Source organism: Actinomyces sp. SKVG-SVH-4(1) (assembly GCF_048514265.1).
Lineage (GTDB): Bacteria > Actinomycetota > Actinomycetes > Actinomycetales > Actinomycetaceae > Actinomyces > Actinomyces oris.
The window spans coordinates 173,776-231,446 of record NZ_JBGEVE010000001.1 but is presented as its reverse complement, the minus strand read 5'-3'; the positions used below and the strand labels follow the sequence as shown (position 1 = coordinate 231,446).

The 57,671-nt window shown below is 69.1% G+C and carries 45 protein-coding genes, 2 tRNA genes and 1 pseudogene (1 of these 48 running past the window's edge); 21 read left to right on the top strand and 27 right to left on the bottom strand.

Going from position 1 to position 57,671, the window contains the following annotated elements:
* The 8 genes from proC to AB7V09_RS00885 form a co-directional block, all read left to right on the top strand.
* Positions 1 to 467, top strand: the 3' portion of a protein-coding gene (gene proC, locus AB7V09_RS00920) for a pyrroline-5-carboxylate reductase (protein WP_419142646.1). It extends 358 nt beyond the left edge of the window; the window shows 467 of its 825 coding nt (coding positions 359-825); its start codon lies off the left edge, out of view; its stop codon occupies positions 465 to 467.
* Positions 468 to 932: 465 nt separating this feature from the next.
* Complete coding sequence (locus AB7V09_RS00915) at positions 933 to 2,636, top strand: nitrite/sulfite reductase (protein WP_419142645.1); 1,704 nt, start codon at positions 933 to 935, stop codon at positions 2,634 to 2,636.
* Positions 2,633 to 3,424, top strand: a complete 792-nt coding sequence (locus AB7V09_RS00910; protein ID WP_419142644.1) for a phosphoadenylyl-sulfate reductase — start codon at positions 2,633 to 2,635, stop codon at positions 3,422 to 3,424. Before AB7V09_RS00915 ends, AB7V09_RS00910 begins: the two co-directional genes overlap by 4 nt.
* On the top strand, positions 3,421 to 4,431 hold the full coding sequence (gene cysD / locus AB7V09_RS00905) for a sulfate adenylyltransferase subunit CysD (protein ID WP_075415109.1): 1,011 nt from the start codon (positions 3,421 to 3,423) through the stop codon (positions 4,429 to 4,431). Before AB7V09_RS00910 ends, cysD begins: the two co-directional genes overlap by 4 nt.
* Positions 4,431 to 5,789 carry a sulfate adenylyltransferase subunit 1 gene (locus tag AB7V09_RS00900; RefSeq protein WP_075415108.1) on the top strand — a complete coding sequence of 453 codons (1,359 nt, stop codon included), beginning with the start codon at positions 4,431 to 4,433 and terminating at the stop codon, positions 5,787 to 5,789. Before cysD ends, AB7V09_RS00900 begins: the two co-directional genes overlap by 1 nt.
* A gap of 3 nt (positions 5,790 to 5,792) precedes the next feature.
* Complete coding sequence (gene cobA, locus AB7V09_RS00895; protein WP_075415107.1) at positions 5,793 to 6,593, top strand: uroporphyrinogen-III C-methyltransferase; 801 nt, start codon at positions 5,793 to 5,795, stop codon at positions 6,591 to 6,593.
* Between the two features lie 42 nt (positions 6,594 to 6,635).
* Positions 6,636 to 7,679: a sulfite exporter TauE/SafE family protein gene (locus AB7V09_RS00890; RefSeq protein WP_075415106.1), complete on the top strand. Its 1,044-nt coding sequence runs from the start codon at positions 6,636 to 6,638 to the stop codon at positions 7,677 to 7,679.
* Entirely contained in the window at positions 7,676 to 8,362 is a 687-nt protein-coding gene (locus tag AB7V09_RS00885) for a sirohydrochlorin chelatase (RefSeq protein ID WP_075415105.1), read from the top strand. Before AB7V09_RS00890 ends, AB7V09_RS00885 begins: the two co-directional genes overlap by 4 nt.
* Positions 8,363 to 8,461: 99 nt before the next feature.
* Here the strand turns inward: AB7V09_RS00885 and AB7V09_RS00880 are convergent, their stop codons facing one another.
* From AB7V09_RS00880 to arc, 11 genes are all read right to left on the bottom strand, one after another.
* Positions 8,462 to 9,265: a TetR/AcrR family transcriptional regulator gene (locus AB7V09_RS00880; protein WP_075415104.1), complete on the bottom strand. Its 804-nt coding sequence runs from the start codon at positions 9,263 to 9,265 to the stop codon at positions 8,462 to 8,464.
* 106 nt (positions 9,266 to 9,371) lie between these two features.
* On the bottom strand, positions 9,372 to 10,169 hold the full coding sequence (locus AB7V09_RS00875) for an ABC transporter permease (RefSeq protein ID WP_075415184.1): 798 nt from the start codon (positions 10,167 to 10,169) through the stop codon (positions 9,372 to 9,374).
* Between the two features lie 117 nt (positions 10,170 to 10,286).
* Positions 10,287 to 11,240 (bottom strand): ABC transporter ATP-binding protein, encoded by a 954-nt coding sequence (locus tag AB7V09_RS00870; RefSeq protein ID WP_075415103.1) that lies wholly within the window; start codon positions 11,238 to 11,240, stop codon positions 10,287 to 10,289.
* A gap of 214 nt (positions 11,241 to 11,454) precedes the next feature.
* Positions 11,455 to 13,194, bottom strand: coding sequence for an ABC transporter ATP-binding protein (locus AB7V09_RS00865; protein WP_075415102.1), 1,740 nt, complete (start codon positions 13,192 to 13,194; stop codon positions 11,455 to 11,457).
* Between the two features lie 2 nt (positions 13,195 to 13,196).
* Complete coding sequence (locus AB7V09_RS00860; RefSeq protein WP_419142643.1) at positions 13,197 to 15,044, bottom strand: ABC transporter ATP-binding protein; 1,848 nt, start codon at positions 15,042 to 15,044, stop codon at positions 13,197 to 13,199.
* A 10-nt stretch (positions 15,045 to 15,054) separates the two neighbouring features.
* A complete protein-coding gene (locus AB7V09_RS00855; RefSeq protein WP_419142773.1) occupies positions 15,055 to 17,388 on the bottom strand; it encodes an ATP-binding cassette domain-containing protein in 2,334 nt (777 codons plus the stop codon).
* Between the two features lie 70 nt (positions 17,389 to 17,458).
* On the bottom strand, positions 17,459 to 18,094 hold the full coding sequence (locus tag AB7V09_RS00850; protein WP_419142642.1) for an ECF transporter S component: 636 nt from the start codon (positions 18,092 to 18,094) through the stop codon (positions 17,459 to 17,461).
* Positions 18,095 to 18,497: 403 nt separating this feature from the next.
* Positions 18,498 to 20,042, bottom strand: coding sequence for a proteasome accessory factor PafA2 family protein (locus tag AB7V09_RS00845; protein ID WP_419142641.1), 1,545 nt, complete (start codon positions 20,040 to 20,042; stop codon positions 18,498 to 18,500).
* The gene (locus AB7V09_RS00840; RefSeq protein WP_003786115.1) at positions 20,039 to 20,227 is read right to left on the bottom strand and encodes a ubiquitin-like protein Pup; all 189 of its coding nucleotides are present in this window, start codon (positions 20,225 to 20,227) and stop codon (positions 20,039 to 20,041) included. The genes AB7V09_RS00845 and AB7V09_RS00840 overlap by 4 nt, the downstream gene beginning before the upstream one ends.
* A complete protein-coding gene (locus AB7V09_RS00835; RefSeq protein WP_419142640.1) occupies positions 20,224 to 21,999 on the bottom strand; it encodes a proteasome accessory factor PafA2 family protein in 1,776 nt (591 codons plus the stop codon). Before AB7V09_RS00835 ends, AB7V09_RS00840 begins: the two co-directional genes overlap by 4 nt.
* A gap of 5 nt (positions 22,000 to 22,004) precedes the next feature.
* The gene (gene arc / locus AB7V09_RS00830; protein WP_419142639.1) at positions 22,005 to 23,654 is read right to left on the bottom strand and encodes a proteasome ATPase; all 1,650 of its coding nucleotides are present in this window, start codon (positions 23,652 to 23,654) and stop codon (positions 22,005 to 22,007) included.
* 212 nt (positions 23,655 to 23,866) lie between these two features.
* Here arc and valS point away from each other — a divergent pair, with 212 nt between their 5' ends.
* Both valS and AB7V09_RS00820 read left to right on the top strand, forming a co-directional pair.
* On the top strand, positions 23,867 to 26,683 hold the full coding sequence (gene valS, locus AB7V09_RS00825; protein WP_419142638.1) for a valine--tRNA ligase: 2,817 nt from the start codon (positions 23,867 to 23,869) through the stop codon (positions 26,681 to 26,683).
* 113 nt (positions 26,684 to 26,796) lie between these two features.
* Positions 26,797 to 27,342, top strand: coding sequence for a GNAT family N-acetyltransferase (locus tag AB7V09_RS00820; RefSeq protein ID WP_075415097.1), 546 nt, complete (start codon positions 26,797 to 26,799; stop codon positions 27,340 to 27,342).
* 29 nt (positions 27,343 to 27,371) lie between these two features.
* Here AB7V09_RS00820 and AB7V09_RS00815 read toward each other — a convergent pair whose 3' ends face one another.
* The 5 genes from AB7V09_RS00815 to AB7V09_RS00795 form a co-directional block, all read right to left on the bottom strand.
* A complete protein-coding gene (locus AB7V09_RS00815; protein WP_075415096.1) occupies positions 27,372 to 28,385 on the bottom strand; it encodes a LacI family DNA-binding transcriptional regulator in 1,014 nt (337 codons plus the stop codon).
* Positions 28,366 to 30,144, bottom strand: coding sequence for a glycoside hydrolase family 13 protein (locus AB7V09_RS00810; RefSeq protein WP_075415095.1), 1,779 nt, complete (start codon positions 30,142 to 30,144; stop codon positions 28,366 to 28,368). Before AB7V09_RS00810 ends, AB7V09_RS00815 begins: the two co-directional genes overlap by 20 nt.
* Positions 30,145 to 30,331: 187 nt before the next feature.
* Positions 30,332 to 31,195: a carbohydrate ABC transporter permease gene (locus AB7V09_RS00805; RefSeq protein WP_075415094.1), complete on the bottom strand. Its 864-nt coding sequence runs from the start codon at positions 31,193 to 31,195 to the stop codon at positions 30,332 to 30,334.
* A complete protein-coding gene (locus AB7V09_RS00800; RefSeq protein ID WP_009747866.1) occupies positions 31,192 to 32,229 on the bottom strand; it encodes a carbohydrate ABC transporter permease in 1,038 nt (345 codons plus the stop codon). Before AB7V09_RS00800 ends, AB7V09_RS00805 begins: the two co-directional genes overlap by 4 nt.
* 81 nt (positions 32,230 to 32,310) lie before the next feature.
* Complete coding sequence (locus AB7V09_RS00795) at positions 32,311 to 33,603, bottom strand: ABC transporter substrate-binding protein (protein ID WP_075415092.1); 1,293 nt, start codon at positions 33,601 to 33,603, stop codon at positions 32,311 to 32,313.
* Between the two features lie 312 nt (positions 33,604 to 33,915).
* Here AB7V09_RS00795 and AB7V09_RS00790 point away from each other — a divergent pair, with 312 nt between their 5' ends.
* Complete coding sequence (locus AB7V09_RS00790) at positions 33,916 to 35,808, top strand: AMP-dependent synthetase/ligase (protein ID WP_309336013.1); 1,893 nt, start codon at positions 33,916 to 33,918, stop codon at positions 35,806 to 35,808.
* A gap of 47 nt (positions 35,809 to 35,855) precedes the next feature.
* Positions 35,856 to 37,757, top strand: coding sequence for an AMP-dependent synthetase/ligase (locus AB7V09_RS00785; RefSeq protein ID WP_419142637.1), 1,902 nt, complete (start codon positions 35,856 to 35,858; stop codon positions 37,755 to 37,757).
* A 133-nt stretch (positions 37,758 to 37,890) separates the two neighbouring features.
* Here the strand turns inward: AB7V09_RS00785 and AB7V09_RS00780 are convergent, their stop codons facing one another.
* From AB7V09_RS00780 to AB7V09_RS00765, 4 genes are all read right to left on the bottom strand, one after another.
* Entirely contained in the window at positions 37,891 to 38,223 is a 333-nt protein-coding gene (locus AB7V09_RS00780; protein WP_075374932.1) for a chorismate mutase, read from the bottom strand.
* Positions 38,220 to 39,521 carry an ATP-dependent Clp protease ATP-binding subunit ClpX gene (gene clpX / locus AB7V09_RS00775; RefSeq protein WP_043538119.1) on the bottom strand — a complete coding sequence of 434 codons (1,302 nt, stop codon included), beginning with the start codon at positions 39,519 to 39,521 and terminating at the stop codon, positions 38,220 to 38,222. Before clpX ends, AB7V09_RS00780 begins: the two co-directional genes overlap by 4 nt.
* Before the next feature lie 253 nt (positions 39,522 to 39,774).
* A complete protein-coding gene (locus tag AB7V09_RS00770; RefSeq protein ID WP_003786600.1) occupies positions 39,775 to 40,449 on the bottom strand; it encodes an ATP-dependent Clp protease proteolytic subunit in 675 nt (224 codons plus the stop codon).
* A 1-nt stretch (position 40,450) separates the two neighbouring features.
* Complete coding sequence (locus AB7V09_RS00765; protein ID WP_003786603.1) at positions 40,451 to 41,089, bottom strand: ATP-dependent Clp protease proteolytic subunit; 639 nt, start codon at positions 41,087 to 41,089, stop codon at positions 40,451 to 40,453.
* 316 nt (positions 41,090 to 41,405) lie between these two features.
* On the opposite strand from AB7V09_RS00765, the gene AB7V09_RS00760 reads away from it, so the two are divergent.
* Positions 41,406 to 41,774 (top strand): cupin domain-containing protein, encoded by a 369-nt coding sequence (locus AB7V09_RS00760; RefSeq protein WP_009747840.1) that lies wholly within the window; start codon positions 41,406 to 41,408, stop codon positions 41,772 to 41,774.
* Positions 41,775 to 42,348: 574 nt separating this feature from the next.
* Positions 42,349 to 43,482: a glycosyltransferase family 2 protein gene (locus AB7V09_RS00755; RefSeq protein ID WP_003786607.1), complete on the top strand. Its 1,134-nt coding sequence runs from the start codon at positions 42,349 to 42,351 to the stop codon at positions 43,480 to 43,482.
* Between the two features lie 169 nt (positions 43,483 to 43,651).
* Here AB7V09_RS00755 and tig read toward each other — a convergent pair whose 3' ends face one another.
* The 4 genes from tig to rpmF all read right to left on the bottom strand — a co-directional run bounded on the left by tig (position 43,652) and on the right by rpmF (position 45,668).
* On the bottom strand, positions 43,652 to 44,995 hold the full coding sequence (gene tig / locus AB7V09_RS00750) for a trigger factor (protein WP_010613512.1): 1,344 nt from the start codon (positions 44,993 to 44,995) through the stop codon (positions 43,652 to 43,654).
* A gap of 281 nt (positions 44,996 to 45,276) precedes the next feature.
* A tRNA-Pro gene (locus tag AB7V09_RS00745) sits at positions 45,277 to 45,350 on the bottom strand.
* A 48-nt stretch (positions 45,351 to 45,398) separates the two neighbouring features.
* Positions 45,399 to 45,469, bottom strand: a tRNA-Gly gene (locus AB7V09_RS00740).
* Positions 45,470 to 45,503: 34 nt separating this feature from the next.
* Positions 45,504 to 45,668 (bottom strand): 50S ribosomal protein L32, encoded by a 165-nt coding sequence (gene rpmF / locus AB7V09_RS00735; protein WP_003784449.1) that lies wholly within the window; start codon positions 45,666 to 45,668, stop codon positions 45,504 to 45,506.
* A gap of 156 nt (positions 45,669 to 45,824) precedes the next feature.
* Between rpmF and AB7V09_RS00730 the strand changes: the two genes are divergently transcribed.
* The 3 genes from AB7V09_RS00730 to epsC all read left to right on the top strand — a co-directional run bounded on the left by AB7V09_RS00730 (position 45,825) and on the right by epsC (position 48,777).
* Positions 45,825 to 46,607 (top strand): IMPACT family protein, encoded by a 783-nt coding sequence (locus AB7V09_RS00730; RefSeq protein WP_419142636.1) that lies wholly within the window; start codon positions 45,825 to 45,827, stop codon positions 46,605 to 46,607.
* Positions 46,608 to 47,146: 539 nt separating this feature from the next.
* Entirely contained in the window at positions 47,147 to 48,076 is a 930-nt protein-coding gene (gene cysK, locus AB7V09_RS00725) for a cysteine synthase A (protein ID WP_009747869.1), read from the top strand.
* A gap of 125 nt (positions 48,077 to 48,201) precedes the next feature.
* The gene (epsC, locus tag AB7V09_RS00720) at positions 48,202 to 48,777 is read left to right on the top strand and encodes a serine O-acetyltransferase EpsC (protein WP_060957615.1); all 576 of its coding nucleotides are present in this window, start codon (positions 48,202 to 48,204) and stop codon (positions 48,775 to 48,777) included.
* A gap of 116 nt (positions 48,778 to 48,893) precedes the next feature.
* Here the strand turns inward: epsC and AB7V09_RS00715 are convergent, their stop codons facing one another.
* Genes AB7V09_RS00715 through AB7V09_RS00705 form a run of 3 tightly spaced genes read right to left on the bottom strand, consistent with a single transcriptional unit; the run spans position 48,894 to position 51,737 of the window.
* A complete protein-coding gene (locus AB7V09_RS00715; RefSeq protein ID WP_009406995.1) occupies positions 48,894 to 50,192 on the bottom strand; it encodes an alpha/beta fold hydrolase in 1,299 nt (432 codons plus the stop codon).
* Between the two features lie 40 nt (positions 50,193 to 50,232).
* The gene (locus AB7V09_RS00710; protein ID WP_419142635.1) at positions 50,233 to 51,234 is read right to left on the bottom strand and encodes an Fpg/Nei family DNA glycosylase; all 1,002 of its coding nucleotides are present in this window, start codon (positions 51,232 to 51,234) and stop codon (positions 50,233 to 50,235) included.
* A gap of 2 nt (positions 51,235 to 51,236) precedes the next feature.
* Positions 51,237 to 51,737, bottom strand: a complete 501-nt coding sequence (locus tag AB7V09_RS00705) for a ribose-5-phosphate isomerase (RefSeq protein WP_070513844.1) — start codon at positions 51,735 to 51,737, stop codon at positions 51,237 to 51,239.
* 98 nt (positions 51,738 to 51,835) lie between these two features.
* Between AB7V09_RS00705 and AB7V09_RS00700 the strand changes: the two genes are divergently transcribed.
* The 4 genes and pseudogenes from AB7V09_RS00700 to AB7V09_RS00685 all read left to right on the top strand — a co-directional run.
* Positions 51,836 to 54,016 carry a M13 family metallopeptidase gene (locus AB7V09_RS00700; protein ID WP_419142634.1) on the top strand — a complete coding sequence of 727 codons (2,181 nt, stop codon included), beginning with the start codon at positions 51,836 to 51,838 and terminating at the stop codon, positions 54,014 to 54,016.
* A 203-nt stretch (positions 54,017 to 54,219) separates the two neighbouring features.
* The gene (locus AB7V09_RS00695; RefSeq protein WP_419142633.1) at positions 54,220 to 55,188 is read left to right on the top strand and encodes a bacterial Ig-like domain-containing protein; all 969 of its coding nucleotides are present in this window, start codon (positions 54,220 to 54,222) and stop codon (positions 55,186 to 55,188) included.
* Positions 55,189 to 55,345: 157 nt separating this feature from the next.
* On the top strand, positions 55,346 to 56,449 hold the full coding sequence (locus AB7V09_RS00690) for an LCP family protein (RefSeq protein ID WP_419142632.1): 1,104 nt from the start codon (positions 55,346 to 55,348) through the stop codon (positions 56,447 to 56,449).
* 226 nt (positions 56,450 to 56,675) lie between these two features.
* Positions 56,676 to 57,671: pseudogene (locus AB7V09_RS00685) on the top strand (peptidase); the annotation flags it as partial.

The following is a 57,671-nucleotide window of genomic DNA, read 5'->3' as shown; positions in this document are numbered from 1 at the left end:
CCGCCTCCGTGGGCGAGTCGATGACGGCACTGGCCCCTGGCAGCAGTGCGAGTCCTCAGGACCTGGAGACAGTGCGCACCCTCATGGAGGCCATCGGTCGCACCGTGGTCCTGGAGGAGAAGGACTTCTCCTCCTTCATCGGTCTGGCGGGCTCCTCCCCCGCCCTGGTGTGCGCCTTCATCGACGCCTTGGCGCGCGCCGGCGTCATGGGCGGCATCCCCAAGGACCAGGCCGTCCAGATCGTCGCGCAGGCGGTGCTGGGGACCGCCCGCACCGTGCAGACCGAGGCTCAGCGCACCGCCGAGGGAGGTCACGGCCGCACCCCGGCCGACCTCATCGACGCGGTCTGCTCCCCCGGCGGGACAACAGTGGCGGGCATGGTGGCCCTGGAGCGGGCCGGTTTCTCCGACGCCGTCGTGCGCGCCTTCGAGGCCATCGCCGAGAGGGACCGGGAGCTGGGCGCCTGATCGCAGTCCCAGGCCCAAGGACCCATTTCCCGCCTACCCGCTGCCGCAGACCACCACCGGTGCCGTGTGCGGCAGTGCGATCTTATTCCGCGTCCTGACGGGTTAAAGTGCACCCCCAACGCCCCTGCCGTGACTCGAAGCACAGATCATTCCTGCTTGTCGCCAGGTAAATGCATGGTTACTGTTTCGGCCATGACCTTCTCTCACGCAGCACTCTTCAGCGGCACCTATCCCGCTGATCTTCTGCGTGCCCATGCGGTCATGTGTTGTCGGGCCTGACCAGCGCCTGACACCACGGGGACTTCCCCCGCAACGAGGTATCCGGCGCAATGAAGCGTCCGGAAGGCCCCGTTGAGACGGCTGACGCCAACCGAACGGCCCTGCAGGCTCTGCACGCAGCAGCACACCAGGCCGCCCCCGGACGCTCCTCAAACGCCAATGACACGCCACCGTCATGGAGGAGCAATGACCACCACCGTCACGCCACCCGCCCGCACCCTGCGCCCACCGCGCAAGGCCCGCTCCAACGGCCAGTGGGCCCTCGACGGGCGCAAGCCGCTCAACGACAACGAGGCCTTCAAGCAGGACGGGGACCCGCTGGCGGTACGCGACCGGATCGTGAACATCTACGGCCCCGGCGGCTACGAGAGCATCGCACCCGATGACCTCAACGGCCGTTTCCGCTGGTGGGGCCTGTACACCCAGCGCAAGCAGGGAATCGACGGCGGCCGCACCGCCCAGCTGGAGGCCTCGGAGCTGTCCGACCGCTACTTCCTGCAGCGGGTGCGTCTGGACGGAGGCAGCCTGAGCCGCGAGCAGCTGCGGGTGCTCGGCTCGGTCTCCAACGACTTCGCCCGCGGCACCGCCGACATCACCGACCGCCAGAACATCCAGCTGCACTGGGTGGAGATCGACAACGTCCCAGAGCTGTGGCAGCGCCTGGAGTCGGTGGGACTGACCACGATTGAGGGCTGCGGGGACACGCCTCGAGGCTTCCTGGTCTCCCCGGTGGCCGGCATCGCCAAGGACGAGGTCATCGATCCGACCCCGCTGGCCCGTGCCATCAAGGACACCTACCTGGGTGACCCCGAGCTGGCCAATCTGCCCCGCAAGTTCAAGACGGCCATCACCGGCTCCCCCAGCCTCGACATCCTCCATGAGATCAACGACATCTCCTTCGTGGGCGTCAACCACCCCGAGCTCGGTCCCGGCTACGACCTGTGGGTGGCCGGCGCCCTGTCCACCGCCCCGCGTCTGGGTCAGCGGCTGGGGGCCTTCGTCACCCCTGAGGACGCCCTGGACGTCTGGTACGGCGTCATCCGAATCTTCCGCGACTACGGCTACCGTCGCCTGCGCAACAAGGCCCGGTTGAAGTTCCTCATGGCCGAGTGGGGGCCGGAGAAGTTCCGACAGGTCCTCCAGGACGACTACCTGGGGCGTGCCCTGCCCGACGGCCCGGCGCCTGAGGAGCCGAGCGGGGACTCCGACCACATCGGCGTCCACGAGCAGAAGGACGGCCGCTTCTGGGTGGGGGCCAAGCCGCCCGTCGGCCGGTTGAGCGGGGACGTCCTGCTGGGCCTGGCGGACCTGGCCGAGCGGGTCGGCTCCAACCGGGTGCGCACCACCCCGCTGCAGAACCTGCTGCTCCTGGACGTGCCCGCCGAGAAGGTCGACGACGCCGTCGCCGGCCTGCGCGAGCTGGGGCTCGATCCCGATCCGGGCGCCTTCACCCGCTCAACCCTGGCCTGCACCGGGCTGGAGTTCTGCAAGTTCGCGATCGTGGAGACCAAGAAGCTGGCGGCGCGCGTCTCGGCCGAGCTCGACGCGCGCCTGGCCGACACCGACCTGGAGCGGCGCATCACCCTGACCGTCAACGGCTGCCCGAACTCCTGCGCCCGCATTCAGATCGCGGACATCGGCCTCAAGGGCCAGATCATCACGGTCGACGGCGAGCAGATGCCCGGCTTCCAGGTGCACCTGGGCGGCGGCCTGGCCACCGACGGACGCGCCGAGGCCGGCCTGGGCCGCACGGTGCGGGGCCTGAAGGTCCCCGCCTCCGGCCTGACCGACTACGTCGAACGCCTAGTGCGCCGCTACCTGGACCAGCGCCTCCCTGAGGAGACCTTCGCCCAGTGGGCGCACCGAGCCGATGAGGAGGCCGTGCAGTGAGCGCCACAACCACTGACCGCACCCAGGCATCCCTGAACGCGGCGCACCGTGCTCCTGCCGCCTCGAGGTCACGGGGAGCCGGCTCGGCCCCGCTGCGGTCCACCGAGGAGCTGCGCGCCCTGGCCGAGGCCGGTGCGCGCGAGCTCGGTGACGATGCCCCGGCCCTCGACGTCGCCCAGTGGGCGGCCCAGAACTTCCCCGACACGCTGGCCGTGGCCTGCTCCATGGCCGACGCCGTCCTGCCGCACGTGGTCTCCCGGGTCCTGCCCGGCGTCGACGTCCTCTTCCTGGACACCGGCTACCACTTCACCGAGACCGTGGGCACCCGCGACGCCGTGGCCGCCACCATGGACGTCACCGTCGTCGACGTGACTCCTGAGCTGAGCCTGGCCGAGCAGGACGAGCGCTACGGGCCGGATCTGTGGTCGCGGGACCCGGCCGCCTGCTGCCGTCTGCGCAAGGTCGAGCCGCTGGCGAGGGCCCTGAGCGGCTACGAGGCCTGGGCCACCGGGGTGCGCCGCGAGGACGCCCCCACCCGCACCCACACACCGCTGATCGGATGGGACGCCACCCACGAGATCGTCAAGATCAATCCCCTGGCCGCCTGGAGCATGGAGGAGCTGACCGGCTACGCCGACCAGCACGGCGTGCTCATCAACCCCCTCCTGTACGACGGCTACCCCTCGATCGGCTGCGCCCCGTGCACAGCGCGAGTCAAGCCCGGAGACGACCCCCGTTCCGGCCGCTGGGCCGGATTCACCAAGACAGAATGCGGAATCCACCTATGAGCATCACCCTGACCCACACCCGTCCGGCCCCAGCCCCCTCCCCCGCCCCCCATCAGACGCCGGAGCTCGAACCGGCCGGCCTGGCCGACCTCTCCCGGGCCCCCGCCACCACTGAGGCCCTGGACATCCTTGACGTCCTGGAGGCCGAGGCCATCCTCGTCATCCGGGAGATCGCCGCCGAGTGCCGCCGCCCCGTGCTGCTGTTCTCCGGGGGCAAGGACTCCGTGGTCATGCTGCACCTGGCCCGCAAGGCCTTCTGGCCCGCTCCGATCCCCTTCCCCGTCCTGCACGTGGACACCGGCCACAACTTCCCCGAGTTGCTGGCCTACCGCGACCGGACGGTCGAGGAGCTCGGTCTGCGGCTCGTGGTGGCCCGCGTCCAGGACTACATCGACGACGGCCGTCTGCGCGAGCGCACCGACGGCACCCGTAACCCGCTCCAGACCATCCCGCTTCTCGACGCCATCGAGGAGGGCGGCTTCGACGGCGTCTTCGGCGGCGGGCGCCGCGACGAGGAGAAGGCCCGGGCCAAGGAGCGCATCGTCTCCCTGCGCGACGAGTTCGGCCAGTGGGACCCGCGCAACCAGCGCCCCGAGCTGTGGAACCTGCTCAACCCCCGCCACCGCCCCGGTGAGCACGTGCGGGTCTTCCCCTTGAGCAACTGGACCGAGCTGGACGTGTGGCGCTACATCGAGCGCGAGGACATCGCCCTGCCCGGCCTCTACTACGCCCACGAGCGCGAGGTCTTCCTGCGTGACGGGATGTGGCTGGCGGCCGGCGGCGTCAACCGGCTGCGCGACGGCGAGCAGGTGGTCACCCGCACCGTGCGCTACCGCACTGTGGGCGACATGTCCTGCACCGGCGCCGTCGAGTCCACCGCCGCCACCAACCACGACATCGTTCTGGAGGTCGCCGCCTCCACCCTGACCGAGCGGGGAGCCACCCGCGCCGATGACCGCCTGAGCGAGGCGGCCATGGAGGACCGCAAGAAGGAGGGCTACTTCTGATGAGCACCCCCACCCTCACCGACATCCCCGCCGAGGCCGAGGCACGCGCCGCCGCCACCGGCTCACTGCTGCGGCTGGCCACGGCCGGCAGCGTCGACGACGGCAAGTCCACGCTCGTGGGCCGCCTGCTTTTCGACTCCAAGTCCGTGCTGCGCGACCAGCTGGCCGCCGTCGAGCAGGTCAGCCTGGATCGGGGCCTGACCAGCGCCGACCTCGCCCTGCTGACCGACGGTCTGCGGGCCGAGCGGGAGCAGGGCATCACGATCGACGTCGCCTACCGCTACTTCGCCACCCCGCAGCGCTCCTTCATCCTGGCCGACTGCCCCGGGCACGTGCAGTACACCCGCAACACGGTCACCGGCTGCTCCACGGCCGACGTCGTCGTGCTGCTGGTGGACGCCCGCAACGGGGTCCTGGAGCAGACTCGCCGCCACCTGGCAGTCGCCGCCCTCCTGCGCGTCCCGCACGTCATCGTCGCGGTCAACAAGATCGACCTGGTGGACTTCTCCGCCGAGGTCTACGCAGGTATCGAGGCCGACATCCGTGCCGTGGCCGCCGAGCTGGGCGTGGCCGAGATCCATGTCCTGCCGACCTCCGCGCTCCTGGGGGACAACATCGTCGAGGCCTCGACCAGCACGCCCTTCTACGAGGGGCCGACCCTGCTGGGTCTCCTGGAGTCCCTGCCCACCGCCCGCGACGAGGGCGTCTTCCGCCTGCCGGTCCAGCTGGTCATCCGCCCCCAGGGGGCGGCGCCGAGGCCTGAGCTGCGCGACTACCGGGGCTACGCCGGGCGGATCGCCTCGGGCACGGTACGCGTCGGCGACCCCGTGGTGGTGCTGCCCTCGGGCAGGCACTCACGTGTGGCCGGCATCGACCTGGGCGAGCGCAGCCTGGAGGAGGCCGTCGAGGGCCAGTCGGTGACGGTTCGCCTGACCGACGATATCGATGTCGCCCGCGGTGACACCCTGGCCGCGGCGGGGGACGCGCCCCAGGTGCTCACCGAGGTCGACGCCCGCGTGTCCTGGCTGAGCGAGGAGCCCCTGCGCCCCCGGGCGCGAGTGCTGCTCAAGCACGGCGCCCAGACGGTCCAGGCGATCGTGCGCGCCATTGAGGGGCGCCTCGACCTGGATGACCTGACCACGGTGCCGGCTGACCGACTGGAGCTCAACGACATCGGCCTGGTTCGGCTGCGTCTGGCCTCACCGGTGCCCTTGGCCGACTACTCGGTCTCCCGGTCCGACGGCGCCTTCCTCCTCATCGACGCCCACGAGGGCGGAACACTCGGGGCGGGCATGGTGCAGCTGGCAGGCACAGGGCGCGGAGAACCGGCTGCGGCCACCTCCTCAGGCAGGGGCTGAGGCATGGCTCGCGAACTTTCTCCCCATGCACCCGCTGGCTCCACCGGCTCAGCGGGCGGCTGGGTGGCCCTGGTGGGCGGCGGCCCGGGCAGCAGCGGCCTCATCACCGCCCGCGGCCTGGAGCTGCTGGGCCGGGCGGACGTGGTCGTCGTCGACGCGCTGGCCCCCCGCGACCTCCTGGAGGACCTTGACCCCGGCACCGAGGTCATCGACGCCTCCAAGCGTCGCGGCCGGCACGTCATGAGCCAGGAGGAGATCGACGCGCTCCTGGTCGACCTGGCCCGCAGCGGCAAGGGGGTGGTCCGTCTCAAGGGCGGCGACCCCTACGTGCTCGGGCGCGGCGGGGAGGAGGCGGCCGCCTGCCGTGCAGCCGACGTGGCCGTCGAGGTCGTCCCGGGGATCACCAGCGCCATCGCCGTACCCGCGGCGGCGGGGATCCCCGTCACCCACCGGGGAATGTCGCGCGGCTTCTCGGTCATCACGGCTCATGCGGATCTGGGGGTGCTCCCCCAGCGCCGCGACCACACCCTCATCCTGCTCATGGGGGTCTCCCGGCTGAGGGACTCGGTCGCCTCCCTGCTGGAGGCCGGCAGCGATCCGGCCACTCCAGCGGCGATCATCGAGCGCGGCTACCACCGCGACCAGCGTGTGACCACCACCGAGCTGCGATGTCTGGCCGACGTCGCCGCCCGGTACGGCGTGACCGCCCCCGCGGTCATCGTCATCGGCGACGTCGTCACCCTGAGCCCGTACTGGGCTGACCGAGTCGTCGAAGAGGCCCGGCCGGCGAACCCGGCCGCGTGAGTCCTCCTCGGCGCATGCAGACTGAATGTCCCGGAGTCACTGATGCGCAAGCTTGTTCTTCTCGCCCTCGTCGGCCTGGCCGCCCAGCTGGTCGACGGTTCCCTCGGGATGGGGTACGGCATGACCTCCTCCTCCCTGCTGCTTCTGGCCGGGCTGAGCCCGGCACTGGCCTCGGCCTCCGTGCACCTGGCCGAGATCGGCACGACCCTGGCCTCGGGGGCCTCCCACTGGAGGCTGGGCAACACCGATCCTCGCCTGGTGGTCCGGCTGGGGCTGCCCGGCGCGGTGGGGGCCTTCAGCGGTGCCGCGGTTCTGTCTCACCTGTCGACCCGCGCGGCGACCCCGGTGACGGCGAGCCTGCTGATCCTGCTGGGGACCTATGTCCTGGGGCGCTTCGCACTGCGCCCGCCCAGCGGATCCGGTAGCCGGCGCTCGCCGCACGGCAGGCGGCTCCTGGTTCCCCTGGGACTGGTGGGCGGTTTCGTTGACGCCACCGGTGGTGGCGGCTGGGGACCGGTGGTGACGACGACGCTGCTCACGGGTGGTCGCACAGCGCCGCGCACCGTGGTCGGCTCGGTGGGGGCCTCGGAGTTCCTGGTGACGGTGGCGGCCTCGGCCGGTTTCCTCACCGGACTGGGCACCGCGGGCATCAGCCTCGGGATCGTCCTGACCCTGCTGGCCGGCGGGCTCGTGGCCGCGCCGATCTCTGCCTGGCTGGTCTCCCGCCTGCCCGGAGCGGTGCTGGGCACCGCCGTCGGCGGGCTGATCCTGGCCACGAACCTGCGGGTGCTACTGTCCTGGTCCGAGGCCTCGGCCCGAACCGGGGTCATGTTGTACGGCGCGCTCGGGGTGATCTGGGTGGCCTTCCTGACCCTGGCGGTCCGCAAGGCACGCGCCACCGCCACAGAGATTCGGGAGGAGACCGAACAGGTGCTTGAGGAGGTCCACCCCACTCATCAGCACGGCCACGCACCTGAGGCTGGTGTCCTGGAGGAGGCGATCACCGCCGGCGGCCCCGTCGGCCCGAGGCCGGTCGAGCCGGATCGTCCTCACACGCACGCGGTTCTGGTGGTGGAGCCGGCATGAGCACTCGTCCCCTGGTGCTGCTGGCCCACGGCTCGCGCCGGCCCGGGCCGTCCTCAGTCCTGTCCCGCACCGCTGAGCGCGTCGGCACGATCCTGCCGGGGGTGGAGGTGCGCACCGGCTACGTCGAGCTCCAGCCCCCGGACCCGGCCACGGCCCTGGAGGGGCTGGTGGATCCGGTAGTCCTGCCCTTCTTCCTCGCCCGCGGCTATCACGTCGTCCATGACGTACCGGCCGCAGTGGAACGGCACGGATCGGGGACGGTCACCGGGCACCTGGGGGTCGAGGAGCACTTGGTGGAGGCCGTCGAGCAGCGGCTCCGGGAGGCGTCCGCGCCCCTGGGCGGGCTCGCAGGACTCGACCACATCGTCCTGGGCGCAGCCGGGTCACGCCAGGCGGCGGCGCTGGAGGAGGTTGAGACCATCACTCGCCTGCTCGAGGCGCGCCTGGGGCGCGAGGTGACGACGGCCTACCTCTCGGCTGCGCGTCCCAGCGTCCGTGACGCGGTGAGCACGGCCCGGGCCCGAGGGGCCAGGCGGGTGGGTGTGGCCACCTACCTGCTGGCGGAGGGACGTTTCCACCGGGCACTGCACTCCACGGGAGCCGACGTCGTGGCCGCTCCCATCGGCGACCACCCGGCACTCGCCGAGCTGGTGGTCCACCGCTACCGGGAGCAGGTCGCCTGACCGCGAGGCCCTCCCTCCACCAAGAAGGACACTTTTCGCGGAAGGCAACCGTTTTCCGTACCTCTACACGAAACATGTCGCTCTCGGCGGAGAGGAATGTCAGTCACTGCCATCCTCAAGGAGTCGCTCGGACAGGCGCTGGATGATGGGTTCGACCTCCTGCGAGGTGGTGGCTGCGGCACTCACGCGGCCAAAGATGCCCACCGCCAGGAGCCCAAAGGCCGTCTCCTCATCCTGCTGGCTCGGCTCGCGGCGTCCGTGGGAACGGGCCACCAGGTGGGAGGTCTCTCTCAACCAGCGGCGCCAGCTGCCGGCCAGTCGATCCCGGGAGTCCTCATGACGAATCGCGTAGAGCCAGGTCTCTAGGTGCAGGACAACATCCTCCATGGGAAGCTCCTGGAGCTGCTCGCCCCACTGGTCGGGGCTCACCATCTGGCGAGCGGCCTCTTCCGAGCTCTCCTCACCACAGGTGACGACCTCCAGGAACAGGGCCTCCTTGGAGGGGAAGGAGGAGTAGAAGGCGCCCTTGGTGAATCCAGCCGCCGAGGCGATGTCACTGACCGACGCCCCCTCGTAGCCCTTGGCAGCGAAGACCTCCCTGGCAGCAGCAAGGATCCGCGCCCTGGTCTTCTCGCTCCGACGGCGTCCACCACCCCGACCCGGGGCGGCGCCGCTGACTGCAGTAGAGGCGGAGGCCAGCTTCCGGGAGGCAAGGTCCAGGGAGGCCGCTACCGCACTCTCACTGCTCCGGCGCGCTCCCTGACCGGCCGCCCCCACTGCACGGGAGAAGGCGGTGATCGCCTCATTGAGGGCGCGCGTCGCCTCCCTGATGTCATCAGAGGCGGAGGCCCCGGAGTCATCACTGTCACTGTTCGTCCCACGGGCGGAGCTCCTGGCGGTCATGCCCCCACTGTAGAGGAGGCCCCTCAGAAAGGGGTTCACGGCACTTCCCCCTCCACGTTCGTCACTCCCTCCACCGGTCTCCGACCATTCGGACATCCCGGCCGACTCAGGGCCGCCTTGCCAGGGCCCATGACGCTCCGGCGACGGCCACCAGGCACCATCCGCCCAGGAGGCCCCAGGAACGGGCGGGCATGCTGGCGTCGTGCGAGAACAGTCCCGCACGCACCACCTGAGCCATGGGCTCGAAGGGCAGCCAGCGGTGGATCTCCTGGGCCCAGTCGGGGAGCCTGTCGGCGGGGAAGCTGACGGGCGAGAACAGCATGATGCTGAAGGCGAGCACCTGGGAGAGGATCTGAGCCAGGGCCGGAGCCAGGAGCGTGGCGATGGCGTATCCGATGCAGGCCGCTGTCAGGGCGACCAGCACGGCGCCGGGCACCAGCCACCACTGCGGGGCGAGGTCGACGTCGAAGCGGGCGTTGGCGACGATGACGCCCACAACCAGGCCGGGCAGTGCAAGAGCGGTCCAGATCGCGAGGTCTGCCAGGAGGAAGGCGATCCTGGGGACGGGCAGGGTGCGCATCCAGTCCAGGCTGCCCTCAGTGCGGGACTGGGAGACCCACTGGGGCGTCATGATGAGTCCCAGCGAGATGAGCGCGATCGCCGGGCCGCCGCCGGCCAGGTAGAGACTCGCCTCGCGGCCTGGGTGGCCCGCAATGAGCCCGTATCCCAGGACCATGGAGACGGACAGCAGCGTCTGGACGATGATGAAGAGAGGGAGCACGGGCAGGCTGCGTCGGAACTGCCACTGAACAAGCAGGCCGAGCTGGTACCAGAGCGGAGTCACCCGAGGGCCGGCGCCACCGGCCTGGTCCGGATCAGCAGTTGTACTGGTTGGAGTAGACATCATGTTCTCCTTCATTTCCTGATTCTCTGGGGACGGGAGTCGCACCGCGCTTACGCGGCAGCACGGGGACGACGCGAATCATCGGGACGAATCCGGCCTTCCGCGGATTCACACGGTTCAGGCGGCATGACGGCTCACCTCCTCACCCGTGCTCCCGGTGAGGTGCACGTAGACGTCCTCCAGTGAGATCGGTGCCAGCTCGTATCGCTCGATCACTCCGTCCTTGAGGGCATGAGCGGCCCACTCCACGGCCTGGGTCGTACAGTGAGAGTCCACCGCCACGGATGCGCGCACGGCGTCGTGCTGCGTCAGGCTCATTCCCGCGGGCGGCTCGATCCGCCGGCCGGGAGTCCGGCTGACCTCCAGGACGAAGGACGATCCGTGGCCGGCCACGAGTGCTGCAGGGGTCCCCTCGGCGATGACGTGACCGTGGTCCAGGACGGTGAGCCGGTCGACCGCCCGCTCGGCCTCCCGCACGTTGTGGGTCACCAGGAGGACCGCCGCCCCGGCCTCGGCCAGAAGGCGGATCTGGTCCCACAGCAGGCGCCGGCGTACCGGGTCGACATCATTGGTGGGCTCATCGAGGATGACCAGGCGCCCGGGGACGACGGCGCACATGGCGAAGGCAGTCAGACGGGCAACACCGCCGGAGATCTTCTGCGCGGGAGTCCTCGCCCACTCCCCCAGGTCGAGGGCCTCGATGAGCTCCTCGGCGCGCCTGCGCGTCTGACGCGGACGCCCTCCTCGCATACGCCCCACGAGGTCGATCGCCATCAGGGGCGTGAGTCCTGTGATGGGCACATTGGCCTGAGCCTGGACATTGGTGAGGCGACGGGCGAGAGCGGGGTTGGCGACGGCATCAACCCCGTCGAGCCTGATGCTCCCGGAGGTCGGGCACAGCAGCCCCACCACCTGGTTGACCAGCGTGGTCTTGCCCGCGCCGTTGTGCCCGAGGAGCCCGACCACCTCGCCGGCACCCACCTGCATAGTGACGCCGGCGTTGGCTCTCACCGTGTGCGGCCCGCTTCCGAAGTGCTTGTGAAGGTCCTCAATGGCTAGTACATCGGCCATGAAGCCCCCCTCCTTTCGTTCAACTACCTGGATCCGAGCACCCGATCGACTACCAGGCCGATCCGTACCGGTTGGTATTAACGATACCATCCAGTACTACCGGGAGGTTTCATTGAGTCCTGAGACCTTTCATAGCAACAGAAACGCTGTCCCATACCAACCGGTACGGGACAGCGTCTGCCCACCCTGTCGTCTAACCTGAAGCGGCCCCGCCTCACCCCTGACGGATGTGCCAGCGCGAGGAGGCCGTGGAGGCCTCGATGAACTCGCGGAAGGGGCCGGGAACGGCCGCCAGCTCCTGGGGCGTACCACGCTGGGCCACGCGGGCGCCGGCCTGAGTCGGCTCGAGGAAGACGACCTCGTCGGCCTGGCGGACGGTGGACAGGCGGTGGGCCACCACGATGACGGTGCGCCCCTCGGAGAGCTCGCGCACCACCTCGGTGATGGCGGACTCGTTCTCCCCGTCCAGGGCCGAGGTGATCTCGTCGAGCAGCAGGATGGGGGCGTCCTTGACGAAGGCCCGAGCAATAGCGACGCGCTGGCGCTCCCCACCGGACAGGCTCAGCCCGCCGGGACCGACCTGCGTGTCCCACCCGTGCGGCAGCGCCTCGATGACGCGGTCCAGGCGGGCGCGCCGGGCGGCCTCGGCCAGCTCGGCGTCGGTGGCCTCGGGCCGGGCGATGCGCAGGTTCTCCCGGATCGTGGTGTCGAACAGGTAGACGTCCTGGAAGACCATGGAGGTCATACCCATGATCGTCGAGGCGCGCATGGAGCGAACCGGTGCGCTGCCAATGGTGACGGTCCCGTCGTCGACGTCCCAGAACCGGGCCGCCAGGCGCAGGATCGTGGACTTGCCCGCCCCTGACGGGCCCACCAGGGCGGTCACTCTCCCCTGCGGTGCGCTCAAGGAGACGCCCGCCAGGACGGGGCGGCCTGCGTCGTAGGAGAAGGAGACATCGTTCAGGGCGATTGTGGTCCCCCGGGGCTCGATCTCCTGACCGGGCTCGGGGTCGGACAGGGGACGCGCGTCGAGAATGTCCCCCACGGCCCGCAGGGCGACCTTCGCGTTGTCGGCCTCGGATCCGTACATGGCGGCCTTGGTCAGTGGCAGGAGCGTGCGCGCGGTGACGGCCATGATCGCCAGGTATGCGACGACGTCGAGCCGGTGCCCACTGACCCGTGCCAGCCCCATCGCCATGACCAGGGCGAAGGCGACGTTGACGATAAGGTTGAAGTACTGCCCGGGCCTGCCCTTGACCCGTAGGCCGTCCAGGGTGGAGGCGGAGTCGGCCTCCAGGGCGGCTTGCACCGGCGCCCAGCCCGTCTTGGTGGCACCGGTGGCGCGCAGCACGGGCTGGAGTCGGGCGAACTCCACGAGGCGTCCGGCCGCGGCGCTCGAGGTGCGGTCCTCCATCTCGTTGGCGCGAGTGGTCGCGGCGCCCATGAGCCGCCACGTCAGGACCAGCGGGACGATGGCGGCGGCCATGATGAGCGCCAGGGGCCATTCGACGACGGCGGTGGCCCCGAGCATGACCAGCGGGACGATGAAGGCGTTGCACAGGTTGGGGATCACCATGGAGGCCAGGTGGGAGAGGGTGTTGACCTCCTTGGAGGTGGCGTTGACGACGGCGGCCTCCCGCTCGGCGCTGAACCAGCCCAGCGGCAGGGTCAGGACATGATCGGCGACGCGGTCGATCATGGTGTCGCAGACCTCGAAGACACTGACCCGGTAGGAGCGGTGCATGGCGATGGTGTCGACGAGCGCGGCGCTCACCGCCATGACCACGACGGCGATCAGCCAGGCGGTCAGGAACTGCGAGCGGGAGTAGAGGGCGCGCAGGAAGGGGATCATGAGGGCCAGGGTGAGGCCCTGGAGGACGGCAGAGGCTACGAACCAGGCGATGATGGTGCGCATCTCGGCGGCGTTGACGACTCGCGTCAGCAGCTTCCACATGGTTACTTCTCCTCCTGCCCGGCGGATTCGGCTCTCAGCCGGTCGATCTGGGCGGTCAGTACGGCGGCGTCGGTCTCCTCACTCAGGTCCTGACTGCGCCACATGGCGGCATAGCGTCCGCCGGCGGCCAGCAGCTCCTCGTGCGTGCCGCGCTCGGTGATGCGTCCGGCGTCGACGACGAGGATCTGGTCTGCGTCGCGGATCGTGGACAGGCGGTGGGCGATGATGATGACGGTCCGCCCGGCGGCGAGCCGGGACAGGGCCTGGTGGATGTCGCGCTCGGAGGCCGGATCGGCCTGAGCGGTGGCCTCGTCCAGGACGAGGATGGGGGCGTCCTGGAGGTAGGCGCGCGCCAGAGTGACGCGCTGGCGCTCCCCTCCGGAGAGGAACCCGCCTTCCTCACCCAGGATCGTGTCGTAGCCATGGGGCAGACGTGCGATGCGCTCGTGGATGCAGGCCGCGCGGGCAGCTGCCTCAACCTGTTCCCGGGTGGCGTCGGGGCGTCCCAGGGCGATGTTGTCGTGGACGGACTCGTGGGCCAGGGCCACGTCCTGCAGCACGACCGCCACGCGCGAGAGCAGCCAGGGGAAAGTCGCCTCGCGCACGTCGACGCCGCTGATGCGCACGGCTCCGTCGTCGACGTCGTAGAAGCGGGCGATGAGGCGGGCCAGGGTCGATTTGCCCCCGCCGGAGGGGCCGACGAGCGCAGTGACGGTTCCGGGCTCGGCGGTGAAGGAGGCGCCGTGCAGGACCGGGGAGCCGGCCTCGTAGGAGAAGGTGACGTCCTCGACGTCGACGCGCCCGGGCGCACGTCCCTCGCCCTCGTCATGGGTTCCCTCGGGCATCGGTGGCAGGGAGAGCAGGTCCGCGGTGGCCTGGGCGGCCATCCTGGACTCGTACATGTGCTGCATGAGGCCGATGAGGGTCATGAGTCCCTCCGGCAGCCCGAGGGCCACCAGGAAGAACGGCAGGGTGGCCGACAGGGGCGTCCAGCCCTGGGAGGTGAACAGGACGGCCAGGAGCGCGACCGTGGCGAAGACCGTGGAGGGACGCAGGACGGCGGTCATGGCGCTGATGGCCTTCCCGGACCTGCTCACCCACTCGTAGGACAGGCTGGAGAACTCGGTGCGCGCCTGGCTGAAGCGGGTGCGGGAGGCGTCGGTGGCCTGGAAGCCCTTGATCTCCTTGATGCCCTCGAGCATCTCGACGGTCGCGGCGGCCAGCGCGGTCTGAGCGGCGCCGAAGCGCTCGGTGATGCCCGACAGGCCAGACATGGTCAGGAGCATCGCTCCCAGGGCGAGGACCCACAGCCCCACCAGCGCGCAGGCCAGGCGCCAGTCGGCCCACAGCAGGTAGGCCGTCCCCGCCGCCGCCATGACGACGGCGTTGGTGGCGTCCCCGGGAACGTGGGCGACGAGGGTGTGGATGGAGGTGGTGTCGTCGCAGACCATCTTGCGGATGGTGCCGTGCGGGATCTGCGCCACCCGCCCCAGGGGCAGGCCGCTGATGGCGTCGACGACCCGCTCACGCAGGTGGTGCCGCAGCCGGGCCTCGGCCAGGTGCGTGATCCCCAGGCCCGCCAGGTAGAGGGCCTGGGAGGCGAAGAGCGCCCCGACGGCGATGGCCGCCCAGATCCACAGACTGCCGCGCCAGCCTTGCGGTGAGGTCTCGCCCAGCCATATGGCCGCCATGTTGCGCAGGGCCTCGAAGGGGACGATGGACATCAACGCTCCGACGGCGGTCAGCAGCCCGGTGACGATCATGGCCGGGCGCGCCGGCCGGATGAGCTCGCCGACGGTGACGCCTGCGTCCTCCTGGTGACTTGTCCGGTGCATCGATTGCTTGGGCATGGTTGTCTCCTCAGCGGAGGGTGTTCCAGATGATGAGGGCCAGCGCCCAGGTGAGAACGACGACTCCCCAGTCGCGTCCTCTCCAGGGCTCGTCGGTCATCTCGGTGCGCCGTCGGTGGGCGCCGAAGGCGCGTGAGTCCATGGACAGGGCGACGCGCTCGGCGTGCTGGATGGCCAGGATCATCAGCGGCAGGATGGAGCCGATCCAGCGGACCACAGGCGCGAGCATCCCCCAGCGGCCGCCGACCCCGCGCAGCGCCCTGGCGGTGCGCAGGAGGACGAAGTCGCCGTGGAAGCGGGTGATGAAGGCGATGGCCGCGGTCCCCGCCGCCCCGAGGCGGTAGGGCATGTGGAAGGTAGTGGTCAGGGTGCGGATGAGGGCCTCGGGGTCGGTGGAGACGCCCGAGACGAGGACCAGTGCGATGAGCGCACCGATGCCGGTCCCTCCCGTCACCGCGTCACCCAGGTCGTAGAGGCGCGCAGCGGTCTCCTGGTGGTGGACCCCGCTGCTGAAGATCCAGATCATGAGCGCAGTGACCGCCCAAGGGGCGACCACCGAGGCCATGGTGCGTCTCAGGGAGGCGCGCGCGGCGACGATGAGGACCGAGGATGTCAGCAGGACGCCCAGGTTGAGGTGATGGTTGCGCAGAGCGAAGACCATCACCATGACCGGCAGGACCGACGCGAAGAGGGTGAGGGGGTTGAGCGAGGTGAACAGGCCTCGCCGTGGCTGGGGTCGGTGCGGTACCGGGGCGGGCTCGGGCAGACCGACGCGCGAGTCCGCTGCTCCGGTTCCGGCCGCCCCGGGCAGGGCGACGATGTGGGTGCAGTGCTCCAGGGCGAGCTCGAGGTCGTGGGTGGCCATGATGACCGTGCGGCCCTGGTGGCGCAGCTGGTCGATGAAGTCCATGAGCTCACAGGTGTTGTCCCAGTCCTGCCCGTAGGTGGGCTCGTCGAGGACGACGACGTCGCGCTCCTCGCTGACCATGGTGGCCACCGAGAGCCTGCGGGCCTGGCCGCCCGAGAGGGTCAGGGGATGGTGGTCCCGGTGGACGGCCAGGTGGAACTGCTCGAGGAGCTCACTGACCCGCTCCGGCGAGGTCCCTCCGACGGCGAGCTCTGCCCCGACGGTGGTGGCCACGAACTGGTGCTCGGGGTTCTGGAAGACGTATCCGACCAGGTGCCTGCCCTTGCCGACGTCCCGGCCACCGACCGTTGCCTTGTCGGCCCGCGAGCGGACGAGTCCGGCCAGGGCGGACAGGATCGAGGACTTGCCCGCGCCGTTGGGCCCGACCAGCGCCACGAGCTCGCCACCACCCAGACGCAGAGACACCCGGGGCGCGCGCCCCGGGACCTCGAGGTCGACCAGCTCGACACTGGTTCGAGCCTCGGGCCGGGGGCGGCCGGCGAGTACCTCGCGGGTGTCGATGGCCTCGACCTGCTGCCAGCTCTCAGCGGAGCCGGGCGCCTGTTTCTCCAGGTAGCGCACCTCGCCGTCCGCGCACAGATCAGCGAGCCGCGGCACTCGGATTCCGGCCTCGGCGCAGGTCAGGGCCGCCTCCGAGGCCTGCGTCCCCGCGGGGAGGTCGTCGCCGGCCTCACGCAGGGCTCGGGGCATCCACACTCCGGCATCGTTCAGCTCAAGGCGGTGGCTCATGAAGACCTCCCGCGGCGAGCCGACGGCGATGGTCCGCCCGTCGGCGTTGAGGGCCAGGACCTGATCGACGATGGGCAGTACCGGGTCGAGGTCGTGGTCGATGACGACGACCGCAGTCCCGGAGGTGGTCAGGGAGGAGATGAGGGTGTAGAACTCCTCCCGGCCGGTGGCATCGATAGTGCTGGTCGGCTCGTCGAGCACGAGGAGCTGTGGGCGCATGGCCAGGGCGACGGCCAGCGCGAGCCGTTGACGCTGCCCGCCCGAGAGCGTCCAGGGGTCGTCCCAGATGCGCTCGATGAGTCCCACCGCGCGCAGGGCCTGCTCGACCCGCGCGGTGATCTCCGGCCTGGTCAGGCACAGGTTCTGCAGCGGGAAGGCGACATCGTCGTGGACGGTGCGGGTGACGACGGCGGCGTCGGGGCTCTGGCCGACGTAGGCGACGGTCTGGGCCAGGTTCTGGACGGTGGCGTCGGCAACCTCGGTGCCGGCCAGTCTCAGGCTGCCGGCGTACTCCGAAGGCAGGCAGTGCGGGATGAGGCCGCACAGCGCACGCACGAGGGTGGTCTTGCCGCAGCCCGAGGGGCCGATGACGGCGGTGACCTGAGCGCGCAGGTGGGTCAGGTCGACGGCATCCAGGACCCAGCTCTCGCGTCCGAGGTAGTGGACGCTCAGGCCCTCGATGCTCACCAGTGCCGGATCGGCCGGCTCTCCCAGAGGCTGCCCCACCTCCGGAGCAGCCGGTGCGGCCGGCACTGTCTCAGGCACGGCCGGCCGTGCGGTGATCGATGCCGACGCCGGCGCGGTTGAGCAGTCGGGTCAGGACAATGGTGAGGCCGCCGCCAACCAGGGCCGAGACCACGGCGATGACGACGCCGGCGCTCGCCGAGGCCATACCCGCTGAGGCACCCATGACGGAGACGTACATGATGCCGTTGAGCAGGCCAAAGGTTGCCGCTGAGATGAGGAAGGACCACCAGGTCCACTTCCGGTAGAGCAGGATGGCCAGGGGCACCTCGACGAAGGCCCCGCCGATGAGGTTGCCGACGATGGCCGCGGGGCCGACCGGAGTGGTGAAGACGGACATGATGCCCATGAGAAGAGCCGCGATCATGACGGCGCCGGGGCGCCGCACGACGGTCGCCGGCAGCAGGTACGGCACGAGCCACAGCCCCATGATCGCGCAGCCCAGGAGCACAGCGTCTCGGGAGGCTCCCGCCGCCGGAGCCAGGTAGTTCAGCGGAACCAGGAGGATCATGGAGACGACCGCCAGTGCGGCGATCATCATGAGGTTGCGGGTTCCCAGGGCGGAGTCGGCCAGACCTGAGCGCGATGAGGTGTGAACCGAGGGCCTGTCCGGCTCAGTGGCGACCGGCGTGCGGTTGGTGGTGCTCATGCTTTCTCCTTGCGTGTTCTCACGGGTCACGGTGACCGCTCCGGCCTCGTGCCGGAGCCCGGGGCGCGCCTGGGCGGGCACGCCGGCGTGATGACCGCACATCTACCCCGCCACCAACTCGTTTTGCAAATCATTATCATTATTGACTTGCTCAGAGAAATGTCTGACCCGAGCCGCGCATCGACACGCCGAACGAACCAACCCAGAGACATCACCCCAAGAGGCGGCACACCTCGCGGCTTTGGTGAGGCACACCTAAGTGTCTACTCCTTCTCGGGACTTCACGCAAGGGTCGACCAGGCCCCGGGCCGTCAGGGAGCACCCGGGCCCGACCGTTGAAAAGACGGGAAAAACTAGTAGTGGACAGCACTCAAGGGCGACGGGGCCCAGGCCCCCAGGAGTCTCAGCCCGGCGCACCCAGGCCGCCGCGGCCCACGAGGTCGATGCGGTGCATCTCCTCGGGGCGCAGGTCCAGCACCCGCTGGGTCAGGGACTCGGCGGCCTCGTGGGCCGTCTCCAGCGGGTCCGGCAGGTCCACGGGCGCAGTGGGCGGTGAGTCCAGGCGCAGGCTCTCCCAGGAGACGGAGAAGTCGGCTCCCACCTCCAGGCAGGCCGCCACGAAGGCACCCCGGAGGGCGGCGCGCGTGGCCGGTGGCGTCTGGCGGGCGCGCTCGATCTCCTCCGGATCGCACAGATTCACGATGGCCCCCTGGGCGACCAGGCGCGGAACCAGTCCGGTCTCGGCGTTGAGGTCGTGGTAGGCCAGGTCCACCCGCGAGCGCAGGGTCTCCAGGGACTGGCCGCTCAGCTGGGGGTGGCGCTCACGCTGGGCGCGCATGAGGCGACGCTTGATGGCCCAGTCGATCTCGGTGTCGATGGCGCCGTCGTCGTGGCGGCGCAGCGCGGAGATGACGCGTGGCGCCAAGTCGGTGAGCAGATGCTCGGCACCGCACAGGAAGTCCGGCACTCCGGCGTCGTCCAGGTAGGAGGTCAGCCGCTCCAGGAAGGCCTCCTGGATGTCGACGGCGCTCAGGCACCGGCCCTGGACGGTGGTGGCGGGCACGTCCCCCCAGGGGCTCTCCCCCAGTGCGGACAGCGTGACCAGAGGGGCGGCCAGGGTCAGGTCGCTGAAGTCCCATCCCACCTCGAGGGCGTCCAGGAGCAACAGGGTCACGGCGCTGCGCAGGCCCGTCGTCGGCTCGGCCATGGTGGTGTCGGCGCAGGTGACGTGCAGGCGGCGCAGGCGGGTGGCGTCGGCGTGGGGCTCGTCGCGGGTGTTGACCAGGGCGCGCTGCCCGGTGGTGTCGGCCGAGGTCAGGGCCTGCAGGTGGGGAGCGCGCGGTGACAGACCCCAGGCGGCCTCCTCCCCCGCACCGCGGCTGCCGTCGTTCGGCTCCGTCGGGCCGCCTGCCAGTGGGCGCCCGGAGCCGACCAGGACGGGACGCGTGGCCAGGAAGGAGGTGAGGACCGCCATGGTGGTCTCGCTGCTGGCGGCCGATGCGTCGTCGGTGGCGTCGAGCAGGCTGCGGGGCACGGAGTAGCTCTCGTGGCAGCCGTAGGTGTGGCCGGCGGAGTCGGTGTTGTTGGCCAGGAGGTGGAAGCGGACTGCGGTCCCCTCCTGGGAGAGGCCCGCGGCGGCACGCGTGGCCATGTCGGCCAGGATCGCCCGGCCGGCCTGGTCCTGGGCGACGAGGTCGCGCACGCTCACGCACTCGGCGGTGGCGTACTCGGGGTGGGCACCGATGTCGAGGTAGAGGCGCCCGCCGTTGGGCAGGAAGAGGTTGGTGCTGCGGTAGCCGACCGGCCGGTGACGGAAGATGAGCGCCGCCGCCCGCTCGACATCCGGCAGGTCCTCCTTCGTCGCTTCCGACGGCCCCGCGGGGGCGCACAGGAGGCCGAACTCGGTCTCCAGGCCGGTGACGCGCGGCCCCGGGGCGCTGGCGCTCACTGGCCGCCCTTCTGGACGAAGCCGCGCACGAACTCCTGGGCGTCGACGGCCAGGACGTCGTCGATCATGTCCAGCACCGAGTCCAGGCCCTGGCCTCGGGCGGGGCCGGCGGGGGCGGGGGTCGGGTCGTCGTCGGGGGCGGGATCGTCCTGGCGGCTGCGGGACGGCTGGGCGAACTCACTCATGTCTGCTCTCCTGACAGGGTGGCGGATGTGGTCACTGCTTCGGCGGCTCGCCCCGGGTCGCCGGGGCGCTCGCCCGTGAGGCGCGCGAGGACCTCGACGACGTCGGCGGCGTCCTTGAGGACCGGCGCCGTGGCGGTGCGGGTGAAGGACAGGGGGTCGGTCAGGGGAAGGCGGCGCTGGGCCCTCTCACCGGTCTCCAGGACCATGGAGTGCCAACCGGCGGCGACCACCTGCCCGGGGAAGTCGCTCACGAGCCTACCCCTGAGCCAGGCCCGGGTCGTGGTGGGCGGCTGGCCGAGGGCCGCCTCCACCACCTCGTCGCTGAGCCCACCGCGTGCGTCGACGCCGGCGGGAACCCGCTCGGCCAGGCCCCTCCCGGCCGGGGAGAGCTCGGACCAGGCCAGGTCGACGGCGTGGAGGACGTCGTGTCCGCCGGCGCCGGGATGGCGGCGGGCGGTGGCGTCCAGGAGCTGCTTCTTGGCGACCCACTCCAGGTGCCCGGCCGCTCCTTGCGACTCCCCCGGCTCGTGGCCACCGGCGCACTGGGCCTGCAGCTCGCGCAGGGAGGCCAGTGAGGCCTCCCAGAAGGTGAGGATCGCGCCGGTCTCGGCGCCGTCGGTATCGGCGCCGTCGGCCAGCGCGGCCAGGTCCGGGCGCAGGGGGTCGCCTTGCGGCGCCGGCACGGGGCGGCCGTGGTCCTTCAGGTGGCTGCGCACCGCCTGCAGGTAGTGCTCCAGGATCTCCAGGGCGCTCAGGCGCCGCCCGTCGTCCAGCTCCAGCGTGCCTTGAAGGCGGGTGTCACGGGAGACGTCTCGGGCCTGGGTCACGGGGTCTGCCAGACGCAGGCGGCGCCAGGCGGCGGGGACGCCGTCGGCCAGCACCTGGAGGACGAGGGCGGTCATGCCGAGCTTGAGCCAGGCGATGGTGTCGAAGCAGTTGGCGTCACCGGCCACCAAGTGAAGACGGCGCCAGCGCTGAGGGTCGGCGTGGGGCTCGTCGCGGGTGTTGACCAGGGGGCGGTCCACTGTGGTGCCCAGGCCGACGATCCTCTCCAGGTAGTCGGCCCGCTGGCTGATCTGGAAGTCGGCGCCCTGGGCGATAGCGCCGGTGCCGACCCGGCCCGAGCCCACCAGGAGCGGGCGGACCACGAGCAGGGGGACCAGGGCCTGGACGAGGTCGTCGAAGTCGAGGGCGCGGGGCACGAGGTAGTTCTCGTGGGTGCCGTAGGTGGCGCCCTTGCCGTCGACGTTGTTCTTGAACAGCCGGGCCTTCACCCCGCGCCGGCGCAGCCGCTCGGCCCCGCTGGCCACCAGGAGGTCCCCCGCCCGGTCGGCCAGGACGGCCTGTGCGGCACCGGTGCACTCGGGTGTGGCGTACTCGGGGTGACCATGGTCCACGTAGAGGCGCCCGCCGGTGCCCACGCAGGTGGCGGTGCCGCGCTGCCAGGCCTCCTCCTGGGCGGTCAGGCGCACGACGGCGGTGGTGCGCACCCGTCCGGGGACGGGGGCCTGGACGGAGGCGGCTCCGGGGATGTCGGTGAGCATGGAGGGGTCGGCCGCTGCGCGGTCCATCTCGAAGCCACGGGCATCACGCAGGGGGTACTCCCCGGAGTAGTCCCAGCGCACGCCTCGGCTCCGCCCCGCCTCACCCTCGGCCTCCAGGCAGGCGGCCACGACGTCCTCGGGCTCGGCTCCGAGGATGCCGTACTCGGTCTCCAGGCCCATGACCGTGACCCCACGGCCGGGGCCCCGCTGGGTGCTCGCCGGCGCCACGGCACTCACTCCTCCCGCGAGCGCTGGAGCACGCTCATGGAGACCACCGGCGTACCGCGCCTCCCGCTGACGCGGGCCCAGTCATCGGGGTGGACGGTGGCGGGCAGGCCCTCGTTCTCCATGATCTCCTCGATGATGGCGCGGCGCAGGTGCTCGGACGTCAGGCCGCGCCTGCCCTTGGTGACCAGGTCCTTGACAGCTGCCTTCTTGGCGCGGTCGACGATGTTGGCGAGCATGGCGCCGCTGACGAGGTCGGCGACGTGGAGGATCTCGATCTCCCCGTCGGCGCGGGTGAGCTCGACCATCTCGGTGGCGCGGCGGCGGGTGTAGAGGGCCTCGATCACCTGCTCGATGAGGGCGTCCACCGCGCCCTGCGCGTCGCCGTGTGCCGCCAGGAGCTCCTCGCTGATGGGGAGGTCGGGGGTCAGGTATGTCGCCAGGATCTCGGCGGCGCCGCGCCGGTCCGGCCTGCCGATGCGGATCTTGACGTCGAGGCGGCCCGGCCGCAGGATCGCCGGGTCGATCATGTCCTCGCGGTTGGTAGCACCGATGACCACGACGTTGTCGAGCTCGTCGACGCCGTCGATCTCGGCGAGCATCTGCGGGACGACGGTGGTCTCCACGTCCGAGGAGCGCCCGGACCCGCGGGTGCGGAACAGGGAGTCCATCTCGTCGAAGAAGACGACGACGGGCACGCCGGTGGCCGCCTTCTCCCGGGCGCGGGCGAAGATGACGCGGATGCGCCGCTCGGTCTCCCCCACGTACTTGTCCAGCAGCTGGGGGCCCTTGATGTTGAGGAAGTAGGCCTCGCCGCGCCCGCCGGCCCCCAGGGAGGCGGCGACGGCCTTGGCGATGAGGGTCTTGCCGCATCCGGGCGGCCCGTAGAGCAGCACCCCGCGCGGCGGGGTGAGCCGGTGCTCGCGGTAGAGGTCGGGGTGGAGGAAGGGCAGCTCGACGGCGTCGCGGATGAGCTCGATCTGCTCGCCCAGTCCCCCGATGTCGCCGTACCCGACGTCGGGCACCTCCTCCAGGACGAGCTCCTCGACCTCGGAGCGCACCACGGGGCGCAGCGCCATGCGCACGGCCAAGTCGGCCACGAGGGCGTCACCGACCCGAGGGCGGTGGTCGCTCAGGGTCTCCGAGAGGCTGAGGACCTGCTCCTCGTCGTGACGGGCCAGGACCAGGACGGTGCCGTCGTCGTAGGTCTCCTTGACGGTGACGACCTCCCCGAAGCGCGGTGACGGGCAGGTGGCGGTGATGACAAGGTGCTCGTTGAGGACGACGTCGTCACCGGGGTGGAGGGAGGAGGACACGACGCCGGGTCCCACGCCCACCCGGTGGCGCCGCCCGGCGATGGAGACGTCGGCGGTGCGTGCGGTGGCGTCCACGGCCAGGACGGTGGCGTGCGCCAGGGGCGGGAGCTGGAGGGCCTTGACGTCCTCGTGGAGGGCTGCCAGCTCCTGGCGCGCCGCCCTGAGGGCGTTGGCCAGATGGGTGTTCTTGCGGCTGAGGACGCCGGCGTGCTCGCTGAGCTCCCGCAGGCGGTCGGTGACGTCCCCTCCGGACTGGCCGCCTACCTGCGCCGACGGCTCCTGGGAGACGCCCATCAGCGCCTGCGCCACCGGGTCCTTGTGCTCCGCAGGCTTCTCATCCATGCGCGTCCTCCTCGACTGCGGCCGGGGCCGCTGCGGTCCCCCTCGCTCCGTGTTGGTACAAGCGTACCAATCCGCGCCCGTTTCGTAACCCGCATCCATGTCTATTCCAGGTCTATTCCATGTCTGTGAGGAAGGCGCAGCGCCGCCGACGCCCGCCGACCTCACACCGCAGCCGGTCGAGGCCCCGGGGCCCGCCGTGACAGAATCGACCCATGTCTGAGATCCCCACGAGCCACACCGCTCCCCCATCATCGTCCAGCCGTCTGCTGCCCTCCGAGCCCCACAGCCCGCGAGTGCCGGCCAAGGTGTCGACCGACGGCCTGGAGACCACCTGGGGCGAGCGCTGGGAGTCCGAGGGGACCTACGCCTTCGACCGCAGCGCCGAGCGCGCCGAGGTCTTCTCCATCGACACCCCGCCGCCGACGGTCTCCGGCTCCCTGCACGTGGGGCACGTCTTCTCCTACACCCACACCGACACCGTGGCCCGCTTCCAGCGCATGCGCGGCAAGGCGGTGTTCTACCCCATGGGCTGGGACGACAACGGCCTGCCCACGGAGCGCCGCGTCCAGAACTACTTCGGGGTGCGCTGCGACCCCTCCCTGCCCTACGACCCGGACTTCACTCCCCCGCACACCGGCGGGGAGGGCAAGTCGATCAAGGCGCGCGACCAGGTGCCGGTCTCGCGTCGCAACTTCGTCGAGCTGTGCGAGCGCCTCACGGTGGAGGACGAGAAGCAGTTCGAGGCCCTGTGGCGCCGCCTGGGCCTGAGCGTGGACTGGTCGCACACCTACCAGACCATTGGCGAGCGGGCCCGCAAGGTCGCCCAGACCGCCTTCCTGCACAACCTCGAGCGCGGGGAGGCCTACCAGGCCGCGGCGCCCGGTCTGTGGGACGTCACCTTCCAGACGGCGGTGGCTCAGGCCGAGCTGGAGTCGCGCGAGTACCCCGGCTTCTACCACCGCCTGGCCTTCCACATCGTCGATGAGGCCGCCGCCGCCAAGGCCGAGGCCGCCGGCGCCCCGGTGGAGAACGGCGTCGACGTGTGCATCGAGACCACCCGCCCCGAGCTGCTGCCCGCGTGCGTGGCCCTGGTGGCCCACCCCGACGACGAGCGCTACCAGCCCCTGTTCGGCACCACCGTGTCCTCCCCCGTCTTCGGCGTCGAGGTGCCGGTCCTGCCGCACCCGGCCGCGGAGAAGGACAAGGGCGCCGGCATCGCCATGTGCTGCACCTTCGGTGACACCACGGACATCGACTGGTGGCGCGACCTGCAGCTGCCGCTGCGAGCGATCCTGCGCAAGGACGGGCGCATCGAGACCGAGACCCCCGAGTGGATCACCTCCCCGGCCGGCCGCGAGATGTACGAGGCCATGGCCGGCAAGACCACCTTCTCGGCCCGCGAGGCCCTCGTGGCCCGCCTGGCCCAGACCGGTGAGATGCGCGGCGAGCCCGTCAAGACGGTGCGTCAGACCAACTTCTTCGAGAAGGGCGACAAGCCCCTGGAGATCGTCACCTCCCGCCAGTGGTACATCCGCAACGGCGGCAAGGAGTGGACGAACCCGGCCTCCGGCGCAGACCTGCGCGAGGAGCTGCTCGCGCGCGGCCGCCAGCTGGAGTTCCACCCCGACTTCATGCGCGTGCGCTACGAGAACTGGGTGCGCGGCCTCAACAACGACTGGCTGGTCTCGCGTCAGCGCTTCTTCGGCGTCCCCTTCCCGCTGTGGTACCAGGTCGGGGCCGACGGCGAGGTCGACTACAACGCGATCCTGACGCCGGCCGAGTCCGAGCTGCCCGTGGACCCCTCCTCCGACGTCCCGGCCGGCTACACCGAGGACCAGCGCGGCGAGCCCGGTGGTTTCGTCGGTGAACTCGACATCATGGACACCTGGGCCACTTCCTCCCTCTCTCCCCAGCTGGCCTCGGGCTGGCTGAGCGACGAGGACCTCTTCGGCCGGGTCTACCCGATGGACCTGCGCCCGCAGGGGCAGGACATCATCCGCACCTGGCTGTTCACCACGGTGGTGCGCGCGAACCTGGAGTTCGCGGCCCTGCCGTGGACGAATGCCGGCCTGTCGGGCTGGATCCTGGACTCCGACCACAAGAAGATGTCCAAGTCGAAGGGCAATGTCGTCACCCCCATGGGCCTGCTGGAGCAGTACGGCTCCGACGCCGTGCGCTACTGGGCCAGCTCGGCCCGCCTGGGCCTGGACGCGGCCTTCGAGGAGACCCAGATCAAGATCGGCCGTCGCCTGGCCATCAAGGTCCTCAACGCCTCCAAGTTCGCCCTGTCCATGGGGCTCCCGTGGGACGCCGATGAGGCCACCGTGGCCGCGGCCCCCGCCCCCTGCCTGGACGCCTCGGTGGTCAGTGAGCCGATCGACCGTGCGGTCCTGGCGGCTCTGGCCGATGTCGTCGACGCCGCCACGGCGGCCTTCGAGGAGTTCGGTCACGCCCGGGCCCTGGAGGTCACCGAGTCCTTCTTCTGGACCTTCTGCGATGACTACATCGAGCTGGTCAAGGACCGGGCCAATGACTTCGACGGATCTCACGACGCGGCCGCCGTCCGCTCGGCGCGGGCGACGCTGGCGATCGCCGTGGACACCTTCGTGCGCCTGCTGGCCCCCTTCCTGCCCTTCGCGACCGAGGAGGTGTGGAGCTGGTACCGCACCGGCTCGGTGCACAGGGCCGCCTGGCCGCAGTCCGATGGTCTGCGGGAGGCCTCCGCCGGGGCCGACGCCGAGCTGGTGGCCCGGGCGGGAGTCGCCCTGGCGGCACTGCGCAAGGTGAAGTCGGAGGCCAAGACGAGTCAGAAGACGCCGATCCTCTCGGTGACGCTGGCCGTTGCTGCCGACCGGCCCGAGTACGCCGAGGCCATCGAGGCGGTGCGTGCGGACCTGACGGAGGCCGCCAAGGTGACTGGCACCTTCACTGTGGAGCAGGCCGCCCCGGCAGCCGACTCGGCTGAAGGCGCTTCCCCGGTGGCCGTGACCGCCGCCGAGCTCGGCGAGGCCCCGGCCAAGAAGAAGTGAGCCGCGAGCACCCGGTCCTGTGACGAACGGTGGCGCCGTCCCCCTTGGGCGGCGCCACCGTCGTCGTCGATCTGCTCAGCGCTCCCTGACGACGGTCTCATACACTCGTCTCGATGACGATCAGCCTGAAGCCCCTGGATGCCGCCGACCGCGAGTCCTTCATCGCCGACCTGCAGGAGGCCTTCGAGCACTTCGTGGGCGACGCACGAGACTCATTCATCGACACATCCCTGCTCGAGGACGGAACCGTCAACCCCGCCGCCCCTCCGATCCTTCCGCGAGAGGACATTGAGGAGTCACTCAGCAGGTCCGATGCCCAGGCTCTACGCATCATTGAGGACGGCACTGCGGTCGGCGGCGTTATCCTCACAGTGGAGGGAGATCGCGGAGAGGTCGAGATTATCGCGATCAATGCGAGCGCGCACGGGCGCGGCATCGGCGCACGCGCATGGACCGCCATCGAGGAGGCGTACCCCGATGTGCGGGAGTGGGAGCTGGTGACCCCTTACTTCGAGGTGCGCAACATCCACTTCTACGTCAACAAGTGCGGTTTTCATATCGTGGAGTTCTTCAACGAGCGCCATCCGGATCCCTCCGACCCCGACAAGGACAAAGAGCGTTCCTTCCGTTTCGTCAAGCATGTGGAGCGCCCGAAGTAGGGAGTAGGCAGACTCCATACCGGCTCCGGCTAAATCGAACAGCGCGCCGTGGAGCCGCGGTCGGTGAGGACGGCGGGCATGAGCCCTCGGTGCTGGGCCTGGTCCGGTTCTCCTCTGAGGCATCTGAGCAGGAGCGAGCCCGCCTCGACCCCCATGGCCTCCCGGTCTACGCTGAGCTCGCTGAAGGCCTCCCCGTGGCGGCCGCTGCCCTGGGTGATCCCGAGGGTGAGCACGGACAAGTCGGCGGGAACGGACAGCCCGTGAGCCTGCGCCGCGCAGGCCAGTCCCACCACGGCGGCGGGGTTGTTGGACAGGACGGCGCTGCACCCCTCGATGAGGCCGCCGGCTCCCACGATCTCGGCTCCGGCCAGCGCCGCTTCCGGCACCTGGCGCACCAGGACCTCCACCCCCAGCTCCTGGGCGGCGCGCAGGAGCTCGCGGGCCTGGTCCTGGCGGGCGTGAGCGTCATCGGAGGCGGTCTCCCGCATGAGCGCGACGATGCGACGGTGCCCGAGCTCGGACAGGTGCTCCACACCGGTTCGGGCCATCTGAGCGAAGTTCGCGTCAATGCCGGGCGCCCCACCGGCGCGATCCGAGGATCCGATGAGGACGGTGGGAACCTTCTCCTCCAGCAGCATCGCCTCGCGCTCATCGCCGTCGGCCACGTCCATGAGAACCACCCCGCCCAGGGCGCCGGAGCGCACGAGCGAGCGCAGTTCGATCAGCGGCGCCGAGGAGGTCATGACCGGGATGACGACCTGGATTCCGCTGGGCGTCAGTGCGCGACGCACACCATCGACGTAGTCCAGGTCGTTGGCGTCGATCGTGGAGCGCTGGCGCCGGAAGAGGACTCCCACGGTGCGCAGCACCCGCGAGGCCAGTGAGCGGGCAGCGGTGTTGGGGTGGTAGTCGAGCTCGCGCACGGCCCGCATGACCCGCTCCCGCGTGCTCGAGCTCGTCGAGCGCTGACCGCTCAGGACGTAGGTGACGGTCGAGGGCGACACCCCCGCCGCCCGGGCCACATCAGCGCGGGTCGCCGCCATCGGTTCCTCCGGCGGAGGCATCCAGCCAGCAGGCGCCGTTGGGTGGTAAGACGACGGCGCCCGCAGCCTCCACGGCATTCGCTGCAGTCGACCCGTCAGTCTCGCTCCGGCGCCAGGAGGTGATGAGGGTCCTGCCGGCCCCCTCGATCGTCACCGGCTGCTCGGTGGTGTTGAGAACGATCGCGGTGGTGCCGTTGCGCAGGTGCAGGACCCCGGGCTCGCTGTCCAGCCACTCCACTGACCCGCGCCCGAGTCGGAGCTCGCGGCGCAGGGCGATGGCCCGCCGGTACAGGGTGAGGGTGGAGTCCTCGTGCCCCTCCTGGGCCTGGGGCGAGTACTCTCCCCAGCCCTCGGGTTGGGGCAGCCAGGTGCGGCCGGTGGCGTTGTAGCCGTAGGAGGCCCCGTCCCGCGTCCAGGGCAGGGGGACCCGGCAGCCGTCGCGCCCCGGTACGAGGTGGTTGGTGCGCTCCCACAGGGGGTCCTGGCGGGCCTCGTCCTCCATGGTGGTGTGCTCGGGCAGTCCGAGCTCCTCGCCCTGGTAGAGGTAGGCGCTGCCGGGCAGCCCCAGCATGAACAGGGTGGCGGCGCGCGCTCGGGCCAGGCCGAGCTCGGCGTCGGGCTGGGGGTCCTTGGGGCCGATCCCGGGGTCGGTGTCCATGTCGGCGGGGTAGGCCAGGCGGGAGGCGTGGCGCACGACGTCGTGGTTGGACAGCACCCAGGTGGCGGGCGCCCCCACGGCGCCGTATTCGCTCAGGGAGACATCGATGACACGGCGCAGCGCGTCGGCGTCCCATCCGGCGCCCAGGAAGGGGAAGTTGAAGGCCTGGCTCATCTCGTCGGCGCGCACGTACTGGGCGGCATCAGCCTCCGTGGGCACCCAGGCCTCGGCGACCAGGAGGATGTCCTCGCCGACCTCGTCCAGGACACGGCGCCACTCACGGTAGATGTCGTGGACCCCGGGCTGGTTGAAGGCGGGTCCGACATCGGGCAGCTTCTCATGGGCCGCGTCCTCATCCGGGGAGCCGGCGACGTTCCACCGGTCGGGGCCGAGGTCGTCGTCGGGCAGGCCCTCGGCCTTGACCAGACCATGGGCGACGTCCACGCGGAAGCCTTCGATACCACGCTCCACCCAGAAGCGCAGGAAGGTGCGGAAGTGCTCGTGGACGTCCGCGTTGGACCAGTTGAAGTCGGGTTGCTCAGCTGCGAACAGGTGGAGGTAGTACCAGCCCCGGTCCTCACTGCGGCCGGTGAGTGGCTCCACCGGCTGCCAGGCCGGCCCGCCGAAGAGCGAGCCCCAGTTGTTCGGGGCGCCGTCGTCGCTGTGGCGGAAGATGTAGCGGTCGCGCTCGGGGGACCCCGGACCCGCCTCCAGGGCGGCGCGGAACCAGGCGTGCTGGTCGGAGGAGTGGTTGGGCACCAGGTCGACGATGACGCGGATGCCGGCCTCATGGAGGTCGGCGATGAGGGCGTCGAGATCCTGCAGGGACCCATACTCGGGAGCCAGGTCGAAGTAGTCCGAGACGTCGTAGCCGGCGTCGACCTGGGGCGAGGGGTAGAAGGGCGAGAGCCACACGGCGTCCACGCCGAGCGCCACCAGGTGGTCGACGTGCTCGCGGATCCCTTGGATATCACCGATACCGTCGCCGTTGGCGTCGGCGAAGGAGCGCGGGTAGATCTGGTAGATGACAGCATCGCGCCACCAGGCGTCGGTGTCGGTGCGCGGCAGGAGGCCCTGCGGGCGGGCACTGGTCGAGGTCATGAACAGGTCCTATGTCAGGCCGCGGCGCTGCGGTCAGGTGGGTGAAGATGAGGGAGTAGGAGGTCGGAGGCAGCCGGCCTCGTCCCGAACGCCCTCTGCGGGGCGGCAGCACGGTGGTGCCGCCCCGCAGAGACGAACGGTTAATGGGATGGCTCTCCGGTGAGCCGGGCCCGGGCTTACAGCCGCCCTACTGCTTGAGACCTCCTGCGGCCAGTCCGGCCACGATCCGGCGCTGGAAGAGCAGCACCATGATGACCAGCGGCAGCGTCATGATGACTCCCGCCGCCATCTGTGAGCCGAAGGGCGTGTTGAACTGGGAGTCCCCGGTGAACTTCGACAGCAGCACCGTGGCCGGCTGCATGGAGGGGTTGATAATCATCGTGACGGCCACGAGGAACTCGTTCCAGGCGCCGATGAAGATGATGATGGCGGTGGTGAAGATTCCCGGCGCGGCCAGCGGGAGGATGACCTTGCGGAAGGCCTGGCCGGGGGTGCATCCGTCAACCATGGCGGACTGCTCGAGCTCCTGGGGCATCTGCCGGAAGAAGCTCGTCAGGTTCCACACCGCCAGCGGCAGAGAGAAGGACAGATCCGGGACGATCATCGCCTGATAGGTGTCCGTCCAGCCCCAGGCGGCGAAGTTCTTCAGCAGGGGCACAATGATGGCCACGAGCGGGAACATCGAGGTGGCGATGATGAGGAGCATCAACACACCCTTGCCCCGGAAGTCGAGGCGCGCCAGGGCGTAAGCGGTGAAAGTCGCCACCGCCAGCGCCACGATCGTCACGATGATCGAGACGACCAGGGAGTTGATGAGGCCGTTGGCGAAGTCGTTCTTCTCGGAGAAGACCGCCTTGTAGTTCTCGAAGGAGGGGTGGCGGGGCCACCAGCTGTTCTCGAAGATCTCACTGTCGGGGCGCAGGGAGGAGACCAGCATCCAGTAGAAGGGCGCCAGGCAGTAGATGACGATGAGGACGATGCCGACGGTGGAGAAGAGGCTTCCCCAGTCCCTCTTGGTCTTGCGGACCGGTGCGGCGGTGGAGGTGCTCATGCCTGCTGGCTCCTTTCAGTAGCCGTCTGGGAGGCCGGGGTGGAGGAGCCGGAGCGCTTGAAGAAGGCGCTGACCGGCAGCTTGCGCTCATTGCGCTTGCGTCGGGCCTCGTCGTTACCACTGATGTCGGTGTTGGTGATCTTCAAGAACGCGACGGCGAAGACGAAGACGTAGAGGAACAGGATGAGGGCGTAGGCCGCGGCGCTGCCGTAGCGGGAGTTGGAGCTCTCGTCCTGGACCAGCATGGAGAGGGTCTCCACGCTGCCCTTCCTGGGGCCGATGAGGATGTAGGGCAGGTCGAACATGCGCAGGGCGTCCAGGGCACGGAAGACCACGGCCACGACGAGCGCGGGCTTGACCAGCGGCAGGGTGATGGAGGTGAAGCGTTTCCAGGCGCTCGCGCCGTCGATCTTGGCGGCCTCGTAGACCTCATCGGGAATGAGCTGGAGCCCGGCCAGGGTGAGCAGCCCGATGTAGGGGGCCGTCTTCCACACGTCGGCGATGATGATGGCCGCCTTGGCGCTCAGGTCCCCCGAGGCCCACATGACGTGCCGGCCCAGGATGGCGTTGGCGACACCGTTCTGGTTGAAGATCCACCCCCACAGGATGGCGGAGACGGCGGTGGGGATCGCCCAGGGCACGAGGATGGAGGCGCGCACAATGCCGCGCCCCTTCATCGCCTTGTGCATGATGAGCGCCATGGCCACGCCCAGAACGGTCTCCAGGACCACGGTGACCACGCCGAAGAGGGTCGTGTTGTAGAAGGCCACCCAGAACCTCTCACCGGCGCTGGAGAAGATGTCGGTGTAGTTCTTCAGGCCCACAAAGGGCTCAGTGGTGGAGAAGAAGCCGTCGTCCTTCAGCCGGGGACGCCCGAAGAGCGACTGGTAGAGGGACTGAGCGATGGGGATGAGGATGACGATCGTCAGCACCAGCACCGTGGGCGAGATGAGCATCCAGGCCAGACGGGCCTGCGCCTTGGAGCTCTTGGACTGGTGATTGACGACTTGCTCGGAGTGCGTCGTGGTACTCATGACTGTCCTTTGACCGTCCTTGTTGACATGACCGATTTGTCTCAGGGAGCGCCGCCCGCGGCGGCGGCCGTTGCTGTGGCCTTACCCCTCCAGCTTCTTCAGGTTGCTGCTCAGGCCGGCGATGACGTCCTTGGAGGACCGGCTCCCCGGCTGCTGGATCGCGGGATAGATGTTGTCCTGGATCTTCGCGGTGACGTCGCCGTAGTAGACGGCCTGAGGACGGCTCTTGGCGTTCTCGAGGCTCTTCTTGAGGATCGGCAGGTAGGGGAACTCCTTGAGGAGCTCGGGATCCTCATAGAGGGATCCGAGGATTGGTGCGAGCGTCTGGGTCTTGAGCTGGTAGCGCTGGGACTCCTCGTTGATCCACCACTTGACGAACTTCAAGGCGGTCGCCTTGTTCTTGGAACCCTTGGTGATGGCGCAGTTGTGCCCACCCAGCGTGGAGACGAAGGACTTGCCGTCGATGCTCGGTAGCGGTGCGACGTCGAACTTCTCCGTTCCCAGGGACTCCTTGTTGTTGGCGTACTGGTAGGGCCACTGCCGGTAGAAGAGGAGGTCGCCCGACTCGAAGGCGTTACGTCCGTCCTCCTCCTTCCACTCCAGGGACTCCTTGGGGATGTAGCCCTTGGCGAAGCCGTCGATGAGCCACTGCAGACCGGTGGCCGACTCGGTGGAGTCAAGGATGACCTGGGCGTCTTCGTTGTAGAAGCCACCGCCGGCGGTGTGGATGAACTCCGAGGCGCAGCAGGTCAGGCCCTCATACTTGGCGAACTGACCGCCGAACCCTCCGATGTCCTTGTGGTCGGGCAGGGCCCGGACCTTGTCGATGGCGGCCTTGACCTCATCCCAGGTCTTGGGGACCGCCACACCGGCCTTCGCCAGGAAGTCCTTGCGGTAGTACATCATCGGAGCATCAGTGACGAAGGGGACCGCGAAGAGCTTGTCCTTGTACACGCCCGTCTTCCAGACGGGTTCCAGGATGTCGTCATTCTTGAGCTCGTCCTGGGGCAACTCGACCACCCACCGGTTGGCGGCGAACTCCGAGACCCAGACATTGTCCAGGGAGACGACGTCGTAGGCGTTGGAGTTGATTCTGGCGGCGTTGACGAGAGCGGTGCGCTGCTGGTCGGCCTCGGCGGAGAGCTCGATGAGCTTGACCTCCTCACCGGGATGAGCCTTGTTCCACTCATCGATCCTGGCCTGCACCTTGCCGCCCGAGTTGTCCTTGCCCTGGACCCAGGTGATCGGTCCGGTGCCTTCAAAAGTGACGGGGCCGTCGTCGTCTCCGTGGGAGGTGGCGCAGGCCCCGACGGAGGCCAGTGCCGCAGCCAGGGCCGAGCCCTGGATGAACTGACGACGGGGTAGGGGTGTCATGTGTGTTTCCTCCTTGAAACTGCTGCGGAGCCCACCGGCTCCGTTCCGGAAGGACCCACATCGTCGACGCGCGTCGACTTGGGCATGAGATGCACGTTACACATCTGCAACCGACCGGTCAAACCTAATTCGCGCTTGTCGTCTCAGAATCCTTGAGAGGAACCTCCGAACCGCAGGCTGCCTTCCCACCACCCGCACCCCGCGATCCCCACGAGACCACCGCGTACCGCCTGTGAAAACCTCCACAGCACCGCTCTCCTTCTCTCACCTCAACGGTGCGCCGCCCTGACCGTCGCCTGACACAATGAGGCCGTGAGCTCTCACCCCTCCTCGCCCCAGGCCACCAGCACCAGGCCGCCGCGCTATCCCGGCCACATGGCCGGCGGGGTCTCCAGCACCGAGATCCCCTTCCAGCCCGAGGCGCACTGGTCGGTGCCGTGGCTGCTCGCCGACCGCATCGCCCGCAGCGGCGACCGGCCACTGGTGGCCCGCAAGTCGCCCCTGTCGGGGGACTGGCAGGAGGTCTCGGCCCGAGCCTTCGGCGAGGAGGTGGCCCACGTGGCCGCGGGTCTCATCGGCATGGGGCTGGAAGCGGGCACCGCCGTCGGCATCATGGCGCACACCTCCTACGACTGGTTCCTCCTGGACATGGCCATCGCCCGCGCGGGCCTCATCTCCGTGCCCATCTACGAGACGAGCTCGGCCGAGCAGGTCGAGTGGATCGTCACCGACGCCGACGTGCGTGTGGTCATCACCGAGAGCGGCACGCTGGCCGAGCTCGTGCGCGGCGCCGTCGCCGGTATCGAGCAGCCGGTGAGGGTCCTCGCCCTGGACGCGGACGCGATCACCACCATCGTCCAGGCGGGCTCGGGCGTCAGCCCCTCCCAGGTCGACCAGCGCTCCAACGCCCTCACGGTCGACGACGTCTACTCCATCATCTACACCTCCGGTACCACGGGCCGCCCCAAGGGCGTCGAGCTCACCCACCGCAACGCCGTCGGCATCCCGTATCACGGGGTGCGCTACCTGCCCGGAGTCCTGTGGGGCACCAACGTGCGCCTGCTGCTGTTCCTGCCGCTGGCACACGTCTACGCCCGCTGCCTCCAGCTGCTGTCCCTGGCCGGCGAGGGCGTGCTGGGCCACACCCCCGACGCCAAGACCCTCCTGCCCGACCTGCAGTCCTTCGCTCCCTCCTACATCCTGGCCGTCCCGCGCGTCCTGGAGAAGATCTACAACGCCGCCGATGCCAAGGCCGGCAGCGGCGCCAAGCTCAAGCTGTTCCGTTGGGCCGCCAAGGTCGCCATCGCCTACTCCCGCGCTCTGGACACCCCTCAGGGCCCCTCCCGCGGCCTGCGTCGGGCGCACGCCATGGCCGACCGTCTCGTCTTCCGCAAGATCCGGGGACTCATGGGACCCAATGCCCGTTTCATCATCTCCGGCGGAGGGCCGCTGGGGCAGCGCCTGGGGCACTTCTACCGCGGCCTGGGCCTGGCCATCCTGGAGGGCTACGGCCTGACCGAGACCATCGGCCCGGTCAGCGTCAACACCGACTGGCTCAACAAGATCGGCACCGTCGGCCCGCCCGTCTGCGGCAACGAGATCCGCATCGGTGAGGATGAGGAGATCCAGGTCCGCGGTATCGGAGTCTTCTCCACCTACCACAACAACCCCTCGGCCACCGCCGAGGCCTTCACCGCCGACGGCTGGTTCCGCACCGGTGACATCGGTGCCCTCGACGAGGACGGCTACCTGCGCATCACCGGACGCAAGAAGGAGCTCATCGTCACCGCCGGAGGCAAGAACGTCGCCCCCGCCCAGCTCGAGGACCGCCTGCGCGGTCACCCGCTCATCAGCCAGGTGCTCGTCATCGGGGACGGGGAGCCCTTCATCTCCGCGCTCATCACCCTGGACAAGGAGATGCTCCCCCAGTGGCTGCGCAACCACGGGCTGGCGGCGATGGACGTGGTTGAGGCCTCCTCCCACCCGCAGGTGCTCGCCGCCCTGGACCGGGCCGTGGCGCGCACGAACCGCGCAGTCTCCCGGGCCGAGTCGATCCGTACCTTCCGGGTGCTGGCCACCGACTTCACCGAGGCCAACGGCCTGCTCACCCCGTCGCTGAAGGTCAAGCGCGGCCCGGTCATGGAGGCCCACGCCGACGTCATCGCGGACATCTACAGCTCCACGCGCAAAGGGCCGCAGGAGTAAACGGGAGCAAACCTCGCCGGCGGCCTCGGGCGGGCATACTTGCCATCATGACCGACGCCTCAGTCCGACCGGCCGACCCCAGCCCCTCCGTCTCCTCCGAGGAGCACGCCACCGAGCTCCTGGTCCCGGTTCACGACGGCATGACGACGCCCTGGGCGCTGGCCGAGCGCGTGCGCCGCAGTCCCGACGGCGGGCTCATCGCCCGCAAGTCCCCCTTGGGGCGGCGCTGGCGAGAGATGAGCGCCAGCGCCTTCCGCACCCAGGTGCGTGAGGTGGCCGCGGGTCTGGTGGCCCGAGGTCTTCAGCCCGGAGACGCCATCGGCATCATGTCGCACACGTCGTACGAGTGGACGCTTCTGGACTTCGCCGCCTGGGAGGCGGGCCTCGTCGTCGTCCCCGTCTACGAGACCTCCTCAGCCGAGCAGGCCCAGTGGATCCTCACCGACGCCGGCGTCAGGCTCATCGTCGTGGAGAACGAGGCCATGGCCTCCATGGTCGGCGCACTGACCTCCACCGTGCCCGAGCTCGAGAGCCTGCAGGTGCTGTGCATCGAGCGCGAGGACGTCCTGGGGCTCATCAAGGCCGGTCGAGGCGTGGATGCCGGCGAGCTCGACCGGCGCGCCGCGGCCCTGACCTCACAGTCCCTGGCCACCATCGTCTACACCTCCGGCACGACCGGCCGCCCCAAGGGTGTCGAGCTCAGCCACGGCAACCTCGTGCACCTGTGCGTCAACGTCTGCCCGCACGTGCCCGAGGTCCTGGGCGGGGCCGAGGTCCGTTTCCTGCTGTTCCTGCCCCTGGCCCACGTTCTCGGCCGGTTCGTGGAGATCGCGGTCGTCTGCTCGCGCGCGGGCGTACTGGGGCACGTGCCCGACGTGCGTAATCTCCTCAACGACCTGGGCTCCTTCCGGCCCACCGCGGTCCTGGCCGTCCCCCGGGTGTTCGAGAAGATCTATAACGCCGCCGATGCCAAGGCGACCGGCGCCAAGCAGAAGGTCTTCCGGCTGGCGGCCAAGACCGCGATCGCGTACTCCCGGGCCCTGGACACCCCGCAGGGCCCGTCGCGCCGGCTCAAGGCTCAGCGCGCCGCCTTCGACAAGCTCGTCTTCGCCACCCTGCGCTCCGTGCTGGGTGGGCAGGTCACGCACGTGGTCTCCGGGGGCGGGCCTTTGGGCGAGCGCCTGGGGCACTTCTACCGCGGCGCCGGAGTCACCGTCCTGGAGGGCTATGGCCTGACCGAGACGATGGGTCCGTGCAGCGTCAACCTGCCCCAGGCCACCCGGATCGGGACTGTCGGCACCCCACTGCCCGGCTGCTCGCTCCGCCTGGCCGACGACGGGGAGATCCTGGTCCGGGGCATCGGCACCTTCACGGGCTACCACAACAACCCCGAGGCCACGGCCGAGGCCTTCACCGACGACGGCTGGCTGCGAACCGGGGACATCGGCTCCTTCGAAGGCGCCGAGGGCTTCCTGCGGATCACGGGGCGCAAGAAGGAGCTCATTGTCACCGCCGGTGGGAAGAACGTCGCCCCGGCCCCTCTGGAGGACCGCCTGCGGGGTCACCCACTGGTCAGCCAGGTACTCGTCGTCGGGGAGAACCGTCCCTGCATCGGTGCGCTCCTCACCCTGGATGCGGAGATGCTGCCTCTGTGGCTGTCCTCCCACGGGCTGGAGGAGATGACGGTGGTCGACGCCGCCCGGGACCCGCGGGTGCGCGCCGCCCTGGAGAAGGCGGTGGCCCGGACCAACGAGGCGGTCTCACGGGCGGAGTCGATCCGCACCTTCGAGGTGCTGCCCACGGACTTCACCGTGGCCAACGGCTTGCTGACTCCCTCGCTCAAGGTACGCCGCGCCGAGGCGGAGAAGCGCTTCTGGGCCGAGATCGAGGCTCTCTACACGCGTACCCCGCTCATTCCCGGCACCACCGTCTCACCGTCGCAGGGCTGAAGGCCGCCGCGAGAGCCCACTGGGCTCGGCCCGCCGGCTGCTCCAGGACCGCGCTTCTGGCTCGCCCGACCTGGACGGCTCTTGTCGCTGCGAGTCACCGGTAGGTCACCTGACCGGACGCCTCCGGCGGTTCCTACAGTTCGGTCTGCTTGGCCCGCTCGGCCTCGTGGTCGTCGCGGATCTCCTCGTGGTGCTGGATGACCTCGGCGACGATGAAGGTGAAGAACTTCTCGGCGAAGATCGGGTCCAGGCCGGACTCCTCGGCCAGGGACCGCAGACGCGCCACCTGCTGCCGCTCGCGCCCGGGGTCGGCCGGCGGCAGGTCCAGTTGGGCCTTGAGCAGGCCCACTTGCTGAGTGCAGCGGAAGCGCTCAGCCAGGAGATGGACAAGGGCGGCGTCGAGATTGTCGATGGTGGCCCGATAGACGGCCAGCTGAGGGGGGACGCCGCCCTGCTCCTCGCTCATGCGGTCCGGCTCCGCTCCCCCATCTTGCTCGTCGAGCGCAGCGTTCCCGAACCGGACTGGTAGCTGGGCTTGCCGGTACCCCTGACGGCATCGGCGTCGACGACGACGCGCCCGACCTCGGGCAGGGAGGGAACCTCGAACATGGCCTGTCCCAGGACCTCCTCGACGATGGAGGTCAGTCCCCGGGCGCCGGTCTTGCGCTCCAGGGCGAGGGAGGCCACCGCTTCAATGGCGGCATCGGTCAGCTCGAGTTCGACGCCGTCGAGACTGAAGAGGTACTGGTATTGGGAGACCAGAGCGTTCTTGGGCTCGGTCATGACACGCACGAGCTCACGCACCCCCAGGTCCTGAACCGTGGCGATGACGGGCAGGCGGCCGATGAACTCGGGGATGAGGCCGAACTTGTGAAGGTCCTCGGGGCGCACCGGTGAGGTGAAGACGTCCTGCGATCCCGTGCTGCCGGTCAGCTGCGCCCCGAAGCCCACCATCTGGGCCCCGGACTCCTTGCGCTGACGCTGGCGCACGATCTCCTCAATACCGGCGAAAGCGCCCGCGGCGATGAAGAGAATGTTGGTGGTGTCGATCTCCAGGAACTCCTGGTGCGGGTGCTTGCGCCCACCGCCGGGCGGCACGGAGGCCGTCGTTCCCTCGATGATCTTGAGCAGTGCCTGCTGGACACCCTCACCCGAGACGTCGCGGGTGATCGACGGGTTCTCCGCCTTGCGACCGATCTTGTCGATCTCGTCGATGTAGATGATGCCCTTCTCAGCACGCTTGACGTCGCCGTCAGCGGCCTGGATGAGCTTGAGGAGGATGTTCTCCACGTCCTCGCCGACATACCCCGCCTCGGTCAGAGCCGTGGCATCGACGATGGCGAAGGGGACGTCGAGGAGGCGGGCCAGGGTTCGGGCCAGGTGAGTCTTACCGGTTCCGGTGGGACCCAGCAGAAGGATGTTGGACTTACCCAGCTCCAGGCCGTCCCCCTCGGCCACGGAGCGCTCCTTGACCTGGACGCGCTTGTAGTGGTTGTAGACCGCCACGCTCATGGCGCGCTTGGCAGCCTCCTGTCCGATGACGTACTGGTTGAGGAAGTCGAAGATCTCCTGGGGCTTGGGCAACTCGAGAGGAACTCCGGCGCCTGAGTCGCTCAGCTCCTCGTCGACGATCTCATTGCACAGCTCGATGCACTCGTCGCAGATGTAGACACCGGGCCCGGCGATGAGCTTCTTGACCTGCTTCTGGCTCTTGCCGCAGAAGGAGCACTTGAGCAGATCCACACTCTCGGCGTTACGTGCCACAGTTTCCTCCAGGTTCGTCATCGGCCCCCGCGCCCGGGCGGCCCTACGTCAGCCTACGGGCTCAGACGGCAGGTGCGCCGAGTGCATGGCGGCGTGTCCAGTCCGCAATATGCCACGTTGGGCGCCATGCTGCCAGGGTTTACTGGACTTATTTCCACCGGCTGCGTGTGCGGCGCCCCCACCGGTCATGAGAGGGAGCGCCACACACGGCCTCAGCACGGCGCCGACGGCCCGGCCTGCATCCCGGCACCCCTCAGGAGGAGTGCGGAGAGGCCGGGGCCTTGCGAGAAGTGAGCACCTGGTCCACGATCCCGTACTCCTTGGCGGCGGCAGCCGTGAGAATCTTGTCGCGCTCGAGGTCGGCGTGGATCTTCTCGCGGTCCCGTCCGGTGTGCGCGGCCAGGGTGTCCTCCAACCAGGAGCGCATGCGGTCGATCTCATTGGCGACGATCTCGATGTCGCTGGCCTGGCCCTGCATCCCCTCCATGGCGGGCTGGTGGATGAGGACGCGCGCGTTGGGCAGAGCCAGACGCTTGCCCTCGCTGCCGGCAGCCAGGAGCACGGCGGCTGCGGAGGCCGCCTGCCCCAGGCAGACGGTCTGCACCTGCGGCTTGATGTACTGCATGGTGTCGTAGATGGCCGTCAGCGCCGTGAAGGATCCGCCGGGACTGTTGATGTACATGGTGATGAGACCGTCTGGGTCCTGGGACTCCAGGACCAGGAGCTGGGCCATGATGTCGTCGGCAGAGGCGTCGTCGACCTGAACGCCCATGAAGACGATGCGGTCCTCGAAGAGCTTGGCGTAGGGGTCCTGACGCTTGAAGCCGTAGGCGGTGCGCTCCTCGAACTGGGGCAGCACGTAACGGGCCTGCGGCATGGCACCGGCCTGGCGGGCGATGGCCTCGAAGTAGGGACGGGTCGAGGACATGTCAGTTGTCTCCGTTCTGCTTGCCGATCTCCCGGCTGGAGCGCACGATGTGGTCGACGAATCCGTACTCCAGGGCCTCCTGGGCCGAGAACCAGTGGTCACGGTCGGAGTCGGCGATGATCTCCTCCACCGTGTGCCCGGTGTTGGCCGCGGTGATCTCCGCGAGCTCCTGCTTCATCTTGATGATGAGGTCGGCGTTGATGCGGATGTCGGTGGCCGAGCCCCCGGCACCACCGGAGGGCTGGTGCATGAGCACGCGGGCGTGGGGGGTGAGGTAGCGCTTGCCCTTGGCGCCGGCCGACAGCAGGTGCTGCCCCATGGAGGCGGCCAGCCCCGTGGCCACGGTGGCGACGTCGGGCTGGACGTACTGCATGGTGTCGTAGATGGCCATGCCGGCGGTCACCGAGCCGCCGGGGCTGTTGATGTAGAGGTAGATGTCCCGCTCGGGATCCTCGGCGGCCAGCAGCAGCATCTGGGCGCAGATGGCGTTGGCGTTGTCGTCACGCACCTCGGAGCCGAGCCAGATGATGCGCTCCTTGAGGAGGCGGTTGTAGATGGAGTCGGTCAACCCCAGACCCGCGCCTGCGGCGTCGGCTGCCTGGGGAGGGGCGACCGCAGCGGGTGTGTAGAGCTCGCTCACGTCAGTCCTCTCATGGTCGGTGTCGCAACGCTAACGCGATGCCCCCGGCCACCATGCCCGCCATCGCACCCTTTTCGCCCACGGCGCAGGTGTGACGACCACGGGGCGCATCTCCTCAAGCCTCCTCGCGATCACGGCACCATCCCCGACGGTCAGCACCTCAGCAGATCGCGCCCCTCAGTCTTGTCACCAGTACTGTCTGCCATAACAGCATCATCCGACGCCCGGCACGCCGCCACCTCGGGACGCGCTCGGCCCAGCCCTCACAGCCCCACAACCCTCGCAGTCCTGTCCACCCAACACCGTAGGAGAACACATGTCCCCCTCATCCAGCACCCCCTCCACCGAGTCCCTGTTCCGACTCGGCCTCAACGCCGCCCTGCCCATCTCCGAGGAGGCGACCACCTCACGGGTCGTCGTCAACAACGAGATTCTGCGCACCGTCGTCTTCACCTTCGACGCCGGTCAGGTCCTCACCGAGCACTCCTCCCCCAGGGCGGTGATCGTCACGCTCCTGGAGGGCGAGATGGACTTCTCCATCGGCGAGCGCACCGAGCGGATGGGCGCCGGGGACGTCATCTACCTGGCACCCGGTGACCGTCACGCGCTGACGGCCGTGACGCCGTGCCGCATGCAGCTGGTGATGGTCGACGTCGACAAGGCCGCAGCAGCGAACGAGAAGTAGCCCGGGAGCGGGCAACCGCCTACCGATCGGGAGCCGTCCGACTGACGGCCACCACCGCGCGGGGTGGGGGCGAAGCGCCGAGCCTTCGCCCCCATCCCGTTTCCTTGTGAGTTCCACTAAGTCGAGCACCTCATCCGGCCGCAGTACAGACGCCGGACGACCAGGCACCACCCGACGTATCGCGCCCGGTGTCGCGGATCACTCGCTCCCACAGGCGCGAGACGACGGTAAGCCAACTCACCCTTCCTTGTAGGAAAACTAAACCTTCCATCAGATAGGTTGTAGGCGCCCGAGATCTTGACGTGACCCGCTTCCCACACCGTGGCATCGGTGAGGGCGGCGTGGCACCATCGAATTTATCCGACCGATCGCATTGGAGTGTCCGCCTGCCTGACGACACCAAAGCCCTTCGACTCAGGCTTCACTCCGACGCCAGTCAGCCACATTCTTTCACGATTCAATAATCCCGTCCCTGCTCGAACAACACGTCTTTTCCGCTTGCCGCACCACCCAGTAAGGGGCTACTCGTGTTCAGCACGTTCGCACAATTCCATGCATCAGAGAGGACCACTGCATGATCGTCATTACCCTGCTGGTGGGAATCCTGTTCTGGATCGGAATTGACATCTGGGCCGGCATCACCTCGAAGTGGTATAAAGCCGTGGAGCTGAATCCGAACATCACCTCGGACGACTTCAGCGTCCTGGTACCGATCTACGGCAACGTCAAGTACTTGCAGAACGCGGATTATCTGCGCCCTTATGGAGATCGAGTAGTCCTGTGCACCACATCTGGTGAGTCCGAGGAGTTCTACCGCGACCTGGAGGACATCGCCATTCGCTACGGGTTCAGAATCTTCCGCAGCAACTACGTCCCACGGAAGGTAGGGCGCAAGCGGAGCACCTCGGGAATCACCCGGGACACGGTTGTCCGCGACGCACTGCTGGCCGCCCCCCTCAACTCCTACATCGTCTGCCTTGACGCCGATACTACGGCGCAGGAGCCGCTGACCCACATCATCGGCGCCCTGGTGGCCAATAAGGCCGACTTCGCCTCGGTCACCATCGTGCCTCAGAAGAAGGGGCCCTTCATCGTCCAGATGCAGCGCCACGAGTACGTGGTCTCGATGCGCGCACGCAGAATCATGCCGTGGCTGCTCAGCGGCGCCCTTCACATCGGCAAGACAGACGTCATGCGCCAGATCATGGCCCGCCACTCACTGTTCTTCCAGGGCAATGACATCGAGTCCGGGATTATCGGAGACGCACTGGGATACAAGGCCGTTCACATTCTTGCCCACGTCAACACCAACGCGCCCGACACCCTGTACTCCTGGTGGCGCCAGCGAATCGCCTGGAGCGGCGGTTCCTTCAGACTTTTCATCATCAACTTCAGATTCGTCTTCCAGCACCCCTTCCTGTGGCTGTACAGCGGCATCGTGGTCATCAGCATGTTTGTGCTCAGATGGATAGCCGTTGTCAATCCCGGATGGACACTTCTGCTGGCACTGTTCATCTACTACGCCGCTATCGTGTGGCTTCACTGGGACCACGGCAACAAGTGGCTGATCTTCCAGCCCTTCTACTGCCTCTTCGTCAGTCTCATCGTGGTTCCCATCGGGGTCGCCTACTATTTCAAGATGGCGATTCCTGAACGCAATTTCGGAGTCATTCGCCCCAAGCGCAAGGACCTCGTCACAGCGGGCTGATCCTCATCCGGGACGCATCCCGGTCAACGCGGGAGAGGTCATCCCGACAACACTCCCCCGCACGGCAACGGGCCCACCTTCCAAAAGAAGAAGGTGGGCCCGTCTGTTCAGCTTGTGAGGCGTCCCGCATGAGCGGGGAACGCGCCTCAGCTCATACGCCGCCGTGGGCTCACTCGGCGTCCTCGCCCTCAGCGGCAACGGCTGCGGCCTGAGCTGCCGCGGCGGCGTCGTCCTCGTCGGAGCCGATGAAGGCGGACAGGTCCACGGTCTCGCCCTTGGAGTCAACCACAGCTGCCTGGCGCAGCGCCATGGCCAGAGACTTGTTGCGAGCGACCTCGGAGACGAAGGCGGGAATCTGCCCGGCCTGCTGAGCACCCTGGAGGAACTGGGCGGGCTCCATGCCGTACTGCTGGGCGGTCTGGAAGAGGAACTCCAGCAGCTCGTCCTGCGCCACACCGACCTTGAGGTCCTCAGCCAGGACATCGAGGATGATCTGGTCGCGCACACCGTTGACGATGTCCTCGCGGATCTCCTTGGCGTGCTCCTCGTCGCCGTCCTTGCCCTCGGCCCGCAGGTGCTGGGCGACCTCGGCCTCGACAACGGCCTCGGGGACGTCGAAGGCGACCTCGCTGCGCAGGTGCTCGAGGAGGGCGTCACGGGCGGCGACCGCCTGCTCGCCGGTCTTGCGCTCGGTGACCTGCTTGACGAGGTCCTCGCGCAGCTCCTCGACGGTGTCGAACTCGGAGGCGAGCTGGGCGAACTCGTCATCGACCTTGGGCAGCTCACGCTGCTTGACGGCAGTGGCGGTCACCGTGACCTCGGCCTGCTCACCGGCGTGCTCCCCGCCGGCCAGCTCGGTGGTGAAGGTGGCGGACTCGTCGGTCTTCAGGCCGCGCAGGGCGGTGTCCAGGCCCTTGAGCATGTTGCCCTTGCCGATCTCGTAGGAGACGCCCGAGATGGAGTCGACCTCCTCGCCGTCGATGACGGCCTTGAGGTCAATGGTGACGAAGTCACCGGTCTTGGCCTTGCGGCCCACGGACTTCAGGGAGCCGAAGCGGGCACGCAGGTTGTCCAGCTCGGTGTCGACGTCCTCATCGGTGACCTCGACGGCGTCCACGGTCAGCTTGGCCTTGCTCAGGTCCGGCAGCTCGATGACGGGGCGAACAGTGACCTCGGCGGTGAAGGCCAGCTGGCCGCCGTTCTCGCCGGTGGCGTTGGGCAGCTCGACGACGTCGACCTCGGGCTGGAGCATGGGGACCCGCTCGGCCTCGGTGATGGCGTCCCGGTAGAAGTCGGAGAGCTTGTTGTTGACGGCCTCCTGGATGACGGTCCCACGGCCGACGCGCTGGTCGATGACCCGGTTGGGGACGTGACCGCGACGGAAGCCGGGGACCTGGATCTGGGAGCCGATCTCCTTGTAGGCGGCATCCAGGCTGGGCTTGAGCTCCTCATAGGGGACCTCAACGGTCAGCTTGATGCGACTGGGGTCAAGATTCTCGACAGTGGTCTTCACGGGGGTTGCTCCCAAGGTCTGAGTTCTGCGGTAACACCGACGCGCTCGGAGGCGCTCGGCGGACGCGCGTCTGTGGCGTCAATCCGTGCCATCTTAGGGCAAACGGACAGTGGGATCGACGCTGCGTCCGCACCTGGCGCATGAGTCTGGACACAGGAGGTGGCACCGGGCACGGTCGTCCTGGCCGCGGGCCGCATCGGCATATTCACGGGCCATGCATCCGCCTCGACGCGCACCTGAATGCGGTCTGCGCACAGGCCGTCCGACCACGGGACGAGGAGTCGGGCTGGCGGGATTTGAACCCGCGGCCCCCTGCTCCCAAAGCAGGTGCGCTACCAAACTGCGCCACAGCCCGTGACGTGACGAAAGGGACCGCCGAGGAGCGGCCCCTTTCGGCTCACAGAGCGGGTGACGGGAATCGAACCCGCGCAATCTGCTTGGAAGGCAGAGGCTCTACCATTGAGCTACACCCGCATGGATGAAGGGTTTCACCCCTCCACCAGCAGCCTCACTGCTCGATGAGGCCCTCCTTGTAGGCCCGCGCCAGACGGCGAGGGACGGAGATCTCGCGGCCCTGGACGCGGATGGTGTTGAGCTCGGTGAGCTTGGCCTTCCACTGTGAGCGGCGGTTGCGGGTGTTGCTGCGGGACATCTTCCGCTTCGGCACTGCCATGGGCCCGCTCCTCTCTCGTGAACCTTGGGGATCGGATGACCCCTCGAAACTGGACCGAGGGACACCATAACGACATCGCCGGGACCGCTTCCAGTCCAGGAGCACCTCAAGGCGTGTGACATCGGTCCCGCGCCCGCCCCGTGCGAGGATCCTGCCATGGCCCCGCACGCCCCTCGCACACCATCGCACCAGCCGTCTCAGGAGCAGCCATTTCCCGGGCTCATCACCCTGGCCCGCGGCGAGCAGCCCGAGATCGACCTGGAGATCAAGAAGTCCCACTTCCTGGCACGCGCCTGCCGCACGGACTCCATGGACGAGGCCCGGGGCTTCATTGCGGACGTGCGCTCCACCTACCCCGACGCGCGCCACCACTGCTCGGCGCTGACACTTACCGATCTCTCCGACGGACACGCCCTGGCCGCTCCACCCACCGAGCGCTCCAACGACGACGGCGAGCCCTCCGGCACGGCCGGACAGCCCATGCTCGACGTCCTGAGGGGAACGGGACTGGCCAACACGACCGTCGTCGTCACCCGTTACTTCGGCGGAACGCTCCTAGGGACCGGCGGACTGGTGCGCGCCTACTCCGAGGCGACCGCTCAGGCGCTGCAGGCGGCTGCACGGGTCACCCTGACCCGGCTTCATCTGTGGGACCTGCGGGTTCCGGTGGCCCAGGCCGGCAGGATCGAGGCGGAGCTGCGCTCCCGCAATCCCACCACGGCATCGGGGCCGACGGCGGAGGGTGGGACGACCGCCCCGGCCCCGACCATTCACGTCGAGGAGACGATCTGGGGACCGACCCACGCGGTCCTCGTGCTGGCCACGTCCTGTGCCGATCCTGAGCTCCTGCACGCCCCGCTGGCGGCCCTGACCCGCGGCGAGGGGGCAGCAGAACCGGCCGGCAGCCGACTGGTGGAGGTCCCCGTGCCCCCGGCCTGAAGCCCAGGGCCGAGCTCCCCCGCTCCCCCGGATACGCTCACCCACACCCGCGGGCTCGGCCGTGCTCGCGACCACGATGCGAGCAGATACCGGACGGATGTGGCAATCACCATCGGGGGCGGGGTAGGGTTCAACCAACAGCCGGGGCACCACGCCCCGGATGAGCAGTTCACGCCCGGGTAGGCGCAGCCAGTCGCCCTGAGGAACTAAGGAGGACCCATGATGGTTAAGACCGTCATGCGCACCATGTCCTCGTCCTCCATGCCCATTGCGCCCGCGTGCTGCTGCTGCCGGTGTCGGTAGAGCGCCTGGCCACGACATCTGTGCGCGTACCGCTGCGCGCATGCCCGGCGCTCCCGGAGCAGGCGGCCATCCCTGCTGTTCGAGCCACTCCTCATGACGTGGCCCCTGACGGACGCGGACCGTCCCACTTCTTTTTCTCTCACGAGTCCTCATGGGCCCGACGTCGCCTCATCACGCGGCACCGCCGGTCGCCGTCACCACAGGACTCACCCAACCCACACTCGAAGGACATCACTATGACGTACGCACCCGACGCAACCGCCCTGGTCGGCAACACTCCCCTGGTCCGCATCAACCGCGTCACCGACGGCGCCCCCGCCACCGTCCTGGCCAAGGTGGAGGCCTTCGAGCCGGCCGCCTCGGTCAAGGACCGCATCGCCCTGTCCATCGTGCGCGCCGCGGAGGCCTCCGGTGACCTCAAGCCCGGTGGCACCATCGTGGAGGCGACCTCCGGGAACACCGGCGTTGGCCTGGCCATGGTGGGAGCGGCCCTGGGGTACAAGGTCATCATCACCATGCCCGAGACCATGTCCAAGGAGCGCCGGGCCATCATGCGCGCCTTCGGTGCGGAGCTGGTGCTGACCACCGAGGGCGGCGTGGCCGGCGCGGTCAAGCGGGCCGAGGAGATCCAGGCCGCCACCCCCAACTCGATCCTCGCCTCCCAGTTCACCAACCCGGCCAACCCCAAGATCCACCGCGAGACCACGGCTCGGGAGATCCTGGAGCAGACCGGGGGCGACATCGACGTCTTCGTGGCCGGTATCGGCACCGGGGGCACGCTGACCGGAGTGGGCCAGGTTCTGCGCCAGGAGAAGCCCGGGGTGAAGATCTACGGCGTCGAGCCCTCCGAGTCCCCGCTTCTGAGCGAGGGCCAGGCCGCTCCCCACAAGATCCAGGGCCTGGGGCCCAACGTGGTTCCCGAGATCCTTGACCAGGGCATCTGGGACGAGCTGCTCCACATCGAGTCCGACGTCGCCATCACCTACGCTCGCCGGGCCGCTGCGGAGGAGGGTCTCCTGGTGGGGATCTCCTCGGGCGCCGCTCTGGCCGCCGCCAGCGAGCTGGCCAGGCGCCCTGAGTTCGAGGGCAAGACCATCGTCACCGTCCTGCCTGACACCGGTGAGCGTTACCTGTCCACGCCCTTGTTCAAGGACTTCCTCGACTGACTCCCCCGACGGCGGCGAACCTGGGAACAGGTGAGCCGCCGTCGGTGTTGTCATCGGCGCAGCGGGCGAGGTGAAGGCTCACCAGCCGACCTGAGCCGCACCGTCACCCATCACAGGAGCACACCATGCACAACTCCCAGAGGTCCCTCCTGGACCTGGCCCGCGAGGACCTGGCCACGGCTCGCAAGCGCGACCCCGCCGCCCGCTCCAGCGTGGAGGTGGCCCTCCTCTACCCGGGTGTCCACGCCCTGTGGGCGCACCGGGCGGCTCACAAGCTGTGGCACAAGGGGTACCGATTCGCGGCACGCGCCCTGTCTCAAGCGGCCCGCAACTTCACCGGTATCGAGATCCACCCGGCCGCGACGATCGGTGAGCGCTTCTTCATTGACCATGGCATGGGCGTGGTCATCGGTGAGACCGCGGAGGTCGGCAACGACGTCCTGCTGTTCCACGGAGTGACTCTGGGCGGGGTGTCAATGAGTCCGGGCAAGCGCCACCCCACCATCGGCAACAACGTGCAGATCGGCGCGGGTGCCAAGGTCCTGGGACCGGTCACCGTCGAGGACGGGGCCAAGGTGGGGGCCAACGCGGTCCTGGTGAAGAACCTCCCGCAGGGTCATGTCGCCGTGGGCGTGCCCAGCCGGGCCCGCGACCCCCGCACCGACCCCGAGCTCATGATGGACCCGACCATCTACATCTGAGCCGCCTCACAGCATCCCAGCGGGCACCCGGGGGCCGCCTCACGCCCGTCCCTCGCGTGCTCCTCAAGCACCCGGCTGTGCCCTGGTGCGCCCGGTGGCGCACCGGGGCACAGCTGTCAGCGGGCGATCACCCCGGCGGCCAGGTCTCGCAGGCGCTTGAAGACCCGACCGCCGGAGGCGCGTGAGCCGTCATGCTCGTACTCGCTGGTGATCCAGGTGCGCAGGCCGGGGATGAGCGCGGCCGTCTCCAGGGAGGTGGTCATCGGCACGAACACGTCGCGAGCGTAGACGGCGGCCGCCCCGGGGGTCGTCGTGGCCTTGAGACGGGCCGGGTCGTAGAGCGCCGGCCACTCGTGCGCGGCCAGGAGGTCGGCCACCTCAAGCCAGGGGCGCAGACCGGCGTCCTCGACGAAGGCCTCACGGCGCACGTGCTCGCCTGTCAGCAGGGTGGGATCGTCGTCGAAGACCGCGGGGCGCACCCGCTGCGCGGCCCAGTCGGTGGTGCCGGCGTCGGCCCAGCAGGACTCGTGGATGACGGCGTAGAGCGGGAACCTGCCGCCGAAGGGCAGGCACTGCCCCAGGTCGTAGCGGAAGGCCCAGGAGTCGGGGTCGCGCTCCAGGAGGTAGTGGATCGTGTCCGCTCCCCCGGCCCCGCCCAGCAGGGCGCCGAGCGAGCGCAGGCGCTCGGGTCCTACGAAATCCCCTCCCGCCGTCCTCAGCTCGCCCCGACCGGCCTTCTCAACCAGGGACGCCATGCGGTCGCGGTCCTGGGGGAAGCGGGTGTAGTACTCCTCGCTCTTGAGGCGCATCGCCTCGTAGCTGAGGGCGTAGACCTCGTCGATGCTGTGCCCGACGGCGGGCAGGCCGCCGGTGATGTAGACCTTCTCCAGGCTCTGGGCGTGCTCGGAGAGGTACCGGGTGACGCAGAACCCTCCGAAGGACTGGCCCAGCAGGCTCCAGCGCTCCAGGCCCAGAGCGCGGCGCAGGTCCTCGCAGTCCTCGACGATCTCATCGGCGCGCAGGTGAGTGAGCAGCCGGGCGGTGTCTGCTGGGGTGCCGGCGGCATCGGGCCGGTCCACCGGGCTGGAGGCTCCGGTGCCGCGCTGGTCGACGAGGATGAGTCGGTGGTGCTCGAGGATCGCACCGATCCAGCCGAGCCCGGAGTCGGCACTGGGGCGGGGTGCCTCGCAGCCCGGCCCGCCCTGAAGGAAGACCAGTGGCGGCCGGGAGACCGGGTCGATGCCCACGGCTGAGATCTCACGGGCGTAGACGGTGATGGACTCCGTCCCGTCGGGGGCTGAGTCCCCCTGCCCGCTGCGGTCCAGGGGAACGGTCAGGTGGTGGTCGCGGGTCAGCAGGCCGGCGGTCGAGGAGGACCAGCTCGAGGAGTGCAGGGCGGGCGAGGCGTTCGACATGCCGCCACCTTAGTGGGACCCGGAGGGTCTCCAGCCGGTTTCAGCGGGCCTGGCAGGTCGGGCACCAGAAGAGCCGGCGGGAGGCGACCTCCCGCTCCGCCACCGGGGTCCCGCAGCGCAGGCAGGGACGGCCGGTGCGGTGGTACACGTACCACCGGCCGGCCTCGGGGTCGTCAGGTGGCAGTGGGGCGGGGACATCGTCGAGGTCGACGGTGGTGATGAAGCCGGTGGCCACCCCGTACTCCATGAGAGGACGCAGGTCCTCCCAGATGGCCCGCAGCCGCTCCTGGCTGATGCGGTTGCCCGCTCGGAAGGGCGAGACCCCGACCCGGAAGAGCGTCTCGGCCCGGTAGATGTTGCCGGCTCCGGAGATGACGGACTGGTCCATGAGCAGCTCCCCGATGCTCTTGCGCCGCGAGCGCGCCTTGGCCACGAAGGCCTCCACGTCGCCGTCAGCGCGCAGCGGGTCCGGGCCGAGGCGACGGCGGACAGCGGCCACGCCCTCGGCGTCCAGCAGCTCGCAGGCCGCCGGTCCGGTCAGGTCGGCCACCCCGTGCTCGCCGAGCAGCCGCAGCCGCACCGCGCCACGCGGCTCGGGAGGCTCCCACTCCTCGGGGGCGGGCCCGTGTGTGACTGTGCCCTGCCCCTCGGCTTCGAGGCTCCCGCCGTTCAGCCCGGTCAGGGCCGACCCTCCCCCACCTTTGAGGGCGTGCTCGCCACGCTCCCCGACGCGCCGACGCGGCGCCCCGATGGCGTGGGGCGCTGTGAACTCACGGTCGCCGTCGAAGGTCCATGCCCCGTAGAGGCCCAGGTGGATCCGCAGCCAGGTGACGGAGGCGTCGTCGAGAGACATGTCGGCGCGGGGGCCGAAAGGCAGGAAGAGGTGCTTGCCGTGGGCCTGGCTGCCCAGGAGGACCTGACCGTCAAGACGACTCGCCCCGTCGGCGAAGCGCCCCTGCGGCGAGCGCACGCGCAGGCTCTGACCGCCGTAGAGCTCGTCAAGGGCGGCGGCGAGCCGGTGGATGGTGTGCCCCTCCGGCATACTCAGGCCCCGGTGGGGGCGCCGGTGGGATCAGCCGCTGGAGCGGGGGCGTCATGAACGCGGCTCTCGTAGTCGGTGAGCTGGGCGATGCGACGCACGTGGCGCTCATCGCCGCTGAAGGGCTCGGCGAGAAAAGCATCGATGATCGCCAGGCCCGCCCCCAGATCGTGCATGCGACCGCCCAGCGCGACGACGTTGGCGTTGTTGTGCTGGCGGGCGAGCCTGGCGGTCTCGATCGACCAGGCCAGGGCGGCACGCACCCCGTCCACCTTGTTGGCGGCGATCTGCTCCCCGTTGCCACTGCCCCCGAGAACAATGCCCAGGCTCCCGGCGTCGGCCACGACGGCCTCCCCGCAAGCCAGGCAGAAGGCGGGGTAGTCGTCATCCGGGTCGTAGGAGTGGGCTCCATGGTCGATGACGGTGTGCCCCTGCTCCCTCAAGTGCGCGCTCACGGCGCTCTTGAGCTCATAACCGGCGTGGTCGGAGGCGATATGGATGCGCATGGGCAGAATTGTGCCTCACGCGAACAGCGCTTCGCACCATGAGGCAATGGGCGCCGTCGGGGCGCCTGAGAGCAGCGGAGCGGGTTAGCGTGTCCGCTATGACTGACGCCTGCGCGACCTCACCGACTCCCACCGGCCCTGCATCGGACTCACCGGCTCAGCGCTCCCAGCCGGCGAGCAGCTCCCCCGCCGCCGACGCGGTCCTCGCCGGCGTGCTGGAGACGGCGCACACCGACACCTCGGTGCGCCCCCAGGACGACCTGTTCCGTTTCGTCAACGGCCAGTGGCTTGCGACCGCCGAGATCCCGGCGGACCGTCCCAGCAGCGGCGCCTTCACCACCTTGCGCGACGAGTCCGAGGCCGCCTGCCGCCAGATCGTCGAGGAGCTTGCCGAGCAGTTCTCCTGCGTGGCGCCCGAGGGGGCCGCGGAGGTCCTGTCCACCAACCGGGGCCGGGTCGGCGCCCTCTACCAGGCCTTCATGGACGAGGCCCATCTGGAGGAGCTCGGGGCCGAGCCGCTGGCTGGGGAGCTGGCACCGGTGCTGGGCGCCTCCTCCAAGGAGGAGCTGGCCCGAGCGCTGGGAGAGATGACTCCCGTCGGCTTCATGGGCGTGGTCGGCGCGGATGTCGAGGTCGACATCAATGACCCGGAGCGCTATACGAGCTGGGTGGGGCAGTCGGGACTGGGGCTGCCGGACGAGTCCTACTACCGCGAGGAGGCTCAGGCCCCGCTGCGCCAGGCCTACGTGGAGCACGTGGCCAGGATGATGGCGCTGGCGGGCCTGACGGACTCCTTCGGCGCCTCGGGTGAGGACCTCGCCGAACGGGTCATGGCCGTGGAGACCGCCCTGGCCAAGGGCCACTGGGACCGCGTCACCTGCCGTGACGTGGAGAAGATGAACAACCCGATGTCCTGGCAGCAGATCGTGGACTCGGCCACAGGCCTGCCCTGGGACGAGTGGCGCGAGGGAATCCGTGCGGCCGCCCGGAGCGCCGGCATCGAGCAGACCTCCTTCCTCGAGGAGGCCATCGTCACCCAGCCCGACTACCTCCCCCACGCGGCAGGCGTCTGGCAGGAGACCGACCTGGAGGATCTCAAGGCCTGGGTTGCCTGGCACGTCGTTCACGGACGGGCCAGCCTGCTGTCGGGGGCCTTCGTGGAGGAGAGCTTCGACTTCTACGGCCGCACGCTCCAGGGGACCGACGAGCTGCGGCCCCGCTGGAAGCGCGGCGTCGGCCTGGTGGAGTCCTGCCTGGGTGAGGCACTGGGCGAGATCTACGTGGAGCGCCACTTCCCGCCGTCGCACAAGTCGGCGATGGAGGCCCTGGTGGGCAGGCTCATCGAGGCCTACCACCAGTCCATCTCCTCGCTGGAGTGGATGAGTCCAGCCACGCGGGAGCGGGCCCTGGAGAAGCTGGCGCTGTTCACCCCGAAGATCGGCTACCCGGTGCGCTGGCGCGACTACTCCGCCGTCGAGGTCGTCCCCGGGGACGTCCTGGCCTCGGTGCGCAGCGTGGAGCGGGCCGACATGGCCTACTCGCTGAACAAGCTGACCAAGCCGGTGGACCGCGACGAGTGGCACATGACCCCTCAGACGGTCAACGCCTACTACAACCCCACCATGAATGAGATCGTCTTCCCCGCGGCGATCCTTCAGCCTCCCTTCTTCGACCCGCAGGCCGACGACGCTGTGAACTACGCGGGGATCGGTGCTGTCATCGGTCACGAGATCGGCCACGGCTTCGATGACCAGGGCTCGACCTTCGACGGCACCGGAAAGGTCAGCGACTGGTGGACCCAGGAGGACCGGGAGGCCTTCACCGAGCGCACGAGCGCGCTCATCAGCCAGTACGACGCCTACACGCCCGAGGTCGTCGTCGCCAAGCACCGGGAGGCGGGCACGGCACAGGAGGAGATCCCGCACGTCAACGGCGCTTTAACCATCGGGGAGAACATTGGTGACCTGGGTGGCCTGGGCATCGCCCTCAAGGCCTACTCCCTGGCTCTGGCCGACGCCGGCATCCCCTCAGTGGATGAGGCTCCTGTCATCGACGGGCTCACCGGCCTGCAGCGCTTCTTCTACTCCTGGGCACGGATCTGGCGCTCCAAGAGCCGTCCGGACTACGCGGAGCTTCTCCTGACCGTCGACCCGCACTCGCCGGCGGAGTTCCGTTGTAACGGAATCGTGCGCAATGTGGATGCCTTCTACAAGGCCTTCGCGGTGGATTCCGACGACGCCTTGTGGTTGTCACCAAACGAGCGAGTCTCTATTTGGTAAACGGCCCGGTCGCTCGGATTCAAGCCCCAGGGTCCGAAACTCGTTGCCCTACTTAGAAGAATCCACAACTACTCCCGAATGAGGTCGATACCTCATTCACAAAAAACCGTAGAACCTCGCCCTGAGGAACGCTAGGGTGGGGACAACGCGGTGATACCCCGACTCACCGGTTGCCACCTATCCCCCTATATCTAGGAGTACTCATGCGTCTCGGACGCCCCCTGGCCGCCGCGAGCGTGATGGCCGCCGCCATCGGCGCCTCCCTTGCCGCCTCCCCCGCCCTGGCCGGCGACTCCCTCGCCTTCAAGTTCGCCGAGGACCAGCAGGTCATCGTCAACCCCTCGGACACCGCCTTCTCGGTGTCGGGCACCGGCTGCACCGGCAAGGACGCGGCTGTCGGCATCGCCCTCCACACCTCCAAGGGCCAGATGTCCACCATCGTGAAAGCCACCCCCGACGCCGAGGGCAACTGGTCCACCACGCTGAACATCCCCGAGCTGGTCAAGTCCACTGGCGCTGAGGCCAAGACGGACGGCTCGGACGACGGCTGGTCCCTCGTGGCCGGTTGCGTCTCCTACGGCGAGGAGAAGGGTCAGGACCAGCAGGGCATCGCCTTCGACGACACCGACGTGGACGGCACCTACAAGATCACCACCGACGAGAACGGCGCCCAGAAGATCACGGTGGACGTCAAGGGCTTCTCCCCCAAGGAGAAGGTCACCCTCACCCTGGTCAGCAAGACCGACTCCTCCAAGACCTACCCCGTCGGCACGCTGACGGCTGACGACAACGGCAACGTCACGGGCGAGCTTCCGGCCCCCTCGAACGTGGAGGACGGCGAGTACACGCTGACCATCGAGGGCGACCGCTACGGCGAGGGCGGCAGCAGCACCAAGACCGTCGTCGCCAAGGGCGGCTCCCTCGACCTCGTGGAGAACGGTGACAACGGCATCACCGGCAACGGTGGCGCCACCGCCAACCCGACCGCTCCCGCCACCAACGGCAGCGTGAACGTCCCGGCCAGCACCGAGGCCACCCCGGCGGCCTCCTCCCCCACCTCGGGCAAGCCCCTGGCCCAGACCGGTGCCAACGGCCTGCTCTTCGGCGGCATTGCCGCGGCCCTCGTGGCCATCGGTGGCGGCGCCCTCGTTGTGCGTCGTCGTAAGGCCTGATCGCCTCCTCCCAGTCTGACTGGGAACACCTTCCCGCCGGGGAGACAGCACCGCACGTGCTGTCTCCCCGGCGGTCTCGTTCCATCCCGTCACCGCCACACGGCACGCGCGTCCCCGCCTGACGGCACAGCACTGCCCCGAAGCGGACACTGAGACCATGGACACCACCTCCCACGACGAGCACAGCGCAGCCCCTTCGGAGGCCTCAGACACCACCGGGGACCCCGCCGAGACCGCCTTCCACCAGCCTCTGCGAGGCCGTCGAGATCGGGGTGGCACAGGCATCAGGCGCTGGTCGAGGCGACGCAAGATCGTCGTCGGCCTGAGCGCTGCGGTCATGACGACCGCCCTGGCGCTGGGGGCGGATGTGGCTGTCCTGGTTCATCGCCCCGCACGCGTCGATATCGCCATGCCCTCAACCTCCTCCCCGACGGCCGGCGAGACCTGGCTGATCCTGGGAACCGACTCGCGCGCCACCGTGCCGGGAGACCAGAGCCGCTACGGAACCACTCAGGAGGTGGAAGGCTCCCGCGCCGACGTCATCGCCCTGGTACGCCCATCCCAGGACGGACTCACCGTCATCAACCTGCCCCGGGACCTGACCATCAACAGCAAGGGCATGGAGCTGGACCGCCTGGCCACCACCTACGTCCCGGGACCGCAGAACACGGTCAACGCCCTGTGCACCGGCCTGGGAATCCCCACCACGCATCTGGTAACCATCGACATGGCTCAGTTCGCCACCATCATCGATTCCCTGGGAGGCGTTGAGGTGGACATCCCCGAGCCGGTTCGAGACACCTACACCGGTCTGAACCTCACCTCCGCAGGCCGCCACCGGCTCAGTGGGATCGACGCCCTGGCCCTTGTCCGCTCACGGCACCCGGAGATCCTGCGCGACGGCAGCTGGGTGGCCATGAGCCAGGCCGACGGCGCCCAACGCCGCAGCCAGTCCACGGCCACCGTCATGCAGGCCGTACTGTCCGCCATCGGGCAGAGGGCCAGTAACCCCATCTCGCTCCATCAGCTGGCGCACACCGTGGCCGGGAACATCACCCTGGACTCAGGTACCGGGCTCGCAGACCTGGTCTCACTGGGACGTAGCGCCTCCAAAGCCGGACGGGCCGGAACCACGACGGTCATCGACCTTCCGACAGGACCTCGGGATGAGTCGATCATCGTCTCCCCCAACCAGGAGTCGCGCGATCTGCTGGCCGGCTACGGGTACACGCCCAAAACCTGTCGGCCAGCGGGCGCCTAGTCACTCATCGGAGAGACCCCGAGGGTTTCCCGCCACATCAGCCTTTCGTCGCCCTTCTCACACGACCACCCCACATTTTCACGTGAGGGAGGACACTCCCATATGTGGCTGGTATCACCTCAGAGACCCACGCCCTCGCCCTATTCATCGTTACGGTAGATAACGAGTCGACGAAGAATCGGATCGCCGGCAACCATCGTTCCCCCCGTCAGACCTAGGAGGACACATGCGTCTTGGACGCCCCTTGGCCGCAGCCAGCGCGGTGGCCGCAATGACCGGAGCCTCGCTCATTGCCTCCCCCGTTCTCGCCAACAGCTCCAACAGCAACAGCTCGAGCACCCCCAGCAGCACCGCCGAGGCCACCACGCCCCCCGGCAAACCTGCTCAGCCCAGCCCGGCTCCCAGCAAGACCGGCGAGGCCACTCCGGCCCCCGGCAAGACCGCCGCTGGCAGCAGCTTCAAGATCACTCAGGAGAAGACCTTCGCCTCCTCCAGCACCAACACGTCCTTCACCATCTCGGGAACCGGCTGCACCGGGAAGCAGGCCACCGTCGGCATCGCGCTGTACGCACCTGACGGCTCCGTTTCCGACGTTGTCAAGACCGAGGCGGCTGCGGACGGCAGCTGGACTTCCGACCTCGACCTGGCGGCGCTCATCAAGTCCATCGGCACAACCACCGCCACCACCACTGACGGGTGGACCATTGGCGCTGGCTGCATGACCTACGGTGACAAGACTGAGATGACCCAGGTCACCAAGCAGCAGCAGACACAGATCTACTTCGACGACACGCGTATCTCCGGCTCCTACGAGGTCTCCGCCCGCACGGAGAGCCAGTCCCAGACCTTCACCTTCCACGCCCAGGGCTTCTACGCCAGCGAGAAGGTCACGGTCCTCCTCAGGAGCAAGAGCGACTCCAGCGTCAGCTACACCCTTGGTGAGCTGACGGTTGACGCCAACGGCAACCTCACGGGCAACCTGCCCGCTCCCACTGACGCCCCCGACGGGGAGTACGTCTTGGTGCTGACCGGCTCTCACCACAGCGAGACGGCCACCAGCCAGACCGTCACCACGGTCTCCCAGCACACCTTCACCATCGCGAGCTCCGAGCGCTCTACCACCGAGACCGAGACCTCCGAGCAGAAGACCACCGAGAACAACGGTGGCGGTGACAAGACCACGGAGCAGAAGACCACCGAGAACAACGGTGGCGGTGACAAG

What these genes read in the sequence shown, in the direction of transcription:
- AB7V09_RS00915 (WP_419142645.1), top strand. Translation starts at nt 933, where the DNA reads ATGACCACCACCGTCACGCCACCCGCCCGCACCCTGCGCCCACCGCGC.
- cysD (WP_075415109.1), top strand. Translation starts at nt 3,421, where the DNA reads ATGAGCATCACCCTGACCCACACCCGTCCGGCCCCAGCCCCCTCCCCC.
- AB7V09_RS00900 (WP_075415108.1), top strand. Translation starts at nt 4,431, where the DNA reads ATGAGCACCCCCACCCTCACCGACATCCCCGCCGAGGCCGAGGCACGC.
- cobA (WP_075415107.1), top strand. Translation starts at nt 5,793, where the DNA reads ATGGCTCGCGAACTTTCTCCCCATGCACCCGCTGGCTCCACCGGCTCA.
- AB7V09_RS00890 (WP_075415106.1), top strand. Translation starts at nt 6,636, where the DNA reads ATGCGCAAGCTTGTTCTTCTCGCCCTCGTCGGCCTGGCCGCCCAGCTG.
- AB7V09_RS00885 (WP_075415105.1), top strand. Translation starts at nt 7,676, where the DNA reads ATGAGCACTCGTCCCCTGGTGCTGCTGGCCCACGGCTCGCGCCGGCCC.
- AB7V09_RS00880 (WP_075415104.1), bottom strand. Translation starts at nt 9,265, where the DNA reads ATGACCGCCAGGAGCTCCGCCCGTGGGACGAACAGTGACAGTGATGAC.
- AB7V09_RS00875 (WP_075415184.1), bottom strand. Translation starts at nt 10,169, where the DNA reads ATGTCTACTCCAACCAGTACAACTGCTGATCCGGACCAGGCCGGTGGC.
- AB7V09_RS00870 (WP_075415103.1), bottom strand. Translation starts at nt 11,240, where the DNA reads ATGGCCGATGTACTAGCCATTGAGGACCTTCACAAGCACTTCGGAAGC.
- AB7V09_RS00865 (WP_075415102.1), bottom strand. Translation starts at nt 13,194, where the DNA reads ATGTGGAAGCTGCTGACGCGAGTCGTCAACGCCGCCGAGATGCGCACC.
- AB7V09_RS00860 (WP_419142643.1), bottom strand. Translation starts at nt 15,044, where the DNA reads ATGCCCAAGCAATCGATGCACCGGACAAGTCACCAGGAGGACGCAGGC.
- AB7V09_RS00850 (WP_419142642.1), bottom strand. Translation starts at nt 18,094, where the DNA reads ATGAGCACCACCAACCGCACGCCGGTCGCCACTGAGCCGGACAGGCCC.
- AB7V09_RS00840 (WP_003786115.1), bottom strand. Translation starts at nt 20,227, where the DNA reads ATGAGTGAGTTCGCCCAGCCGTCCCGCAGCCGCCAGGACGATCCCGCC.
- arc (WP_419142639.1), bottom strand. Translation starts at nt 23,654, where the DNA reads ATGGATGAGAAGCCTGCGGAGCACAAGGACCCGGTGGCGCAGGCGCTG.
- valS (WP_419142638.1), top strand. Translation starts at nt 23,867, where the DNA reads ATGTCTGAGATCCCCACGAGCCACACCGCTCCCCCATCATCGTCCAGC.
- AB7V09_RS00820 (WP_075415097.1), top strand. Translation starts at nt 26,797, where the DNA reads ATGACGATCAGCCTGAAGCCCCTGGATGCCGCCGACCGCGAGTCCTTC.
- AB7V09_RS00815 (WP_075415096.1), bottom strand. Translation starts at nt 28,385, where the DNA reads ATGGCGGCGACCCGCGCTGATGTGGCCCGGGCGGCGGGGGTGTCGCCC.
- AB7V09_RS00810 (WP_075415095.1), bottom strand. Translation starts at nt 30,144, where the DNA reads ATGACCTCGACCAGTGCCCGCCCGCAGGGCCTCCTGCCGCGCACCGAC.
- AB7V09_RS00805 (WP_075415094.1), bottom strand. Translation starts at nt 31,195, where the DNA reads ATGAGCACCTCCACCGCCGCACCGGTCCGCAAGACCAAGAGGGACTGG.
- AB7V09_RS00800 (WP_009747866.1), bottom strand. Translation starts at nt 32,229, where the DNA reads ATGAGTACCACGACGCACTCCGAGCAAGTCGTCAATCACCAGTCCAAG.
- AB7V09_RS00795 (WP_075415092.1), bottom strand. Translation starts at nt 33,603, where the DNA reads ATGACACCCCTACCCCGTCGTCAGTTCATCCAGGGCTCGGCCCTGGCT.
- AB7V09_RS00785 (WP_419142637.1), top strand. Translation starts at nt 35,856, where the DNA reads ATGACCGACGCCTCAGTCCGACCGGCCGACCCCAGCCCCTCCGTCTCC.
- AB7V09_RS00780 (WP_075374932.1), bottom strand. Translation starts at nt 38,223, where the DNA reads ATGAGCGAGGAGCAGGGCGGCGTCCCCCCTCAGCTGGCCGTCTATCGG.
- AB7V09_RS00770 (WP_003786600.1), bottom strand. Translation starts at nt 40,449, where the DNA reads ATGTCCTCGACCCGTCCCTACTTCGAGGCCATCGCCCGCCAGGCCGGT.
- AB7V09_RS00760 (WP_009747840.1), top strand. Translation starts at nt 41,406, where the DNA reads ATGTCCCCCTCATCCAGCACCCCCTCCACCGAGTCCCTGTTCCGACTC.
- AB7V09_RS00755 (WP_003786607.1), top strand. Translation starts at nt 42,349, where the DNA reads ATGATCGTCATTACCCTGCTGGTGGGAATCCTGTTCTGGATCGGAATT.
- rpmF (WP_003784449.1), bottom strand. Translation starts at nt 45,668, where the DNA reads ATGGCAGTGCCGAAGCGGAAGATGTCCCGCAGCAACACCCGCAACCGC.
- AB7V09_RS00730 (WP_419142636.1), top strand. Translation starts at nt 45,825, where the DNA reads ATGGCCCCGCACGCCCCTCGCACACCATCGCACCAGCCGTCTCAGGAG.
- cysK (WP_009747869.1), top strand. Translation starts at nt 47,147, where the DNA reads ATGACGTACGCACCCGACGCAACCGCCCTGGTCGGCAACACTCCCCTG.
- epsC (WP_060957615.1), top strand. Translation starts at nt 48,202, where the DNA reads ATGCACAACTCCCAGAGGTCCCTCCTGGACCTGGCCCGCGAGGACCTG.
- AB7V09_RS00715 (WP_009406995.1), bottom strand. Translation starts at nt 50,192, where the DNA reads ATGTCGAACGCCTCGCCCGCCCTGCACTCCTCGAGCTGGTCCTCCTCG.
- AB7V09_RS00710 (WP_419142635.1), bottom strand. Translation starts at nt 51,234, where the DNA reads ATGCCGGAGGGGCACACCATCCACCGGCTCGCCGCCGCCCTTGACGAG.
- AB7V09_RS00705 (WP_070513844.1), bottom strand. Translation starts at nt 51,737, where the DNA reads ATGCGCATCCATATCGCCTCCGACCACGCCGGTTATGAGCTCAAGAGC.
- AB7V09_RS00700 (WP_419142634.1), top strand. Translation starts at nt 51,836, where the DNA reads ATGACTGACGCCTGCGCGACCTCACCGACTCCCACCGGCCCTGCATCG.
- AB7V09_RS00695 (WP_419142633.1), top strand. Translation starts at nt 54,220, where the DNA reads ATGCGTCTCGGACGCCCCCTGGCCGCCGCGAGCGTGATGGCCGCCGCC.
- AB7V09_RS00690 (WP_419142632.1), top strand. Translation starts at nt 55,346, where the DNA reads ATGGACACCACCTCCCACGACGAGCACAGCGCAGCCCCTTCGGAGGCC.